The organism is Arthrobacter sp. AD-310 (assembly GCF_054656615.1).
The window spans coordinates 1-56,466 of sequence record NZ_BAAHNO010000008.1 but is presented as its reverse complement, the minus strand read 5'-3'; the positions used below and the strand labels follow the sequence as shown (position 1 = coordinate 56,466).

The 56,466-nt window shown below is 66.5% G+C and carries 49 protein-coding genes, 1 tRNA gene, 1 rRNA gene, 1 pseudogene and 3 riboswitches (1 of these 55 only partly in view); of the genes and pseudogenes, 21 read left to right on the top strand and 31 right to left on the bottom strand.

Annotated features, from left to right (window positions below; all coding sequences use genetic code 11):
• From ACYQ1Z_RS05120 to ACYQ1Z_RS05105, 4 genes are all read right to left on the bottom strand, one after another.
• Nucleotides 1–396, bottom strand: the 5' portion of a protein-coding gene (locus tag ACYQ1Z_RS05120; RefSeq protein WP_459791421.1) for an NlpC/P60 family protein. 366 nt of this gene lie to the left of the window's left edge; the window shows 396 of its 762 coding nt (coding positions 1–396); it begins with the start codon at nt 394–396; its stop codon lies beyond the left edge, outside the window.
• 160 nt (nt 397–556) lie between these two features.
• On the bottom strand, nt 557–1,234 hold the full coding sequence (locus ACYQ1Z_RS05115) for a C40 family peptidase (RefSeq protein ID WP_459791420.1): 678 nt from the start codon (nt 1,232–1,234) through the stop codon (nt 557–559).
• Between the two features lie 70 nt (nt 1,235–1,304).
• A riboswitch (cyclic di-AMP (ydaO/yuaA leader) is annotated at nt 1,305–1,483 on the bottom strand.
• A 128-nt stretch (nt 1,484–1,611) separates the two neighbouring features.
• Nucleotides 1,612–2,436 carry a M23 family metallopeptidase gene (locus ACYQ1Z_RS05110; protein ID WP_459791539.1) on the bottom strand — a complete coding sequence of 275 codons (825 nt, stop codon included), beginning with the start codon at nt 2,434–2,436 and terminating at the stop codon, nt 1,612–1,614.
• Nucleotides 2,437–2,446: 10 nt separating this feature from the next.
• A riboswitch (cyclic di-AMP (ydaO/yuaA leader) is annotated at nt 2,447–2,657 on the bottom strand.
• Nucleotides 2,658–2,807: 150 nt separating this feature from the next.
• Nucleotides 2,808–3,503, bottom strand: a complete 696-nt coding sequence (locus ACYQ1Z_RS05105) for a metal-dependent transcriptional regulator (protein ID WP_459791419.1) — start codon at nt 3,501–3,503, stop codon at nt 2,808–2,810.
• A 282-nt stretch (nt 3,504–3,785) separates the two neighbouring features.
• On the opposite strand from ACYQ1Z_RS05105, the gene serC reads away from it, so the two are divergent.
• Nucleotides 3,786–4,916: a phosphoserine transaminase gene (gene serC, locus ACYQ1Z_RS05100; RefSeq protein WP_459791418.1), complete on the top strand. Its 1,131-nt coding sequence runs from the start codon at nt 3,786–3,788 to the stop codon at nt 4,914–4,916.
• A gap of 96 nt (nt 4,917–5,012) precedes the next feature.
• On the opposite strand, the gene ACYQ1Z_RS05095 is transcribed toward serC, so the two are convergent.
• Both ACYQ1Z_RS05095 and ACYQ1Z_RS05090 read right to left on the bottom strand, forming a co-directional pair.
• Nucleotides 5,013–5,687: a DUF3027 domain-containing protein gene (locus ACYQ1Z_RS05095; RefSeq protein ID WP_459791417.1), complete on the bottom strand. Its 675-nt coding sequence runs from the start codon at nt 5,685–5,687 to the stop codon at nt 5,013–5,015.
• Between the two features lie 6 nt (nt 5,688–5,693).
• The gene (locus tag ACYQ1Z_RS05090; RefSeq protein WP_138139041.1) at nt 5,694–6,077 is read right to left on the bottom strand and encodes a cold-shock protein; all 384 of its coding nucleotides are present in this window, start codon (nt 6,075–6,077) and stop codon (nt 5,694–5,696) included.
• A 225-nt stretch (nt 6,078–6,302) separates the two neighbouring features.
• Here ACYQ1Z_RS05090 and ACYQ1Z_RS05085 point away from each other — a divergent pair, with 225 nt between their 5' ends.
• The 7 genes from ACYQ1Z_RS05085 (at nt 6,303) to ACYQ1Z_RS05055 (ending at nt 13,806) form a co-directional block, all read left to right on the top strand.
• Nucleotides 6,303–6,536 carry a hypothetical protein gene (locus tag ACYQ1Z_RS05085; RefSeq protein WP_459791416.1) on the top strand — a complete coding sequence of 78 codons (234 nt, stop codon included), beginning with the start codon at nt 6,303–6,305 and terminating at the stop codon, nt 6,534–6,536.
• A gap of 11 nt (nt 6,537–6,547) precedes the next feature.
• Nucleotides 6,548–9,031 carry a helicase-associated domain-containing protein gene (locus ACYQ1Z_RS05080; protein WP_459791415.1) on the top strand — a complete coding sequence of 828 codons (2,484 nt, stop codon included), beginning with the start codon at nt 6,548–6,550 and terminating at the stop codon, nt 9,029–9,031.
• 13 nt (nt 9,032–9,044) lie between these two features.
• Entirely contained in the window at nt 9,045–10,691 is a 1,647-nt protein-coding gene (locus ACYQ1Z_RS05075) for a DNA repair helicase XPB (RefSeq protein ID WP_459791414.1), read from the top strand.
• Nucleotides 10,672–11,166, top strand: coding sequence for a DUF427 domain-containing protein (locus ACYQ1Z_RS05070; protein WP_459791413.1), 495 nt, complete (start codon nt 10,672–10,674; stop codon nt 11,164–11,166). Before ACYQ1Z_RS05075 ends, ACYQ1Z_RS05070 begins: the two co-directional genes overlap by 20 nt.
• A gap of 56 nt (nt 11,167–11,222) precedes the next feature.
• On the top strand, nt 11,223–11,933 hold the full coding sequence (locus tag ACYQ1Z_RS05065) for a response regulator transcription factor (protein WP_459791412.1): 711 nt from the start codon (nt 11,223–11,225) through the stop codon (nt 11,931–11,933).
• Between the two features lie 2 nt (nt 11,934–11,935).
• On the top strand, nt 11,936–13,411 hold the full coding sequence (locus ACYQ1Z_RS05060) for a sensor histidine kinase (RefSeq protein ID WP_459791411.1): 1,476 nt from the start codon (nt 11,936–11,938) through the stop codon (nt 13,409–13,411).
• Between the two features lie 107 nt (nt 13,412–13,518).
• Entirely contained in the window at nt 13,519–13,806 is a 288-nt protein-coding gene (locus ACYQ1Z_RS05055) for a WXG100 family type VII secretion target (RefSeq protein ID WP_459791410.1), read from the top strand.
• Between the two features lie 20 nt (nt 13,807–13,826).
• On the opposite strand, the gene ACYQ1Z_RS05050 is transcribed toward ACYQ1Z_RS05055, so the two are convergent.
• Complete coding sequence (locus ACYQ1Z_RS05050; RefSeq protein ID WP_459791409.1) at nt 13,827–14,867, bottom strand: RNase H family protein; 1,041 nt, start codon at nt 14,865–14,867, stop codon at nt 13,827–13,829.
• A gap of 249 nt (nt 14,868–15,116) precedes the next feature.
• On the opposite strand from ACYQ1Z_RS05050, the gene ACYQ1Z_RS05045 reads away from it, so the two are divergent.
• Nucleotides 15,117–16,427 carry an ABC transporter substrate-binding protein gene (locus ACYQ1Z_RS05045; protein WP_459791408.1) on the top strand — a complete coding sequence of 437 codons (1,311 nt, stop codon included), beginning with the start codon at nt 15,117–15,119 and terminating at the stop codon, nt 16,425–16,427.
• Between the two features lie 112 nt (nt 16,428–16,539).
• Here the strand turns inward: ACYQ1Z_RS05045 and groL are convergent, their stop codons facing one another.
• The 5 genes from groL to ACYQ1Z_RS05020 all read right to left on the bottom strand — a co-directional run bounded on the left by groL (nt 16,540) and on the right by ACYQ1Z_RS05020 (nt 21,132).
• On the bottom strand, nt 16,540–18,168 hold the full coding sequence (gene groL, locus ACYQ1Z_RS05040) for a chaperonin GroEL (RefSeq protein ID WP_459791407.1): 1,629 nt from the start codon (nt 18,166–18,168) through the stop codon (nt 16,540–16,542).
• A 288-nt stretch (nt 18,169–18,456) separates the two neighbouring features.
• Entirely contained in the window at nt 18,457–19,725 is a 1,269-nt protein-coding gene (locus ACYQ1Z_RS05035; protein ID WP_459791406.1) for an ABC transporter substrate-binding protein, read from the bottom strand.
• Nucleotides 19,722–19,928, bottom strand: a complete 207-nt coding sequence (locus ACYQ1Z_RS05030; protein WP_015936110.1) for a cold-shock protein — start codon at nt 19,926–19,928, stop codon at nt 19,722–19,724. The genes ACYQ1Z_RS05035 and ACYQ1Z_RS05030 overlap by 4 nt, the downstream gene beginning before the upstream one ends.
• Before the next feature lie 166 nt (nt 19,929–20,094).
• Entirely contained in the window at nt 20,095–20,742 is a 648-nt protein-coding gene (locus tag ACYQ1Z_RS05025; protein WP_459791405.1) for a LytR C-terminal domain-containing protein, read from the bottom strand.
• A 57-nt stretch (nt 20,743–20,799) separates the two neighbouring features.
• Nucleotides 20,800–21,132, bottom strand: a complete 333-nt coding sequence (locus ACYQ1Z_RS05020; protein ID WP_459791404.1) for a DUF3263 domain-containing protein — start codon at nt 21,130–21,132, stop codon at nt 20,800–20,802.
• A 151-nt stretch (nt 21,133–21,283) separates the two neighbouring features.
• Here ACYQ1Z_RS05020 and ACYQ1Z_RS05015 point away from each other — a divergent pair, with 151 nt between their 5' ends.
• Both ACYQ1Z_RS05015 and ACYQ1Z_RS05010 read left to right on the top strand, forming a co-directional pair.
• Entirely contained in the window at nt 21,284–22,054 is a 771-nt protein-coding gene (locus tag ACYQ1Z_RS05015; RefSeq protein WP_459791403.1) for a uracil-DNA glycosylase, read from the top strand.
• 14 nt (nt 22,055–22,068) lie between these two features.
• Nucleotides 22,069–22,908 carry a siderophore-interacting protein gene (locus ACYQ1Z_RS05010; RefSeq protein WP_459791402.1) on the top strand — a complete coding sequence of 280 codons (840 nt, stop codon included), beginning with the start codon at nt 22,069–22,071 and terminating at the stop codon, nt 22,906–22,908.
• Between the two features lie 58 nt (nt 22,909–22,966).
• Here the strand turns inward: ACYQ1Z_RS05010 and ACYQ1Z_RS05005 are convergent, their stop codons facing one another.
• The 3 genes from ACYQ1Z_RS05005 to ACYQ1Z_RS04995 form a co-directional block, all read right to left on the bottom strand.
• Nucleotides 22,967–24,568 (bottom strand): threonine/serine exporter family protein, encoded by a 1,602-nt coding sequence (locus tag ACYQ1Z_RS05005; protein ID WP_459791401.1) that lies wholly within the window; start codon nt 24,566–24,568, stop codon nt 22,967–22,969.
• A gap of 32 nt (nt 24,569–24,600) precedes the next feature.
• Nucleotides 24,601–25,911: a peptidoglycan bridge formation glycyltransferase FemA/FemB family protein gene (locus ACYQ1Z_RS05000; RefSeq protein WP_459791400.1), complete on the bottom strand. Its 1,311-nt coding sequence runs from the start codon at nt 25,909–25,911 to the stop codon at nt 24,601–24,603.
• Nucleotides 25,912–26,031: 120 nt separating this feature from the next.
• Nucleotides 26,032–27,165 (bottom strand): lipid II:glycine glycyltransferase FemX, encoded by a 1,134-nt coding sequence (locus ACYQ1Z_RS04995; protein WP_459791399.1) that lies wholly within the window; start codon nt 27,163–27,165, stop codon nt 26,032–26,034.
• Between the two features lie 90 nt (nt 27,166–27,255).
• Between ACYQ1Z_RS04995 and ACYQ1Z_RS04990 the strand changes: the two genes are divergently transcribed.
• On the top strand, nt 27,256–27,798 hold the full coding sequence (locus ACYQ1Z_RS04990; protein WP_459791398.1) for a TspO/MBR family protein: 543 nt from the start codon (nt 27,256–27,258) through the stop codon (nt 27,796–27,798).
• A gap of 33 nt (nt 27,799–27,831) precedes the next feature.
• Here ACYQ1Z_RS04990 and ACYQ1Z_RS04985 read toward each other — a convergent pair whose 3' ends face one another.
• From ACYQ1Z_RS04985 to ACYQ1Z_RS04970, 4 genes are all read right to left on the bottom strand, one after another.
• On the bottom strand, nt 27,832–29,286 hold the full coding sequence (locus tag ACYQ1Z_RS04985) for an L-serine ammonia-lyase (protein ID WP_459791397.1): 1,455 nt from the start codon (nt 29,284–29,286) through the stop codon (nt 27,832–27,834).
• 11 nt (nt 29,287–29,297) lie between these two features.
• Nucleotides 29,298–30,431 carry a glycine cleavage system aminomethyltransferase GcvT gene (gene gcvT, locus ACYQ1Z_RS04980; RefSeq protein ID WP_459791396.1) on the bottom strand — a complete coding sequence of 378 codons (1,134 nt, stop codon included), beginning with the start codon at nt 30,429–30,431 and terminating at the stop codon, nt 29,298–29,300.
• A gap of 11 nt (nt 30,432–30,442) precedes the next feature.
• On the bottom strand, nt 30,443–33,310 hold the full coding sequence (gcvP, locus tag ACYQ1Z_RS04975) for an aminomethyl-transferring glycine dehydrogenase (RefSeq protein ID WP_459791395.1): 2,868 nt from the start codon (nt 33,308–33,310) through the stop codon (nt 30,443–30,445).
• Between the two features lie 192 nt (nt 33,311–33,502).
• Nucleotides 33,503–33,599: riboswitch (glycine riboswitch) on the bottom strand.
• Nucleotides 33,600–33,741: 142 nt separating this feature from the next.
• The gene (locus ACYQ1Z_RS04970) at nt 33,742–34,278 is read right to left on the bottom strand and encodes a TetR/AcrR family transcriptional regulator (RefSeq protein ID WP_459791394.1); all 537 of its coding nucleotides are present in this window, start codon (nt 34,276–34,278) and stop codon (nt 33,742–33,744) included.
• 84 nt (nt 34,279–34,362) lie between these two features.
• Between ACYQ1Z_RS04970 and ACYQ1Z_RS04965 the strand changes: the two genes are divergently transcribed.
• Nucleotides 34,363–35,928, top strand: coding sequence for an MFS transporter (locus ACYQ1Z_RS04965; protein ID WP_459791393.1), 1,566 nt, complete (start codon nt 34,363–34,365; stop codon nt 35,926–35,928).
• Nucleotides 35,929–36,035: 107 nt separating this feature from the next.
• On the opposite strand, the gene ACYQ1Z_RS04960 is transcribed toward ACYQ1Z_RS04965, so the two are convergent.
• On the bottom strand, nt 36,036–36,515 hold the full coding sequence (locus ACYQ1Z_RS04960; RefSeq protein ID WP_459791392.1) for a Dps family protein: 480 nt from the start codon (nt 36,513–36,515) through the stop codon (nt 36,036–36,038).
• A 222-nt stretch (nt 36,516–36,737) separates the two neighbouring features.
• Here ACYQ1Z_RS04960 and ACYQ1Z_RS04955 point away from each other — a divergent pair, with 222 nt between their 5' ends.
• Nucleotides 36,738–38,294, top strand: a complete 1,557-nt coding sequence (locus tag ACYQ1Z_RS04955; RefSeq protein WP_459791391.1) for an APC family permease — start codon at nt 36,738–36,740, stop codon at nt 38,292–38,294.
• 95 nt (nt 38,295–38,389) lie between these two features.
• On the opposite strand, the gene ACYQ1Z_RS04950 is transcribed toward ACYQ1Z_RS04955, so the two are convergent.
• The 3 genes from ACYQ1Z_RS04950 to ACYQ1Z_RS04940 all read right to left on the bottom strand — a co-directional run bounded on the left by ACYQ1Z_RS04950 (nt 38,390) and on the right by ACYQ1Z_RS04940 (nt 39,755).
• On the bottom strand, nt 38,390–38,941 hold the full coding sequence (locus ACYQ1Z_RS04950; RefSeq protein ID WP_459791390.1) for an AMIN-like domain-containing (lipo)protein: 552 nt from the start codon (nt 38,939–38,941) through the stop codon (nt 38,390–38,392).
• Between the two features lie 214 nt (nt 38,942–39,155).
• Entirely contained in the window at nt 39,156–39,458 is a 303-nt protein-coding gene (locus tag ACYQ1Z_RS04945; RefSeq protein ID WP_459791389.1) for a DUF4193 domain-containing protein, read from the bottom strand.
• Nucleotides 39,459–39,551: 93 nt separating this feature from the next.
• Nucleotides 39,552–39,755, bottom strand: a complete 204-nt coding sequence (locus tag ACYQ1Z_RS04940) for a hypothetical protein (RefSeq protein ID WP_459791388.1) — start codon at nt 39,753–39,755, stop codon at nt 39,552–39,554.
• Nucleotides 39,756–39,898: 143 nt separating this feature from the next.
• On the opposite strand from ACYQ1Z_RS04940, the pseudogene ACYQ1Z_RS04935 reads away from it, so the two are divergent.
• A pseudogene (locus tag ACYQ1Z_RS04935) lies at nt 39,899–40,243 on the top strand (hypothetical protein); the annotation flags it as partial.
• A gap of 60 nt (nt 40,244–40,303) precedes the next feature.
• Here the strand turns inward: ACYQ1Z_RS04935 and ACYQ1Z_RS04930 are convergent.
• The 5 genes from ACYQ1Z_RS04930 to ACYQ1Z_RS04910 form a co-directional block, all read right to left on the bottom strand.
• A complete protein-coding gene (locus tag ACYQ1Z_RS04930; RefSeq protein ID WP_459791387.1) occupies nt 40,304–41,557 on the bottom strand; it encodes an MFS transporter in 1,254 nt (417 codons plus the stop codon).
• Between the two features lie 22 nt (nt 41,558–41,579).
• Nucleotides 41,580–43,748 (bottom strand): elongation factor G-like protein EF-G2, encoded by a 2,169-nt coding sequence (locus ACYQ1Z_RS04925; RefSeq protein WP_459791386.1) that lies wholly within the window; start codon nt 43,746–43,748, stop codon nt 41,580–41,582.
• Between the two features lie 136 nt (nt 43,749–43,884).
• Nucleotides 43,885–44,310 carry a ChaB family protein gene (locus ACYQ1Z_RS04920; protein ID WP_459791385.1) on the bottom strand — a complete coding sequence of 142 codons (426 nt, stop codon included), beginning with the start codon at nt 44,308–44,310 and terminating at the stop codon, nt 43,885–43,887.
• A gap of 184 nt (nt 44,311–44,494) precedes the next feature.
• Nucleotides 44,495–44,571: transfer RNA gene (locus ACYQ1Z_RS04915), tRNA-Thr, on the bottom strand.
• Between the two features lie 181 nt (nt 44,572–44,752).
• Nucleotides 44,753–45,631 (bottom strand): DsbA family protein, encoded by an 879-nt coding sequence (locus tag ACYQ1Z_RS04910; RefSeq protein WP_459791384.1) that lies wholly within the window; start codon nt 45,629–45,631, stop codon nt 44,753–44,755.
• Nucleotides 45,632–45,809: 178 nt separating this feature from the next.
• Between ACYQ1Z_RS04910 and ACYQ1Z_RS04905 the strand changes: the two genes are divergently transcribed.
• From ACYQ1Z_RS04905 to ACYQ1Z_RS04890, 4 genes are all read left to right on the top strand, one after another.
• On the top strand, nt 45,810–47,312 hold the full coding sequence (locus tag ACYQ1Z_RS04905) for an alpha,alpha-trehalose-phosphate synthase (UDP-forming) (RefSeq protein ID WP_459791383.1): 1,503 nt from the start codon (nt 45,810–45,812) through the stop codon (nt 47,310–47,312).
• Complete coding sequence (otsB, locus tag ACYQ1Z_RS04900) at nt 47,302–48,132, top strand: trehalose-phosphatase (RefSeq protein ID WP_459791382.1); 831 nt, start codon at nt 47,302–47,304, stop codon at nt 48,130–48,132. The genes ACYQ1Z_RS04905 and otsB overlap by 11 nt, the downstream gene beginning before the upstream one ends.
• A 220-nt stretch (nt 48,133–48,352) precedes the next feature.
• Nucleotides 48,353–49,435: an ABC transporter ATP-binding protein gene (locus ACYQ1Z_RS04895; RefSeq protein ID WP_459791381.1), complete on the top strand. Its 1,083-nt coding sequence runs from the start codon at nt 48,353–48,355 to the stop codon at nt 49,433–49,435.
• Nucleotides 49,436–49,607: 172 nt separating this feature from the next.
• Nucleotides 49,608–51,023 (top strand): DUF4032 domain-containing protein, encoded by a 1,416-nt coding sequence (locus ACYQ1Z_RS04890; protein WP_459791380.1) that lies wholly within the window; start codon nt 49,608–49,610, stop codon nt 51,021–51,023.
• Here ACYQ1Z_RS04890 and ACYQ1Z_RS04885 read toward each other — a convergent pair.
• On the bottom strand, nt 51,020–52,396 hold the full coding sequence (locus ACYQ1Z_RS04885; RefSeq protein WP_459791379.1) for an FAD-binding oxidoreductase: 1,377 nt from the start codon (nt 52,394–52,396) through the stop codon (nt 51,020–51,022). The genes ACYQ1Z_RS04890 and ACYQ1Z_RS04885 overlap by 4 nt on opposite strands.
• Before the next feature lie 182 nt (nt 52,397–52,578).
• Here ACYQ1Z_RS04885 and ACYQ1Z_RS04880 point away from each other — a divergent pair, with 182 nt between their 5' ends.
• Both ACYQ1Z_RS04880 and ACYQ1Z_RS04875 read left to right on the top strand, forming a co-directional pair.
• Nucleotides 52,579–54,312, top strand: a complete 1,734-nt coding sequence (locus ACYQ1Z_RS04880) for a glycoside hydrolase family 13 protein (protein ID WP_459791378.1) — start codon at nt 52,579–52,581, stop codon at nt 54,310–54,312.
• Between the two features lie 2 nt (nt 54,313–54,314).
• Nucleotides 54,315–55,424: a LacI family DNA-binding transcriptional regulator gene (locus tag ACYQ1Z_RS04875; protein ID WP_459791377.1), complete on the top strand. Its 1,110-nt coding sequence runs from the start codon at nt 54,315–54,317 to the stop codon at nt 55,422–55,424.
• Here ACYQ1Z_RS04875 and ACYQ1Z_RS04870 read toward each other — a convergent pair.
• Nucleotides 55,408–55,899, bottom strand: coding sequence for an SRPBCC family protein (locus ACYQ1Z_RS04870; RefSeq protein ID WP_459791376.1), 492 nt, complete (start codon nt 55,897–55,899; stop codon nt 55,408–55,410). The two genes, ACYQ1Z_RS04875 and ACYQ1Z_RS04870, sit on opposite strands and share 17 nt — an antisense overlap.
• A gap of 197 nt (nt 55,900–56,096) precedes the next feature.
• A 5S ribosomal RNA gene (gene rrf / locus ACYQ1Z_RS04865) occupies nt 56,097–56,213 on the bottom strand.
• Between the last annotated feature and the right edge of the window lie 253 nt (nt 56,214–56,466).

Below are 56,466 nucleotides of genomic sequence, written 5' to 3'. Positions count from 1 at the left end.
GGAGACGGTGGCCGTGACCTTGGGGGCAGCAGGAGCCTCGGCAACCGGAGCCGGAGCGGCTTCCTCAACCACGGGTTCTTCCTCAACGACAGGAGCCGGGGAGGTGGTGACTGCCGGCTTCTCAAAGGTGATCGCGATGGTGGAGGCTGCGGAAATCGGGGCTTCGATCGCGGACTCGACCTCAAGGGCCGAGGCCGGTGCCGAGTCACGCTGGATGTTGGCGTCAGCCGCGTTGGCTGCAATGCCGCTGGTCAGGACCAGGCCGGAGGCTGCGGCAATGACCGCTGCCTGGCGTCCGACGCCGCCGGCGTTGTCGCCAACAGCCTTGGCGATGATGGCGATCGAGTTGGTTTTGGTGACCTCGGCGCGGTGCCGTGCGGTAGCACGAGTAGTCATCTTTTCTCTCTTTCGAATTCCTCGGGGCCTGTGGGCCGCACAAGGGTGTTGGACGCGCCGGCATCTTGGGGGTACGTCGGCGCGTCCCGAACGGGGATTAGTGATTTGGCGGATGCGCGGGCAAAGAAAAAGTTCCGGGGGCCGAAGCCCCGGGAACTGATTAGCCTGCGAGGGTGTAGAAGGAGGAGGTTCCGGTTGCAGCTACGGAGTGGAGCAGGGTGCCCTGGGAGGGGTTGAGCGCGCTGACCATCATGCCGTTGCCTACGTAGATACCGACGTGTGCGCCACCGTTCTGCATCACCAGGTCACCCGGCTGGGGGGTGGAGGTGGGGGTCATGGCGGTCCATGCGTTGACGCGGGGAATGCTGATGCCGGCCTGGGCGTAGACCCACTGGGTGAAGCCGGAGCAGTCCCAGCCGCTCACGGGGCTGGTGCCGCCCCAGACGTAGGGGCTGCCAATGCCGGTGTAGGCAATGGCTGCCAGGCCGGAGGTGGCGGCCGAGGAGGCTGCCGCGGCAACCTTTTCGGCTGCTGCCGTGGCCGTGGTGGCGTTGTCCGCGTCGTCGTCGTCCGAGGTGGACTGGGGAGTCACGCGCTCAACGACGGGAGCTGCAACGGTGGTGACCACGGGACGCTCGAAGGAGACCGTGGCGGTGGGGGCGGCGGTGACCGCAAGGGCGGTCTGCGCCGAGCCGGACTCGGCGGACGCGGAGACACCGGCAGTGGTGTCCGCAGCGTTGGCCGGCAGGCCCATACCCAGGACCAGTCCCGAAGCAGCAGCAACAACTGCAGCCTGGCGACCTACTGTCCCGGCGTTGGCACTAACAGCCTTGGACACAGCGTCCAGGGGGTTGGTACGAACCGGTTGCGCACGGTGGCGCGCAGAACTATGGCGTGAAGACACGAAGGTAGCCTCTCCCAATGCCTGCGAGGTGAGCTGTCGGATTCGGATGGGAGTCACCCGGCCGCGCTGCTTCCATGGAAGCTTTGCGACTTAACCCCAAGGCCTTCATGACGAAGACCAAATTTGGTTCCCCCGCCCCTGCCAGACGATGAAATGCGAACGGACCTTGAGCGGTGGCAGAGTTAGGCAATCCGCACAAGAGCGTCAACTTCGGAAAAGTTGACGCGAGTTAGACGGTACAGCAGTTTCGCGTGAATGTCACATTCAGGTCACGGCGGGTCACAACGAACTGGGAGTTTGCCCTCATTTGACTACAGCCAGCCCGTCGGATCGACCACTTCGCCGTTGACCTGCACCTCGAAGTGCAGGTGGCAGCCAGTCGAAGCCCCGGTGGTGCCACTCAAAGCCACCACGTCGCCCCTGGAGACCGTCTGGCCCTCAGTCACACTGAAGGACGAAAGGTGGTTGTACGTGGTCTCCAGGCCGTTTCCGTGGTCAATCACCACACGGTTGCCGCCGCCGAACTGGTGCCAGCCCACAAAGGTCACGGTGCCGGTGGCGGCGGCGAGCACGGAGGTGCCGCACTGCGCCACGTAGTCCTGGCCGCGGTGGAAGTCGCCGGAGCCGCCCGTGATGGGGCTGACGCGGTAACCGAAAGGCGATGCGGTAACCATGCTGGCCAGCGGCGCACCAAGGCTTCCGACCGATGCGGCGCGGGAGACGGCGCCCGCGGACTGGGCACTCAGGAGCTGCTTGAGCTTGCCGTCAGGGTCGGCCTGCGTCACGACCGCTGAGCGGCTGAAGTCGATCTGGGCGCCGGCTTCAGCGGAAATGGCCGGCTGCTGCGGCGTGACGGCGGACGCGGCAACAGGCGTGCTTCCGGAGGCGTCCGTGGCCATCACGGGACTGGTGGCAGGAACAGTCACTGTAAGCACCATGCCGGTGGCGGCCAAAGCGATCCCGGCCTTCTGGCCGATGCCGCTTGCAGAGGCGAACTCGGTGATCTGCCGGAACGGACCCCGACGGCGCCGCGCATCACGGTGGAGATCGCGGGGGCGCTCCGTGTGAGTAACTTCGGCCACGCGCGGGGCCGGAGCGGGGCCGGCCGCGCGGCGGCGCCCCCTGGAGGTCTGCATGGACAAGAAGGATTCCTCTCTGAAAGCCTGCGAAGTTAGCTGTCGGATTCGGGTCAGAGAGATCAAAGACCCGGTCCGGAGCAGGCAAGCTTCGGCACAGAGAGATTCCCGGAGGATTCCTACACTGGAAGAGGCTTGCTGCTGTCGGACTTCACCCCAAGGCAGTCCCCCGCTGCCGCTTGTGGTTCCCCCGCCTCTGCCAGTAGTGACTCGTGCACCTGTTCCGCTGGCAGAGCTCGGCTCCGGAACAGGTAACGCTTTAGTATCAACGCTTGCTTCAACTATAGAGGCTTAATCCCTAAAGTAACAATTCCGTTATCTTTGCGTAACCGCCATCAAATGGAGTATTCCCGGGTTGCGGGCGTCGCTCGCTAGCGGACGGTAACGAAGACGTGGGCGGCCACTTCGGGCGGCAGTTCGAGGGCGCCCTCGATGCCGGGCACGCGGACGGAAATATAGTCACCCACGCGCTCGAGCGTTACAGCGGCGCCGGGCCGGATGCCGCCTTCATCGAGCTGCGCCAGCAGTTCAGGTTCCACCTGGATGGGCTCTGCCAACCGGCTGACGGTCACCACAGAGGCGGTGCCATATGACTTCATGGCCTCCAGGAGGCTCACCGCCGTTTCCGCGACGGCCGCAGCAGCCTCACCACCCAGCGCCGCGAGGCCTGGGATGGGGTTGCCGTAGGGGGATTCGGTGGGGTGGTCCAGCAGTTCATAGATGCGCCGTTCCACACGCTCACTCATCACGTGCTCCCACCGGCAGGCTTCGTCGTGGACGTAGGCCCAATCCAGCCCGATGACGTCTGCCAGCAGCCGTTCCGCAAGGCGGTGCTTCCGCATCACTTCCGTGGCCCGCTTGCGGCCGACTTCGGTAAGTTCCAGATGCCGGTCCCCGGACACCACAACCAGGCCGTCACGTTCCATCCGGCCAATGGTCTGGGACACCGTGGGACCGGAGTGGCGCAGCCGTTCAGCAATACGGGCCCGGAGGGCAACGATGTTCTCTTCTTCGAGTTCCAAAATGGTCCGAAGGTACATCTCCGTAGTGTCGATCAGATCCGTCATCCAGCTCAGCTCCTCGAGCGCAGTACCTTGCGTTGTCCCACCGTATCGCCGTTCACCGCGACGTAGTCCGTTGGCTAGCTTAGCCTATTTTGACTTAGTCCGAATAGTTGAAGAGGCCTACTGGAGGCGTCTCACGGGCTGGACTTTGACGGTTCCGGTTCCCGCCGAATGGGCTGTTCAGGCAGAATGGGAACGGCCCAGATGCAGTCCACCCAGGCTGCCTGCCAGCGACCATCCACCCGTCCGGACCGAAGCCGTGTCCACGCCGAAATTGGAGCCCCTGTGAGCGAACCCAGCATCACTATTCCCGCCGACCTCCTCCCCAAGGACGGACGGTTCGGCGCCGGTCCCTCCAAGGTTCGGCAGGAGCAGATCGATGCGCTGTCCGCCGCAGCAAAGAACATCCTCGGCACCTCGCACCGGCAGGCCCCGGTCAAGAACCTCGTTGGTTCGGTCCGCGACGGCCTGAGCCGGTTCTTCCGTGCGCCGGAAGGTTATGAAGTGGTCCTTGGCGTCGGCGGCTCGACGGCATTCTGGGATGTCGCCAGCTTCGGCCTCGTGGAGAAGAAGGCCCAGCACCTCTCCTTCGGCGAGTTCGGCTCCAAGTTCGCCGCCGCCACTAACAAGGCCCCCTTCCTGGACGCCTCCTCCATCATCAAGTCCGAGCCCGGCACCCGCCCGGCAGCTTCGGCCGAAGCAGGCGTGGACGTGTACGCCTGGCCGCAGAACGAAACCTCCACAGGTGTTTCCGCCCCGGTGAAGCGGGTTGCAGGCGCGGACGAGGGATCACTGGTCCTGATCGACGCAACGTCGGCCGCGGGCGGGCTGGACGTCGACGTGGCCGAGAGCGACGTCTACTACTTCGCCCCGCAGAAGAACTTCGCGTCGGACGGCGGCCTCTGGCTGGGCCTCTTCTCCCCCGCCGCCCTGGAGCGCGCGGCCCGGATTAAGGCAAGCGGCCGCTGGATCCCCGACTTCCTCGACCTCCAGACCGCCATCGATAACTCGCGCCTGAACCAGACCTACAACACGCCGTCGCTGTCCACGCTGGTGACCCTGGACGCGCAGGTGCAGTGGCTGAACTCCAACGGCGGCCTCGACTTCGCGGCTGCCCGGACGGCGGACTCCGCCGGCCGTGTCTACCAGTGGGCCGAGGCTTCCGAATTCGCTACACCGTTCGTCACCAACCCGGACGAGCGCTCCAACGTCATCGCCACGGTGGACTTCGACGAATCGGTGGACGCCGCCGTCGTGGCCAAGGTCCTGCGCGCCAACGGCATCGTGGACACCGAGCCCTACCGGAAGCTGGGCCGCAACCAGCTGCGCATCGCCACGTTCGTGGCTATCGAGCCGGACGACATCACCGCGCTGCTGGCCAGCATCGACTACGTCGTGGGCGAACTGCGCAAGTAGCCGGCAGGCAGGCCGCCTGCACTTAAAGCACGACGGCGCCGCCCGGGTCCTGCCCGGCCGGCGCCGTTTGTGTAGGCGCTCTTTGTCTATCGGCGCTTACGCGACGTCGGAATCCCGGTCCGCGCCGTCGTCGTCCCCGGACGGTTTGTCCTGGGCTGCCTCGGAGAAGTCGGCGTCCGCGGCGTCGGAGCCCGTGACTGTCTCGTCCTGCACTGTGTCGTCCTGCACTGTGTCGTCCTGCACTGTGTCGTCCCGCGCCGTGTCTTCCCGCGCCGTGTCTTCCTGCACAGCGTGTTCCTGCGCCGTGTCTTCCCCGCCGGCTTCCTGCAGGGCTTCCTCGTCCTGCTGCTGCTCGTCCTGCTGCTGCTCGTCCTCCGGCCGTACCCGTTCGGCCCACGGCACCCACTCGGGCGCCAGGATCGAGTCTTCGGAGGGCAGCAGGCCCAGCTCGCTGACGGTTACCACCTTGGAGCGGGAGTTCCGGGTCAGGACCGCAAACCACTGCCAGCCGACGTAGCCTGGCAGCTTGGACTCAAACAGGTGCGTCACCAGGCGGTCGCCCTCGCTTTTGGCAGCGAGGTGGGAGCCGATGGTGCCGGCTGCAGTGATGCCCTCAATGGCGGTACGGGCCGTTTCGACGGCGGCGGCCAGGAACGCGTCCGGTTTTCCGGTGCGCCACACCGGCACGCCCGCCTTCCGCTTGGGGGCGTTCTTCACTGCGGCCGCCGGTTCCCGCACCTGTACCTTCGGCTGTTCAGCTTCCGGGACCATGGGTGCCTAAACGTCCAGCTCGTCGGCAACCTTACGCAGGGCAGCCGCGATCGCCTTGCCCTTGTTGCCTTCCGGGTACTTGCCCTTGGACAGCGTGCCGGACAGGTTGTCCAGCACGGTCACCAGGTCCTGGACCAGCGGAGCGAGGTCCCGGGCGGCGGGCCGCTTGGCCTTGGCAATGGACGGCGTCTTGTCGAGGACGCGCAGGCCCAGCGCCTGGGCACCCTTGCGGCCGTCAGCCACGCCGAACTCCACGCGGGTACCAGCCTTGAGTTCCGTCACGCCCTCGGGCAGCGACGATTTGGGCAGGAAGACTTCCTGGCCGTCCTCGCCCGCGAGGAAACCGAAGCCCTTGTCCTTGTCATACCACTTGACCTTGCCGGTAGGCACGTAATCAACCTTCTTCGTTCAGCTGTAATGAGACACGGCCGGCCGCCACCGCATCCACAATTTTGTGCGGGTTCTGTGCGGGTTCAAGGTATGGCGACTGCGGACCGTGTTGGTCTGTTCCTTCAAGGTTATCCTGCCCGGTGCCGGAATCCTGCTTTGCAGGCATGCGGTAACGGGTTCCGCAGCGTTACCGGCCGGCGCCGGCCGGGCGGTAGCGTTACGTCCATGACACCCTCGCGTTACCGGCGGCCCATCATGATCGTGGCGGCAGTCATTGCCGTGCTCTCACTCGCCGCCGTGGGAGCGGTGATGGCGCTGGCCTTCGCCGGCTCGGTGGCGCCTGCCTGGGTCACCTACCCGGCCCTGTACGGCCTGCCCGTCGCGTTCCTGCTCATGCTCTTCCTGGTCCTGGACAGTGTTGCCGGGCGCCGCCGGGCGGGAAAGCCTGACCAGCGGTAACGTTGGGATTGATGTCCCTCATTCGAGCGCTCAGCAAGGACCTGGAGGCGCGCACCGACGACTCGCTGCGTGCTTTGTTCGCTGCGCGGCCGGACCTGGTCTCTCCCGCCGTCCCCGATTTTTCCGCCCTCGCGGCACGGGCGAGTTCCCGGGTCAGCGTGCAGCGGGCACTTGAACGCCTCAACAGGCCACAGATGCAGGTGCTGGAGACACTGCACCTGTGCACCAACACCGACACCGGGCACAGCGCCTCAGCGGCGGGGCTGCGGAAGATGATTGCCGGTTCCACCGTCGCGGCCCTTGAACGGATCCTGGCAACGCTGCAGGAACTGGCGCTGGTGCACCGCGCCGCGCCGCCGCACGGGACGCCTGCCGCGAGCGGCAGGCAGCGGTACTACCTGCCCGTGGGCTGCCTCAAGGATGTGGTGGGCATCTACCCTGCCGGCCTGGGACGCAGCTACACGGAGCTGGTCCGGCTCCAGCCCGCCTTCGCCCAGCGCGCGGTGCAGCTGGTCTCCGAACTCCACCGGAGCGGTGAGGCGATCCAGGAGGCCACGACTCCGATGGAGGCAGCGCTGGCGCTGCAGCACTGGACGTCCTCGCCGGAGGGGCTGCAGGACATCCTTGCCGGAGCGCCGGAACGGACGACGGCGTTGCTCGCCAGGTTCCGCAACTGGGCCATGGGTGCCGTCCCCCAGGCGCAACGCAAGGCCTCCGTCACTGCGGAACCGGCCGACGTCGGGCCTGTCGGCTGGCTGCTGGCCCGCGGGCTCCTGGTGCCGCTGGACGCGGCCCACGTGGAACTGCCGCACAGTGTGGGGCTGTCGTTGCGCGGGGGCGTGATCATCAACGATTTCACCCTCGAACCGCCGGTCCCGGAACTGGGACGGACCACGGCGATGTTGCGACGGAACGCAGCCATGAGCGCCATCTCCGAGACCCTCCGGCTCGTGGGTGAACTCCTGCACGCGGTGCGGGAACAGCCCCTGGCAACGCTGCGCAGCGGCGGAGTGGGCGTGCGGGAGACACGGCGGCTTGGTGAGCTGCTGCGGGTGGACCAGGGGCGTGTGGGCGTACTGCTGGAGTTGTGCGGCCTGGCGGGCCTGATCCGGCTGGACGTGGATTCGTCCTGCTGGATCCAGCCGCCGGAACTGGAATGGCTGATGCTTCCGCGGCAGGAGCAGTGGCTTTGGCTGGTGAACGCATGGCTCGCCAGCGAGAGGGTCCCGTCGCTCGTGGGCCAGCCCGTGAACGGGGCGCAGGGGCTGCCCGGGGCGCACCGCACGGCGGCCGGGAGCACCATCGTTGCACTGTCCGCCGAGCCGCAACGCCCCGACGCTCCGGTGATCCGTAAACGCATCCTGGAGATCCTGCACGAGCTCACCGCGGAGGCGGCGGCCCCGGACGGTACAGCGCCCGTGCTCGACGCCGCCGCCGTCCTCCAGCGCGCCGAGTGGGCGCAGCCGCGGATGGCGCGGCGCTTCAGCTCGTTGATCAGGGGGGTCCTGGCCGAAGCGGAACTGCTTGGCCTGGTGGGATCCGGAGCATTGACCCAGCTGGGCAGCGCCTTCTCCGAAGACGACCCGGACGCGGCGCTGGCCATTCTGGGTGAGCACCTGCCTGCGGCCCTGAACCATGTGCTCCTGCAGGCCGACCTCACGGCCGTGGCGCCCGGGTACCTGGCTCCCGAACTGACCGGCAGGCTCCTGGCCATGGCCGATGCCGAAGGCCAGGGCCCTGCCACCATTTACCGGTTCTCCGAGAGTTCCGTCCGCCGCGCGCTTGACTCGGGCTATGACGCCGCCGGACTGCTGGAGTTCCTCCGGGAGCACTCCGCCACCGCGGTGCCGCAGCCGCTGGAGTACCTCATCGAGGACACCGCTTCACGGCATGGACGGATCCGGGTGGGACAGGCGGCCAGCTTCATCCAAAGCGACGACGAAGCGGCGCTTCTGGAGCTCCTGGCCGGTCCAAAAGCCGCTGCCCTCGGCCTGGTACGGATTGCCCCTACCGTGCTGCTGTCCACTTCACCACCCCGCGAAACAGCCCAGGTCCTGCGAAGCCTCGGACTCTCTCCCGCCGTCGACGGGATGGACGACCCCGCCGTCCGGCTCCGCCGCCCCTCTGTCCCGCAGGAAACCCTCCGGCCGGTCTATACGCCGCCGCGGTCGGCGCCCGCGGCTGAGGACGTGGACGCCCAGCTGGCCGTGCTGCGCCAGGCGGGGGCCGCCGTCGTGCATCCTTCCGGAGGCGGCCCAACCGGGGAACTCGCCACGCAGCTGGGGCTGGAGGCCCTGCAGCGTGCCATCAGGTTGAAGCAGCGGATCAGCATGAACGTGGTGGACAGCCTGGGGAATGCCAACCTGGAAACGGTTGTTCCCTTATCGGTGAGCGGCGGACGTGTCCGGGTGTTTGATCCCGCCAGGGAAACGGAACGGGTCCTGTCCATCCACCGGATCATCGATATTGAGGCTGCAGAGGAACTGCGCCAGTGAAGGACTTCCCCGCGTGAACGACGGACCCCTGATTGTCCAAAGCGATAAGACCATCCTCCTTGAGGTCGACCATGAGCTGGCCACCGAGGCAAGGCATGCGATTGCGCCGTTCGCCGAGCTGGAGCGTGCACCCGAGCACATGCACAGCTACAGGCTGACCCCGCTGGGGCTGTGGAACGCGCGCGCCGCCGGGCTGGACGCCGAAAAGGTCCTTGACACTCTGCTGAAATACTCGCGCTTCCCCGTGCCGCATTCCCTGCTGATCGACATCGAGGAGACGATGTCGCGGTACGGCCGCCTGCGCCTGGAAAAGGATCCGCAGCACGGACTGGTGATGCGCACGGATGACTACCCGGTGCTGGAGGAAGTGATCCGGGCCAAGAAGATCCAGCCGCTGCTGGGGCCGCGGATCGACGGCGAAACGGTAGTGGTGCATGCGTCGCAGCGGGGGCAGCTGAAGCAGCTGCTGCTCAAGATCGGCTGGCCGGCGGAGGACCTGGCCGGGTACGTCGACGGGACCCCGCACCTGATCGCGCTCAACGAGGAGGGGTGGCAGCTGCGCCCCTACCAGCGTCTGGCGAGCGAGAATTTCTGGGCCGGCGGCAGCGGCGTGGTGGTGCTCCCCTGCGGCGCCGGCAAGACCCTGGTGGGTGCGGCGGCGATGGCCACGGGTTCCACCACCACGCTGATCCTGGTCACCAACACGGTGGCGGCCCGGCAGTGGAAGGACGAGCTGCTGCGGCGGACAACCCTGACCGACGACGAGATCGGGGAGTATTCGGGTTCGGTGAAGGAAGTCCGGCCGGTGACGATCGCCACGTACCAGGTGCTGACCACGAGGCGCGGCGGCCTGTATCCGCACCTGGAGCTGGTGGACGGGCACGACTGGGGCCTGATCATCTACGACGAGGTGCACCTGCTGCCCGCACCGATTTTCCGGATGACGGCGGACCTGCAGGCCCGCCGCCGGCTCGGGCTCACCGCCACCCTGGTCCGGGAGGACGGCCGGGAGGGCGAGGTGTTCAGCCTGATCGGGCCCAAGCGCTACGACGCGCCGTGGAAGGACATCGAGTCCCAGGGGTACATCGCCCCCGCCGACTGCGTGGAGGTCCGGGTGGACCTGCCCAAGGATGAGCGGGTGGCGTACGCCATGGCCGACGACGCCGACAAGTACCGGCTGTGTTCCACATCGGAGTCCAAAACCCGTGTGGTGGAGGAGCTGGTGGCCCGGCACGCCGGAGAGCAGCTGCTGGTGATTGGCCAGTACATTGACCAGTTGGACGACCTCGGCGAACGCCTGGATGCGCCCGTCATCAAGGGCGACACGTCGGTGAAAGTGCGGCAGAAGCTGTTTGACTCGTTCCGGGCCGGTGAGATCCAGACGCTGGTGGTGTCCAAGGTGGCCAACTTCTCCATTGACCTGCCGGAGGCGTCCGTGGCCATCCAGGTTTCCGGGTCTTACGGGTCCCGGCAGGAGGAAGCCCAGCGGCTGGGCCGGCTGCTGCGGCCGAAGAAGGACGGGCGCGCGGCACGGTTCTACTCGTTAGTGGCCCGTGACACTTTGGACCAGGACTTCGCCGCCAAACGGCAGCGGTTCCTGGCCGAGCAGGGGTACGCCTACCGGATCATGGACGCCAAAGATGTCCAGACAACGGACTAGTCCCGGCCCGGGCCAGGAGTCGGTGTGGGACTACCCCCGGCCGCCGCGGGTCGAACCAAGCACCGAGCGCATCCGGGTTTTCCTGGGCGGGGAGCTGATCGTGGACACCGCGGACTCACTACGTGTCCTCGAGACCAGCCACCCGCCCGTCTACTACCTGCCGCGGTCCGCATTCAGCCCCGGCTCCCTGGAGCCGACAGGCGGCACCAGCTTCTGCGAGTTCAAAGGGTGGGCGCGCTACCTCACTGTGCGCGGCGGCGAAGCCGTGGCGGAAAAGGCCGCCTGGTACTACCCGGATCCCGTCAAGGGTTACGAGGTGTTGGCGGACCGGGTGGCTGTCTATCCGGGCAGGATGGACTACTGCGAGGTGGACGGCGAGCGCGTGCGGCCGCAGGCCGGCGGCTTTTATGGAGGGTGGATCACGGACCGGGTTGTGGGTCCTTTCAAAGGCGAACCCGGTACTCTGGGTTGGTAAGCAGTCTTTCATGAAACGTCCAGACAACTCCCAGAGACTGGGAGCATGATGGGAGCATGAACAAAAACGGCCCAGAAGCGAAGCTCCTCGTCGTGGACGACGAGCCCAACATCCGCGAGTTGCTCTCCACCTCGCTGCGGTTCGCCGGGTTCGAGGTAGTCTCAGCGGCCAACGGGCGGGACGCCCTGGCCGCCGCGGACACGCATTCACCGGACCTGGCCGTACTGGACGTCATGCTTCCGGACATGGACGGGTTCACGGTCACCCGCAAACTCCGAGCCTCCGGCAAGCACTTCCCCGTACTGTTCCTGACCGCCAAGGACGACACCGAGGACAAGGTCACCGGCCTCACCGTGGGCGGCGACGACTATGTCACCAAACCCTTCAGCCTGGACGAGGTCGTAGCCCGGATCCGCGCCGTGCTGCGCCGCACCCAGCCCCTCCTGGACGACGACGCCGTGATCCGCGTCGGTGACCTGGAGCTCGACGACGACGCGCACGAAGTACGCCGCGGCGGTACCGTCATCGAACTCTCCCCCACCGAGTTCAAACTGCTGCGGTACCTCATGCTGAACCCCAACCGGGTACTGTCCAAGTCCCAGATCCTGGACCACGTCTGGGAGTACGACTTCAACGGCGACGCCTCCATTGTGGAGTCCTACATCTCCTACCTGCGCCGGAAGGTGGACATCGACCCAGACGCTCCGGCCCTGATCCAGACCAAGCGCGGCGTGGGTTACGTGCTTCGGACGGCTGAAAAGCGCTGACCTTGCTGGAACGGTGGAAATCGTCCTCGCTGAGGACCCAGCTGGTGGCCATGATCATGGCCCTGCTGATAGTGGCCCTGACCGCGACGGGCGCAGGCACCTTGACCCTGCTGCACAGCTACCTCCAGGGCCAGGTGGATGACAAACTGTACGCCGCCGTCGACCTTGCGCAGGAGCAGCAGTCGTTCACCCAGCTGCAGGCACCAAACCCCATGGTGCCCACCGACTACTCACTCATCCTGTTCCGGTCCGACCAGGAACCGTACACGTTCGGCGGCGACCCCAACGTCCATCCGGAAATCGACTCGATGACGGTGGAGCAGGCGCGGGCTCGTGGGAACGCGCCGTGGCAGGTGCGCGGCACGGACGGCGAAAACTGGCGCGTGGTCGCCGTGACGGTCCTCAGCAACAACCGTCCAGCGGTGGTGGTCATCGGCCTTCCCCTGCAAAGCGTGGACGACGTCCTCAAGCACGCCACACTGGTGGTTATCGGGGTCGGCCTCCTCACCCTGTTCCTGGCCTCCCTCATTGCGAGCTGGACGGTATCGCGGGCCTTCCGGCCACTGGCACGAGTGGAAAAGACAGCAGCAGCCATTGCCGCCGGCGACCTCTCACGGCGTGTCGAGGTGGAAAACCCTGCGACGGAACTGGGCCGGCTCAGCAGTTCGCTGAACGCCATGCTCGCCCACATCGAAACCGCCTTTGCGGCCCGTACCGCGTCCGAAGCACGAATGCGCCGCTTCGCCGCAGACGCCTCCCATGAGCTGCGCACCCCGCTGGTCACCATCCGCGGCTTCTCCGAGCTGTACCGGCACGGCGCACTGGCCACCGACGAGGACGTCGCCACCGCCATGGGCAGGATCGAAAGCGAGGCGAAGCGCATGGGTTCCATGGTGGAGGACCTCCTTCTGCTCGCCCGGCTCGATGAGCAGCGGCCGCTGCAGCAGAAACCGGTGGACCTGCAACTGGTGGCCCATGACGCCGTGGTGGACACCCAGGCCAGTGACCGTTCACGCCTCATCTCGCTGACCGGGCTCGACGGCGGCCCGGCCGCCCCCGCACCGGTACTCGGCGACGAAGCCAAGCTCCGCCAGGTGGTTGGCAACCTCGTGGGCAACGCCTTGCGGTACACCCCTGAAGGCAGCCCCATCGAGCTGGCCGTTGGCGTCCGGACAATGGAGGGCGAGGCCCGTTCCGTCATCGAGGTCCGTGACCACGGCCCCGGCATCTCCGAAGAGGACGCTTCCAAGGTCTTCGAGCGCTTCTACCGCGCGGACACATCCCGCACGCGGGAAACCGGCGGCAGCGGACTGGGACTGGCGATCGTCGCTGCGATCGTTGGTTCGCACGGCGGTTCGGTCCGGGTGGAAAATACCGACGGCGGCGGCGCCACCCTTGTGGTCAGCCTGCCGCACCGCAGCGAAACGCCGACGCCGGCAGGCGCCGAGGGCAGCGACGGCGAGGTTGTCCACATATAGCCTTTGTCCGTGGCGGCGCAGACGGGCACGTCCCTAGGCTCGAAGGGCAGCCCGGAACAGCCGGGCGGGGCAGCAGACGCTGCCCACCATTGGGGAAAGGCACCGCCATGAGCATCATTTCCGTCGATACCGAACTGCTCCAGCTGAAGTCCGCCAACGTGCAGGCCACCATGGACAGGATCAGCGCCGACGTCCAGGCCATGAAGTTCGGACTCGACGAGCTCCAGGGCTCGTGGCGCGGCTCCGCGGCCACCAACTTCCAGGCGCTGATCGCCGAGTGGACCATGACCCAGGGAAGGGTTGAGGCGTCCCTGGCCTCAATCAACGCCGCCCTGGCGTCGGCCGCTGCCACCTATGTCCAGGCCGAGCAGGGTAACACCCAGCGCTTCAGCTGAGTGAGACGCCGCCCGGGTGGCTAGGCTTCCGGTGTTCCCTGGTGGAACCGCAGGCGCCACCGGTCGCCGTCCAGGACCCACAGCGAACTCCGCAGGATAGTCCCGGTCCGGGTGAAGCTGCGGTAGGTGAGGAGCACCGCTCCGGTGCCGATGCGCTCCGATCCAAGGATCTCGATGTCGGCCCGCTCCCCCGGATCCTCCTCGAGAGCCATCATCATCGCGTCCCGGGTCCAGACCCGGCCGGAGCTGCCGATTTCCATGAAGTCCGGGTGGAGCAGGACGGCTGTCCGTCCGATGTCACCCCGTACCAGGGGCCCCAGCAGCTCGCGCTCCAGCTCCTCCACGAGGGCTTCGGGCGGGGCGGCCTGCCGCTTGGCCTCGGCGACATCGAACGAGTTGCTCTCCAGCTCGCTGAACAGGTCCGGCTCATCCGCGCTCGTGAAGGCACCCCCTCCCGCTGCCTGCGGTGATGCCACGGCGGATCCCGTTTCTCCCTTGCGACCCAGTAACGCTGCCCCGGTACCGGTTGAGGGTGCACCGGAAGCTCCGGGGGCAACAGCCTGGGCAACAGGGGCCGCCCCCGCCGGGTGGTGGCCGCCCGGGAAGCCCGGGCCCGACCTGGCGGCAACGCCCTGCTGGTAAGCGGTCGCCGCGGCGCGGGCGCGTTCGTCGGCAGCCTCGTTCAGCTCGTGGCCGGCATGGCCCTTGACCCATTCGAAGGTGTACTTCCGCCCGCTCAGTTCGCGGTCCAGTTCTTTGAGCAGTTCGACGTTCAGGACAGGTTTACCGTCGGCCTTGCGCCAGCCCTTGCGCTTCCAGCCCGGCATCCACTTGGTGATCGAGTTGATGACGTACTGGCTGTCGCAGAGGATGCGAAGGTCCTCCCCCGGCAGGTGGGCCGTGGCCCGGAGCAGGTCCAGGACTGCCATCAGCTCGCCCTGGTTGTTGGTGCCGTGGGGCCAGCCTCCCGCCCGCCAGCACTCATCATTCACGTACCAGGCCCACCCGGCAGGACCCGGGTTTCCCAAGGCCGAACCGTCAGCCGCTGCAGTAATCGTCACCGGTCCATCCTGCCAGACCTGCACGACAATGGGAGCACTTACAGGAAGCCTGCTGCAGGATCGGGAGATGGCGACGTGGCAGCGGTGCTGGAAGCTTCCGCCCAACTTGCGGGAAAACGGTTACCCAAAGTCCTTGACGTGGACCGCGGCCTCGGGGAACAATCTCAATTACCAAATGAGAAAACGCTTTCTCGACCGGGCGCGGTTGGAGCACCGCCGGCGGAAAGCGCACCAGGAAGGCACACATCAATGACGATTCGGACTGTCACCCGGCGGAAGTTCCAGCTCGGCGCCGCGGCCCTCGCCCTCTCCATCCTCGCCACCGGCTGCGGCGCGTCCGGCGGTTCCGGCAGCAACGGGCAGGTCACCCTGCGGTTCGCCTGGTGGGGGAACGAATACCTCAACGCGCAGACCGAGAAGGTTATCGCCGCATTCGAGGCGGAGCACCCCAACATCAACATCGAATCCGAGCCCGGTGAGTGGGGAAGCTACTGGGACAAGCTGGCTACCAAGACGGCCGCCAACGACGCACCCGACGTTATCCAGATGGACCAGAAGTACATCGCCGAGTACGGCGGCCGGGGCGCGCTCCTGGACCTGGGCAAGCAGGAGGGCATCGACGTGTCCAAACTGGACAAGGAAGCCCTGGCCTCAGGCCAGTACGACGGCGCGCAGTACGGCCTGAGCACCGGCCAGAACGCGTATGTCATCATGGCGAACACCAAGGTCTTCGAGGCAGCGAACGTTCCGCTTCCGGATGACACCACCTGGACCTGGGATGACTTCATCGACACAGCGTCGAAGATCAGCGCAGCAGGGGACGGCAAGAACTACGGTGCCGCGTACGGCAGCAACGAGGCAGACCTGATCATCTGGCTGCGGCAGCACGGGGAAAACCTGTACTCCCAGGACGGCAAACTGGACTTCGACACCGCAACCGCTGCCTCGTTCTGGGAGCGGCTGAAGGAGCAGCGGGACTCCAAAGCCAGCCCGCCGGCGACGGTGGCCACCGAAGACTCCGGCGCCGGACTGGAAGAAAGCCTGTTCGGCACCAACCGGGTGGGCATGGCCTGGTGGTGGACCAACCAGCTCGGCTCACTGGAGTCCACCACGGGCAGCGGCATCAAAATGCTCCGGGCACCCAGCGTCGACGGGGCTGCCGCCAACAACGGCATGTACTACAAGCCAACGATGTTCTGGTCAGCCTCATCGCGCTCCAAGCACCCGGAGGAAGCCGCCACCTTCATCAACTACCTGGCCAACAGCCCGGAGGCCGGCACGATCCTGATGACTGACCGCGGCGTCCCCACCAACTCGGAAATCGTGGAAACCATCACCCCGGACCTGAAGCCCGCGGACACCACAGTCGTGGCGTTCCTCAAGGACATTGCCCCCGACATGAAGGAAGCACCGCCGGTGCCGCCGGTGGGTGCCGGCAGCGTGCAGAACGTCATCAAGCGTTACACGGACGAGGTGCTATACGACCGGCTCACGCCGCAGGCAGCCGCTGAAGCCTTCAAGAAGGAAGTCGAAGGAATGCTCTCAAGCGCCCGGAAGTAGCACCAGACCACCAGTAGCACCAAAGCATCAGTAGCAACTGAGCACAAATGCGGCCCCCTCCGAGGAGGGGGCCGCATTTGTTTGTTTCAGCGGGACTGGCCCGGCAGGAGGCTTAGAAGCCGCCCATGCCGCCCATCTCGTCGCCGCCGCCAACGGGGGCGGCGTTCTTCTCGGGCTTGTCGGCCACAACTGCCTCGGTGGTGAGGAAGAGGCCGGCAATGGAGGCCGCGTTCTGCAGGGCAGAGCGGGTCACCTTGACCGGGTCATTGACGCCGGCGGCCAGCAGGTCGACGTACTCGCCGGAGGCTGCGTTCAGGCCGTGGCCTGCGGGCAGTCCGCGGACCTTGTCGACGACGACGCCGGGCTCGAGGCCGGCGTTGAAGGCGATCTGCTTCAGCGGGGCGTCGATGGCAACGCGGACGATGTTGGCACCGGTTGCTTCGTCACCGGACAGCTGCAGGTTGGCGAATGCCTTGGCACCGGCCTGGATGAGGGCCACGCCGCCACCGGCGACGATGCCTTCCTCAACAGCAGCCTTGGCGTTGCGCACAGCGTCCTCGATGCGGTGCTTGCGCTCCTTGAGCTCAACCTCGGTGGCGGCACCGGCCTTGATGACTGCAACGCCTCCGGCCAGCTTGGCCAGGCGCTCCTGCAGCTTCTCACGGTCGTAGTCGGAGTCGGAGTTTTCGATCTCGGCGCGGATCTGGGCCACACGGCCGGCGATCTGGTCGGCGTCGCCGGCACCTTCGACGATGGTGGTCTCGTCCTTGGTGACAACAACCTTGCGTGCCTTGCCCAGGAGTTCCAGGCCGGCGTTCTCCAGCTTCAGGCCGACTTCCTCGGAGATGACCTGGCCGCCGGTGAGCACGGCGATGTCAGCGAGCTGTGCCTTGCGGCGGTCGCCGAAGCCCGGAGCCTTGACGGCGACGGACTTGAAGGTGCCGCGGATCTTGTTGACGATCAGGGTGGCCAGGGCCTCGCCCTCGATGTCCTCGGCAATGATCAGCAGCGGCTTGTTGGACTGCATGACCTTTTCGAGGACTGCAACCAGTTCCTTGACGTTGGAGATCTTGGAGTTGACGATCAGGATGTACGGATCCTCGAGGACCGTTTCCTGGCGCTCTGCGTCGGTGACGAAGTAAGCGGAGATGTAGCCCTTGTCGAAGCGCATGCCCTCGGTGAGCTCCAGCTCCAGGCCGAAGGTGTTGGATTCCTCGACGGTGATGACGCCTTCCTTGCCCACCTTGTCCAGGGCTTCAGCGATCAGCGCACCGATTTCGTCGTCACCGGCGGAGATGGAGGCCGTGGCTGCGATCTCTTCCTTGGTTTCGATTTCCTTGGCGGAGTTCAGCAGTTCGGCGGTGACGGCGTCAACGGCCTTCTCGATGCCGCGCTTGAGGGACAGCGGGTCGGCGCCGGCAGCAACGTTGCGCAGGCCTTCCTTGACCAGGGCCTGGGCCAGCACGGTTGCCGTGGTGGTGCCGTCGCCAGCGACGTCATCGGTCTTCTTGGCAACTTCCTTGACCAGCTCGGCGCCGATCTTCTCGTAGGGATCGTCCAGCTCGATCTCCTTGGCGATGGAAACACCATCGTTGGTGATCGTGGGGGCGCCCCACTTCTTTTCGAGGACGACGTTGCGTCCACGCGGGCCGAGGGTGACCTTAACGGCGTCGGCGAGGGTGTTCAGGCCCCGCTCAAGGCCGCGGCGTGCCTCTTCATCAAATGCAATGATCTTGGCCATAACGGCAGTAGTCCTTTCGGGACAGTCGTTAAGATTGAACCTTCGCTGCAGTGCCCGCGACGGACGATCCTTCGCCAGTGGCCTCTGTATGCCCCCGGGTGCGGATCTCACTCCAGTTAGGTGTTTCTTCGCTCATCGACCGCTGCCTCGCGCCGCCGGCCGGAGCAGGCGCCGCTTTAGCAGTCGGTACGTCAGAGTGCTAAGTCAATAATTAGCACTCTGCACCTGAGAGTGCAAGCGAAGGGGCCTGGGATTAGCCAGTCCGGCAGGTGGATTCGCCGACGGCGATCAGCCGGCGGCCCGCCCGGCTGTTTCGCTGCCGCTGGCTTTGGGAAGGTTGTCCGGGCCGTAGGTGAACACTGAGAAGCCCGCCGTGGTGATGTCCCCATTGGCATCGAAGGCAATGGGGCCTGACTCGCCGTCGTAATTCATCGCCGTGCCGGCACCCAGCCCGGCCACGCAGTCCTTGTAGGTGGAACACGCCGCCGCGGCGGGAGTTTCACCCGCGGCGCCGCCGGAAACGCCTACCAGGTTGGCAGCGATGGAGCGGCCGGCGTCGTCCTGGGCTTTGGCCGCGGCCAGCGCGGCGAGGGTGACGGCGTCGTAGGCCTCCGCCGCAAACGAGACATCCTTCAAGGTGCTATCGACGGCGAGCAGGCGCTCCTGGAAGCCTGCAGAAGGGAGCCGGCCGGGGACCAGGGCGCGGGCACCGTCCAGCGCCCCGGCGCCGAGCCGGGATCCGTACCGGGCGAATGCGCCGTCGCTGAGGATGATGCGGGAGCCTGCGACCCCGGCGTTGGCGAGCTCGGCCAGCGCCCCCTGGGAGCCATCGCGGGCCACAAGGACCACGGCATCAGCGTTGGCCTGTCCTGCCGCGGCGGCAGCCCGGCCCGCCTCGCCCGGGGTGAACACCTCAGTGACCGGGACGTCGAGGCCTGCCTGAGCGGCGGCCTCGGACACGGCTGTTGCCACGTCCTTGCCGTAGGCGCCCTCCTGGTAAAGCACGGCAAGGGAGGCGGCTCCGGCGTCCTTGGCCAGTTTCGCCAGCACGGGCGCCTGCGCGATGTCAGCGGCTGCGGTGCGGAAGTAGAAACCGCCCGACTCGGCGCCGGTCAGGCCCGACGCCGTGTTCGCGGGGGAAATCAGTGGCGTCCGTGCGCGGGAGAGGACGTCGATGGTGGCCTCGGCGTTGCTGGAGTCGGTGGGCCCGATCACCACGTCCGCCTTCGCCGCCACCAGGGCATGCGCCTGGGCGGCGGCATCCAGGGCTTCGTCCACGGGCAGGAGTTCCACCGGCCGGCCCTTGTGCCCGCCGGCCGCGTTGATTTCCTTGACTGCGAGCTTGGCCGCGGCCAGTTGTGGCGCGTTGAGGAAGGAGCTGTCACCGGTGCTGTCCAGGACCAGGCCCACCCGCAGGATGCCGTCGCCGGAAGCCTCCACGGGTTCGATGCGGGCGTTGCCGGTTACCCCGGAGCACGCCGTGGCGGCCAGGAGGGCGCAGGCTGAGAGGGCCAGTGCCGGACGGATTCGGGCGGCAGGAAAAACCGGATGCTTCACTCGGCCGGCCGGACGCTTTCAGCCTGCGGGCCCTTTTCGCCTTCGCCGACTTCGAGTTCGACGCGCTGGCCCTCGTCGAGCGCCCGGTAGCCTTCACCCTGGATTGCGGACCAGTGGACGAAGATGTCGTCGCCGGACCCGTCAACGGTGATGAAGCCGTAGCCCTTCTCCGCGTTGAACCATTTCACGGTTCCCAGTGCCATGCTGACCAACTCTTTTCCGTTAAGACCGGGGCGGGCGCCGGGCGGGGCGTTTCCTGCCCCGGAGCGACGCCTGAATGTCACTCTAGCCAATGCCTGTCCGGCCCGCAGGAGGCCCCGGGCGGGGCCGGCAAAAGTTATTCAGGCGTAACCGGGACCTGGCTGGAGGTTACCTGTAGCCGGGGCCGAGGACCACAACCAGGGGGCCCTGGAACTCGGTGCTGCTGACCACAGTGGGTACGCCCAGCAGCCGGGCCAGCGCCTGGGCGTTGGCCAGCTGGGCGGGCCCGGCGTAGAAGATGGTGGAGCCCTGCTGTGGCGGGCCCGCCCAGTTGCCCACCTGTCCCAGCGTCCAGCCGTCGGCCTGGACGGTGCCACCCACCCGGCCGGCCAGCCCTGCAGTCCCGGCAGCGTTGTACACGGCGACGGGCTGGGACTTGTCGAGGAGGACGGGTGCCTGGGATGGCGTTGTGGGTTCGGGCTCCGCTTCGGCGGTGGGGGCGGGGTCGCTGGAGGCCGTCGGCGAGGCCGGCGCCGGCGTTGCCGTTTCAGCGCTGGCCGCCTGCGTGGCGCCGGCGTCGGCAAGCGGAGCGGCTTCCTGGCTCGACGATGCAGCCGACGCCTGGGCATCCGTGCCGCTGAAGCCCAGCTTGGGAAGGATCAGGAAGGACACCACGCCAATGGCCAGCGCCACGACGCCGACGGCAAGGATGGGCCACAGCCGCGCCTTCGAGGGGGCAGCGGCTGCGCGGTGGACGCCTTGTCGCGACGAGGCCTCGGGGACCTTGTCGAATTCATCGCGGGCGTAGTTGGTCATGGATGACTTCCTCGGGAAAGTGCTGGCGGGGAGGCGGGAGGTCCTGGATTGGGATTCCTAGGCGTCGGACCCCAGGCGCCGTGCGGTGCGGGCGCGGTGGCGCGACGTGCGCAGCCTGCGCAGCCGTTTCACCAGCATAGGGTCATGCGCCAGCGCATCCTCACGGTCAATCAGCGCGTTGAGCAGCTGGTAGTAGTGCGTGGCGGAGAGGTCGAAGAGCTCGCGGATGGCCTGTTCCTTGGCTCCCGCGTACTTCCACCACTGCCGCTCCAGGGCCAGCATCTGCTGCTCGCGGTCACTGAGCGGGGAGTCCCGCGGCGTGAAGCCGTCCAGCAGGCTGTTCCGTGGTTCCTGCTCCGGCAGCTCGTGTTCCCGGGCCGGTTCCGCCACGGCACACTCCTTTGCTGGTTAGGGAAAATGTCTCACCTCTATGCTACGGATGAATAACACGTGTGTCATTTGCGCGGCTGTCCCGCCCGGGTGCCCGCGGGCGTCCGGGTTGACCTGCAGGAGCCCCGTGCTGCCCTGCAAGAATGGGATGATGTTTGACTCAGACGCCTTGTTCGAACTGGACCACGAACCGGCGGGCACGGAGGGCTTTGCGGAACTGGCACTGCTGCCCCTGGACGAACTCGTCGCTCCCGACTGGGCCGAAGCCCTGGTGGGCGTGGAGGGCGAACTCCGGGCCGTCCTGCGCTTCCTGGCAGCCGAGGTGGCCGCCGGGCACCAGGTGCTGCCGTCGCCGTCGAACGTCCTGCGCGCCTTCCGCCAGCCGCTGGCCGCAGTGAAGGTCCTGGTGGTGGGGCAGGACCCGTACCCCACGCCGGGACACGCCGTCGGCCTCTCCTTTGCCGTGGACAAGCGGACGCGGCCCATTCCGCGGAGCCTGGCGAACATCTACAGAGAACTGGAAGACGATCTCGGCATCCCGGCCAGGGTCCACGGCGACCTGTCGGCGTGGACCGACCAGGGCGTGCTGCTGCTGAACCGGGTGATGTCGGTGCGCGCGGGGGCCGCGGGCTCGCACCGCGGCAAGGGCTGGGAAAAAATTACGACGGCGGCCGTTGCGGCGGTTGCCGCCCGGCGGGGCCCGGACGGCGCACCGATGCCGCTGGTTGCGCTGCTGTGGGGCAAGGAAGCGGAGTCCGTCCGCCCGCTCCTGGGCACAACCAAGGTGGTTTCCAGCGCCCACCCAAGTCCCTTGTCCGCCTCGCGCGGCTTTTTCGGCTCCCGCCCGTTCAGCCGCGTGAACCAGCTCCTGCAGGAGCAGGGTGCGCCGGGCGTAATCTGGGAACTGCCGCCGGCCCCCTAGCTTAGGCTTGCCTTATGAGCACTGTTCCCGCCGCCACGAGCGCCACCAGGAAGAGCCGTCCGCAGGTCACCCTCGAGGTGCTGCGCCGCGAGCAGCTGTCCCCGCACATGGTCCGGATCGTGGCCGGTGGCAAGGGGTTCGCGGACTTCGTCGATAACGGTTTCGCGGACCGCTACGTGAAGATCGTTTTTCCGCAGCCCGGAGTCCAGTACCCGAAGCCCCTGGACCTGTGGACAATCCGGGAAACCATGCCCCGTGAACAGTGGCCCTACACCCGCACCTACACCCTTCGCCGGGTCGACCAGGCAGCAGCGGAACTCGCCATCGACTTTGTGGTGCACGGCGACGACGGCCTTGCCGGACCGTGGGCCGCCAAGGCACAGCCCGGGGACACGCTGACCTTCACCGGCCCCGGCGGCGCCTACAACCCCAGCCCGGACGCCGACTGGTACCTGTTTGCCGGCGACGAGGCCGCGCTGCCGGCCATCGCCGCCGCACTCGAGGCGCTGCCCGCGCACGCCGCCGGCCTGGCATTCCTGGAGGTCGACTCTGACGCCGACGTCCAGCCGCTCGCGGCCCCCGCCGGCGTGGCCGTTACTTGGCTGTTCCGCGAGGGTGTTCCCGCCGGCTCCAGCAACCTGCTGGTCGACGCGGTGGCCGGTGCCCAATGGCCGGACGGGACCGTCGACGTCTTCGCCCATGGGGAGCGCGGGTACATGAAGGCCCTGCGGGATGTCTTCTTCACCCAGCGCGGCCTGGACCGCCGGCAGGTCTCCCTGTCCGGCTACTGGGCGCAGGGCAGGGTGGAGGATGTGTTCCAGGCCGAAAAGAAACTGCCCGTCGGGCAGATCTGAGATTGCCGGCCGGATCCCCGCAGCACCCCGCCACGAAGCCCCAGCATCAGGGCATCGGCTAGCGGCGACGCGCCCTGCGCCGCTCGTTGCTGGCCAGGTTGCGGGTGAAGGGCCGTGCCAACGTGTCACCCAGCACGATGCCTCCCGCCGCTCCGAGCACGATCGCGCCGGCGCTGAGCATGCCTCCGGCTCCCAGCAGGATTTCCGCTTCCTCGACGGTGAGGACGTACATCGACCGGAAGATCGTGAGGCCTGGAAGCAGGATCAGCGCTGCGGGTACGGCGACCACCAGTTGCGGCGCGCCCAGGCGCAGGGCTACCACCCGGGCCAACAGGCCGATGACGACGGCGGCGAGGGCGGGCGAAAACCGGTCGCCGATGCCCAGTTCACCGCCTGCGAGCAGGACCAGGTACCCGGCGACGCCCACGCCAGCGGTGGGCAGCAGCAGCTGCCAGGTGGTCTGTTCCGTGACGCCGATGGCTATGACGGCCACGGCCACAAAGATCACCAGGACCCACAGGTCGTAGGCGGGCGGGAAGGTCTGTGTGACGTCGATGCGCTGCAGCCCCGTCAGCTCACCGACCACGAAGGCAACCGCGATGCCGGCCACAATCGCGCCGAACGTCAGCAGGGTGGACAGGAACCTGCCGGCGGCCGTAACCGGGAAGCCGTTGATGGCGTCCTGGACCGAGGACACCAGGCGGCCGGTGGGCAGCAGCAGCAGGATGCCGCCCACCACCACAATGGCCGGCGAGGCGGTCAGCCCGAACTGCCACAGCAGCAGGGCCAACTGCGTCACCACGAACGAGCAGCTGGCGGTGATGAAGAAGTCCGGCACGCGCCACCGTCCCAGCTGGCGGGCCAGCAGGCTGACGCCGATGTTCGCCACAAACGCTATGGCAGAGGAGACGGGCCCGCCGCCAAGAACGCCCACGAACACGGCAGCGAAAACACCGAAAGCGGCCGTGACCATCCAGCGGGGGTACGGCTTGGGGCTGGTGATCGCCTCGTTCAGCCGGCGGACGGCTTCGTCACGGCCCACTCCCCCGGCCACAATGTCCGTCACCAGCTGGTGGACCTTGGCCAGGCCCGCATAATTGTTGGTCCAGGACCGGACCACGCGCAGCATCGCGATCGGGGTCTGGTCCTTGGGGGCGTAGTTGATGCCGACAGACTGGTTGGTGATGTCCACCTCGATGTTCTTCAGCCCCAGGGCCGCGGTGACGGCGATGATGCTGGTTTCGACCTCCAGGGCACCGGCCCCGTACCGGAACATGGTTTCGGCCAGGTGGAGGGCGAAGTCAAGGGTTTTGCGTGCGGAGGTGTCCACGCTGCCCACCTGGATGGTGGGGTTGGCGTAGGGGCTTCCGGCGAGCCGGTCGACGATGCTGAGCGGCGCCGTCGGCGGGTTCTCCCCCTGGACCAGGCGCCGCAGCATCCTCCGTGCGGCGGCGTTTTGCCGCACCTGTGCGGCCGTCAGCGGTTCGGTCTTTGGCAGGCCGTCCGTGTGCGGCCTTCCACCTGCCCGTTCGGCCCCTGACTGTTCAGGGCCTGCCTGTCCGGGGCCTGACTGTTCAGGGTCTGCCTGTCCGGGGCCTGCCTGTTCAGCACCTGCCGGCCCGGTTCGCTGGCGGTGTGGTCGGTCCGGTCGGTCGGTCATGGTCCCCTAATCCCCGGGTCGTGCGGTCGGAATCAACGTTTCAGCGGCAGCTTGCCCAACACTGTACGGGCAGCCGAGGCGGCCGCACGGGCAAACCGGTTCGCGTGGAACACGGCGGGCCGGACGGGCAGCACGAAACCGCCCACCAGCTGGACCACTTCGCCCCCGAAGCCCTTCTTGAACTCGTAGCCCCCGTGGCCTTCCTGGTCCTGGCCGGAAATCCCGAACGTTCCGTAGAAGTTGTACCGGGGGTAGCCCTTCTCGAGGGCGTGCAGCATCATGCCCCAGTACAGCGAGGTAGCGCCGTTGAAGTAGATGTAGTCCTGCACGGTGCCGCCGATGACGCACACCACCTCGTCGCCGTAGCAGACGAAGTGGATGGCGGCCACCGTGGCGACCCCCACGGAGTCGGGGAAGCGTTCAATGTCCTTGAGGCTGCGCTCATAGCTGTCCACAAGGTCCTGGACCACTTTGAGCCGGTTGGCTTTTTTCTTGCTGCCGGTTTCCTCCACCTCGCGGCGGAGCTCCGCGGCCGTGGCGGACTCTTCGGCCAGGCGGTCCGTGATGGATTTCCGGTAGGCCGGAATGTCGATCTTGGCCATCATGAGTTTGGTGAACTCGGAGGACGTGGTGCGGAGCAGGTGCTCGTAGTAGGCACGTTCACGGTAGACGAAACCCTTTTCGTCCCCGGCACGGCTGAGGGCGCCGTAGAAGTCGTCCAGGGTTTCGAGGGTGGCCTGTTCCAGGAACACCCCGTTCTTTTCCGCTTTGCGGATGGCTTTGCGGGTGCGGTAGCTGGTGCTCATGATGAGCTCCTCCGCGTCCTGGATGCCTTCGAGGCCTTTGACGAACATCCAGTTGACGTCGACGAAGTCCATGTCCAGGCCCTGGTGCCGGAAGCCGAGCCGTTCCAGCTGCGCCACCAGGGGACGGTTGTCCTCGACCTCCGGATGTTCGGCGCCGTCCTCATCACGGGCGACGTATTTGAGGTTGGGTGAAATGCGCAGTTCCGCCGCCTTGCCGGCGGCGGCGTGCCTGCGGAGAAGTTCGACGACGGCGCGCACCAGTTCAGGGTCCGCATAGTCCATCAGGGGGCCCTTGGCGCATTCGCACACCGTGTACCCCAGCCGGGTGGTGGTGTAGTTCAGCTTGCCGGCAGCCACCAGGTCTCCCCCGCGGCGGACGCCGAACAGCTCCACCCGCTGCCCGCGGGCGCGCTGGAACCGAGCGAAATCCACGGACTGCAGGAAGCTGTTCTGCGGGTGCTTCAGCGCGTACGCCTCGAATTCTGCATCGCTGAGGACCGAGAACTCGAGGTCGGTGGCGGTGGGAGCTGTACTCACGTAGTTACCTTCTTCAGGGTTTCGTCGTGGCGGGCTGGACAGCCGCGGTGCGGGAAGGGGTGCAGGCGGGGGCCGCCGTCGTTGTTGCGCGGTGGCCGCCCGGGGCGGAAGCTGCGGCGGTCAGTAGAACTGCTGGCCGGTGCGTGCCGTCTCGATGCGGCGGAACACACGCTCGGCACCCTTGACCCACAGGCGGTGCTTGAGCGGCGACAGCACATAGTCGTGGCAGCCCACGAAGTCAGTAACCGTTTTGGTGAAGCTCGTTTTGAACATGCCCATGCCGTAGAGGTTGTGTGACTTGTCCTTGATCCGGGCGGCCGGAGGCGTGCCGCAGAAGTCGTATTCCGTGCAGCCCAGTTCCTGCATGCGGCGGATGGCGGTCCACTGGACCAGGTGGGAGTCGCCGTACTGCTTGCGGTTCTGGATGGAGCCGCCGTCCTTGTAGGTCGCTTTGGAGCCGTAGTTAATGACGAAGGCGCCCACGCTGGGCTTGCCGTCCTCGTAGGCGAAGAAGAAGCTGCCCTGGCCGCGGTTGCAGAATTCGTCCCAGAAGGCGGCGTAGTAGCCGTAGTCGCGCAGCGGCATGGAGCCCTTTGCGTTGACGGTGTTGACCATGAGGTCGTACAGCGCCCGGTACGTGTCCGGCCCGTGTTCCTTGCGGACCACTTCGCAGCCTTCCCGTTCGGCGCGGCGGACTGCGTTGCGGGCGCGGGAGGAGATGGCCTTGAAGACCTCTTCTTCGGATGCTGAGATATCCAGGAGTGCGGTGGAATCGTTGGACTGGATGTTGGGTGCCTTGACCAGCCCGGCGGCCGCCAGCTGTGCCCGGGCCTCGGCGGAGTCGACGATGTCCGGTTCGATCTTGATGGTGAAGACGTTGAGCTTGCGGCTGCGGCTGAACGCCGCGCACGCGCCGAGGGCTGCCTTCAGGTCTCCCGCGGACGCCAGGTCAGGGCCCTTGATCAGGTACCAGAGCCGGCCGAGCACGGGAAACTTCCTTTCCAGCACCAGGTTGTAGCTGGCAATGCCGGCAGCCTCCAGGACCAGGAAACGGACCTTCCAGCCGCTGCCGTTCTTCACCGACGCGTAGGCGGCGGACTGCAGCATGTTGCCGCCGTTCGGGTTGGCCGTGACGTGCTTGTCCCAGTTTTCAATTTCCTCGTCGGTGGCAAAACGGGCGGTGAATTCTCGCAAGGGGGCCGTGTCCAATCGGGTTGATGCGCGGTTTCGGTACTCGTAGCTGTGGGCGGACATGCAGCCTCAAGTCTAAAGCCTGCAGCGGTTCCGGCTTGCCGCCGGGCCCTGTGCCTTGACGCGGACACGGGTGCTCGGAAGGGTGGGGTTATGAATCCAGCGCGGGAACAACTTCAGCCAACTGCCTCCAGCCGCCCGCCCTACAGTGCGGGCAAGCAGGTGGCGGCGCTGGCCGGTTTCCTCGCTGCGTCGTACCTGGTGGCCGCACTGGGCGGGTTGGCTTCGGCCAGCAACGTGGACGGCTGGTACGCCACGGCGGCGAAGGCACCCTGGACGCCGCCGAACTTCGTATTCGGGCCGGTCTGGACCCTGCTGTATACGGCGATGGCGGTGGCTGCCTGGCTGGTCTGGCGGAAACGGCCGGCCAACCGCAGGACGGCGCTGACTGCCTACGCCGTTCAACTGGTCCTGAACCTGGCCTGGACGCCCATGTTCTTTGGGCTGTACCCGGCGCTGGGCACCGCCGCGCTGTGGCTTGCGCTGGCCATCATCGTGGCGCTGATCGCCGCCGTCGTCCTCACCGTGCTGCAGTTTGGTCCCGTCAGCCGCACCGCAGGACTCCTCCTGTTGCCTTACGTGGCGTGGCTGGTGTTCGCCTCCACGCTCAACCTGTGGGCGGCCATCAACAATTAGCGGATCCCGAAGCCAGCCGGGGCGCGGGTGGTGTCAGCATTCGACGACGTTGACGGCGAGGCCGCCCATGGCGGTTTCTTTGTATTTGTCGCTCATGTCCTTGCCGGTTTCGCGCATGGTGATGATGACTTCGTCGAGGGAGACGCGGTGGGTGCCGTCGCCCCAGAGCGCCATTTTCGCGGCATTGATCGCCTTCGCGGCAGCGATCGCGTTCCGCTCGATGCACGGGACCTGCACCAGCCCGCCGATCGGGTCGCACGTCAGGCCCAGGTTGTGTTCCATCGCGATTTCCGCGGCGTTTTCCACCTGAGCGGGGGTGCCGCCCATGACCTCGGCCAGGCCCGCGGCGGCCATCGACGACGCCGACCCGACCTCGCCCTGGCAGCCGACCTCGGCCCCGGAGATCGAGGCCTGCTCCTTGTACAGCACCCCGACCGCGCCCGCGGCCAGCAGGAACCGCACCACCACGTCCTCCCGGTCGGCCCGGGTGGCCTGGTCCATGCCGGGGGCGAAATGCAGGGCGTAGAACAACACCGCCGGGATGATCCCGGCCGCCCCGTTCGTCGGGGCAGTCACCACCCGGCCGCCCGAAGCGTTCTCCTCGTTCACCGCCAGCGCGACCAGGTTCACCCACTCCTGCCAGTACCGGGGATCAAACGACACCCCGCCCAGGTCCCGGTCCGTGTCATCGCCGGGGTTTTGGCCGGTTTCCTTGCACGCGCTTTCTTTTTTCAGCCGGTCGAACCAGTCCGGGGCGCGGCGGCGGACCTTCAACCCGCCCGGCAGCAGCCCCTCCCGCCGCAGGCTGGTCTGCACGCAGGCTTCCATCACCGACCAGATATGCAGCAAACCTGCCCGGATCTCATCCTCGCCCCTGGAAACCTTCTCGTTCACCAGCATCACGTCCGCGATGCCCAGGCCGGTGTCCCGGCAGTGGGCCAGCAGCTCCGCGGCGGTCCGGAACGGCAGCGGCAGCTCGTTCTTGGACGCGTCCAGTTCCTGCTGCGCGGCTTCTTCCCCGCCCTCGCGCACGATGAACCCGCCCCCGACCGAGAAAAACGTCGCGCTGTGCAGCACCTCCCCGGCCGCGTCGGTCACCGTGAACGTCATGCCGTTGGTGTGCCGCGGCAGCACCGTCAACGGCCGCAGCACCATATCCGTGACCCCGTACGGCAACGGCAGCGAACCGGCCAACTGCACCATCCCCGTCCCGGCAATCGCGGCCAGGCGTTCCTCCACCTCCGACGGCAGGATCAGCTCCGGATGGAACCCCTCCAGCCCCAACAACACAGCGGTCATCGTCCCGTGCCCATGCCCGGTCGCCGCCAGCGACCCATACAAGTCCACCCGCAACCCCGCCACAGACCCGAGGACACCCAGGCCCTGAAGCTCCTCCGCAAACACAGCAGCAGCCCGCATCGGCCCCACAGTATGAGACGACGAAGGACCAATCCCAATCGAAAACAGATCAAAAACACCAACAGCCACGGAGAGGTACCTTACTTAGCGCGCTTGTAGAACGGCAGTTCGACCACCTCGAAGGGCTCGGCCTTGCCACGGAGGTCGATGTCCAAAGCGGTGCCCACGGCAGTGTGTTCGACGTCGACGTAGGCCATTGCGACCGGGTAGCCGAGCGTGGGCGAGGGCTGGCCGGAGGTGACTTCGCCGACAGTGGCGCCGTTCTTGAGGACGGGGTAGTGGGCGCGGCCTGCGCGGCGTCCGAGTCCCTTCAGTCCCACGAGCCGGCGGCCGATGGTGACGCCGGTGCCGGCTTCCTTCCTGGCTGCCAGCGCAGCCTTGCCCACGAAGTCGCCTTCCTTGGACAGCGCGACGACGGCTCCCAGGCCGGCGCTGAACGGGTCGCCCTGCAGCGAGAGTTCATTGCCGTACAGGGGCATGCCGGCTTCGAGCCGAAGTGAGTCGCGACAGGCCAAGCCGGCCGGTGTGAGCTCGCCTTCGTCGGCCACGGCCAGGAGTGCCTGCCAGAGGCCGGCAGCGGCCCCATTTGCCACGAAGATCTCGAAGCCGTCCTCGCCGGTGTAGCCGGTCCGGGCCACCAGGAGATCCTGCCCGGCACCGCCCACCAGGACTGGAACCTCCACAGCGGCGTAGTACTTCAGTCCGGTGATGTCGCTGTGCCGGTCGGCGGGAACGAGGCGCAGCAGCAGTTCCTCGGCCTTGGGTCCTTGAACCGCGATGAGGGAAGTCTCCGCTGATGCATCCCGAACGGTGACGCCAAAAGCAGCGGCGCGGTCCGCCAACGCTTCTGCCACAACCTGGGTGTTGCCCGCGTTCGGCACCACCAGGAACGTGTCCTCTGCCCGGCGATATGTGATGAGGTCGTCGATGATGCCGCCGTCCTCGTTGCAGATCAGCGAGTATTTGGCCTTGCCCACCGGCATGGCGGAGATCCTGCCCACGAGTGCGTAGTCGAGGAAGGCGGCGGCATCGGCCCCGGTGACCCAGACTTCGCCCATGTGGGAGAGGTCGAAGAGGCCTGCCCCCTTCCGGACGGCATGGTGTTCGGCGAGCTCGGAGCTGTATTTCAGGGGCATCTGCCAGCCGCCGAAGTCGGTGAACGAGGCGCCCAGTTTCTTGTGCTCGTCGTAAAGGGCCGTGTACTTGTCGGTCATGGTGCCGGTCCTCAGTTCTCGAAAGCTGCGTTGTCCTCGAAGGCTTCGAGGGGCGGGCAGGAGCAGATGAGGTTGCGGTCGCCGGCGGCGCCGTCGATGCGGCCCACGGGCGGGAAGTACTTGTCCTGCTTGTGGTGCGCGGGGAAGGCGGCCTGCTCGCGCGGGTAGGCGCGGTCCCAGTCGGAAGACACGACGGCGGCTGCCGTGTGGGGTGCGCGGCGCAGCGGTGAGTCCTGCACCCTGAAGTCCCCGTTGGCCACCTGGTCGATTTCCTTCCGGATAGTGATCATCGCGTCAATGAAGCGGTCGATCTCCGCGAGGTCCTCGGACTCGGTGGGCTCCACCATCAGGGTTCCCGCCACCGGGAACGCGAGGGTGGGGGCGTGGAAGCCGAAGTCGATCAGGCGCTTGGCCACATCCTCGGCGGTTACGCCGGTGCGGGCTGTGAGTTCGCGCAGGTCCAGGATGCACTCGTGGGCCACCAGTCCGCCTTCACCGGTGTAGAGCACCGGGAAGTACTCGTTGAGGCGGGCGGCAACATAGTTGGCAGCGAGCAGCGCGGACTTTGTCGCCTCGGTCAGGCCTTCTCCGCCCATGAGCTTTACGTAGGCCCAGGAGATCGGCAGGACACCGGCGGAGCCGAACCGCGACGCGGAGATCGGGACGTCCGTGGCGCCGGAGCCTGCCTTCCAGGTGGTGGCATCGCCGGGCATGAAGGGTGCCAGGTGCGCCTTGGCAGCAACGGGTCCGACGCCGGGTCCGCCGCCGCCGTGCGGGATGCAGAAGGTCTTGTGCAGGTTCAGGTGGGACACGTCGCCGCCGAACTTGCCCGGCTGCGCCAGCCCGACCAGGGCGTTGAGGTTGGCGCCGTCGACGTAGACCTGCCCGCCGGCGGCGTGGACGGCGTCGCAGATCTCTGTCACGTCGCCGTCGTACACGCCGTGGGTGGACGGGTAGGTGATCATGATGCAGGACAAGGCGTCCTTGTGGGCCTCGATCTTGGCCTGCAGGTCGGCGTGGTCGATGGTTCCGTCAGGTGCCGTGGCGACCACCACGACCTTCATGCCGGCCAGGACCGCGGAGGCGGCGTTGGTGCCGTGCGCCGAGGCCGGGATCAGGCAGATGTTGCGCTGTTCGTCCCCGCGGGAATGGTGGTAGCCGCGGATCGCCAGCAGGCCGGCGAGTTCGCCCTGGGATCCGGCGTTGGGCTGGATGGACACCTGGTCGTAGCCGGTGATCTCGGTCAGGTCAGCTTCCAGCCCGGCGATCAGTTCGCGCCAGCCCTCGGTCTGGGAGTCAGGTGCGAACGGGTGGATGGACGCGAATTCCGGCCAGGAGATGGCTTCCATCTCGGCGGTGGCGTTCAGCTTCATGGTGCAGGAGCCCAGCGGGATCATGGTCCGGTCCAGCGCCAGGTCCCGGTCGGAGAGCTTGCGGATGTAGCGCAGCAGCTGGGTCTCGGACCGGTGCGTGCTGAAAACCGGGTGCTGGAGGTAGTCGGAAGACCGTTCGACACCGGCTTCCAGGGCAAACTTCCCTTCGCCGGTGACGGTGGCACCGAAGATGCCAGCGACCTCGGCGACGATGGCCGCCGTCGTGGTTTCATCCAGGGAAATGCCCACGGTGTCGGCATCCACGAAGCGCAGGTTGATGCCGCGGGCCTCGGCGTCGGCGAGGATGACGGCCGCACGGCCGGGGACGCGGACGGTCAGGGTGTCAAAGAAGCTGGTGTGCAGGACGTCAGCCCCGGCGGCGGCAAGGGAAGCTGCCAGCGTGCGGGCGTGGCCGTGGGCGGTTTCGGCAATCGCCTTCAGGCCGTCCGGGCCGTGGTACACGGCGTACATGGAGGCCACGATCGCCAGCAGCGCCTGCGCGGTGCAGATGTTGGACGTCGCCTTCTCGCGGCGGATGTGCTGTTCGCGGGTCTGCAGCGCGAGGCGGTAGGCGGGGACACCGGCGTCGTCCTTGGAAACGCCCACCAGGCGGCCGGGCAGCGAACGCTCCAGGCCCTTTCGGACGGCCATGTACGCGGCGTGCGGGCCGCCGAAGAACAGCGGGACGCCAAAGCGCTGGGCGGAGCCGACCGCAATGTCCGCGCCCTGCTCACCCGGCGGCGTGATCAGGGTCAGCGCCAGCAGGTCCGCGGCAACGGTGACCAGGGCGCCACGTTCCTTGGCCTCAGCGATCACTCCGGACTGGTCCCAGACGCGTCCGGAAACACCGGGTTGCTGCAGCACGATGCCGTTGATGTCGCCCTCGGGCAGGCCCTGGGACAGGTCGGCGACCTCCACCTCGAAACCGAGCGCCTCAGCGCGGCCCTTCACGATCGCGATGGTCTGCGGAAGCACATCGATGTCCAGGACGGTCTTGCCGTCGGCGGCCGGCTTGGCCTTGTTGGCGCGGCGCATCAGCAGCACGGCTTCGGCGACGGCGGTGGCTTCGTCCAGCAGCGACGCGTTGGCGATGGGCAGTCCCACCAGGTCCTGGACCATGGTCTGGAAGTTCAGCAGCGCCTCGAGCCGGCCCTGTGAAATCTCCGGCTGGTACGGGGTGTAGGCGGTGTACCAGGCCGGGGACTCAAGGATGTTGCGGCGGATCACCGGCGGGGTCACGGTGTCGTAGTAGCCCTGCCCGATCAACTGCACGGCGGTCTTGTTCTTCCCGGCAATGCGGCGCAGCTCGGCAAGGACCTCAACCTCGCTAAGGGCGTCGGAGAGCCGAAGCGCGGTCTCCTGCCGGATGACCTTGGGAACGGCGGTGTCAACCAGGGAGTCGACGGTGTCGTAGCCGACGGCCTTGAGCATGGCGCTGACGTCCGCTTGGCGGCGTGCGCCGATATGGCGGTCTACGAAGGTGGTGGAGGCTGAACTAACCGACACGAAGGAACTCCAGGTACTCAGGCGGCGCAGGGTACGCCGCAGCGATTCGGGTTCCTCCCCGCTCTGTATTGGACCTGAGAGTTTCCGCGTGCCGGCCGTGGGCCGGGCTCCGCTTGCACCGTCGGTGAGCACAACAGTCCGGGATTCCGTGGGGATTCACCGGGCGGACTGCCTGCTGCTTTCCAGAGGTGCCTCGCCGCGGCGGTACATGGGCCTGTGAGATTCCTGGGGAGGATTTGCTCCTACGGCGCCTGCTGTACTTCCGGCAGAACTCTCCCGCCGCAGATCAAAGGCTATTCACTTGGATTGCGCGGAAGCCGGCAACGGCTCCCACAGCGATTAATTGTCCTACGCCCCCGGCCACGTAGCAAATGGTCGCCGGGCAAATGGCAGGCAACTGGTCGCCGGGCCATTGGCAGGCCCATGCAGGGCTACCGGCGCAGCCGTTCCAGGGCGGCCAGCAGGTCGTCCACGTCGGAGCCTGCACCGCCGGCCTGCGCGGGGCCTACGGAGAGCATGGCGTTGAAGTACAGGCCGTCGCCCATGTAGAGCACAGCCTTCGCCAGTGCAGGCCCCACGTCAGCGGCAATTTCGTCCAGCCAGCGCTGCTGGATGGCGGCGAACCGGCGCCGGGTCTCCTCGTGCGCCACCTCCGCCAGCCTGGTGGCAGCAACGATCACCCTGTCCAGCGGGGTGCCGGCCCACACGGAGGTGCGGATGAAATACGCGGCCGCACCTTCGTCCGCCCGGGCCATGGCATCGGCGTCTGCTCCAGCAAGCTGGTCCAGGCGGTCCAGGAGCACCTGGATCAGGGCTTCCTTGTTGGGAAAGTGGTAGAGGAGGCCGCCTTTCGAAACCCCGGCTTTTGCCGCGACAGCGTCCAGGGTCGCCGCCCGCTCCCCCACGTCGATGAGGAGGGCTTCAAAGGCGTCGAGGACAGCTTCACGCGCTACAGGTTTTCGGGGCATGCCTTCCATCATGCCTTCCCGGGCGGGCGGGACTTCACCCCCGGAGCATTTATAACTGTACCGTCTGGACGGTATAGTTATTTCATGACCACTTCCCCTTCCCGCACCCGGCACCCGGTTTCCCCCGCTGGCGCCTCCGGCATCCGCGCCTCCCGTCGGGACTGGCTCGCCTTGGGATTGCTGATGTTTCCGGTCCTGCTGGTCGCCGTGGACAACACAGCCCTGACGTTCGCCCTGCCGGCCATCGCCCGCGCGCTGGATCCCTCGGGCGTCCAGCTCCTGTGGATCGTCGACGCATACCCGCTGGTGCTGGCCGGCCTGCTGGTTTCCATGGGCAGCCTCGGGGACCGCATCGGCCGGCGCCGCCTGCTGCTGATTGGCAGTTTCGGCTTCGCTGCACTGTCGGCAGCCGCGGCGTTCGCCCCCACCGCGGAGTGGCTGATCGCCGGGCGGGCGTCGCTGGGGTTCTTCGGCGCAATGCTGATGCCCTCCACGCTGTCCCTGATCCGCAACATCTTCCCGCAACCCAACCGCCGCCGCCTCGCGGTGGGCATCTGGGCCGCAGGCTTCTCCGGCGGCGCAGCCCTCGGCCCAATCTTCGGCGGCTGGCTGGTCGAGCACTACTGGTGGGGCGCCGTCTTCCTCGTCGCCGTTCCCCTGATGCTGCCGCTCATGGCCCTGGGGCCGGCACTGATTCCCGAGTCCAGGGATCCCTCCCCCGGCAAGGTTGACGTCCCAAGCGTCCTGCTCTCACTGCTGGTGATGGTCCCCCTGGTCTACGGCATCAAGGAAATGGCAACGGAGGGGCCATCCCCTGCCGGCATCGCCACCGCGGCGTTCAGTGTGGCGATGGGGGCGGTGTTTGTCCGGCGCCAGCTGAAGCTGGAGCATCCGCTGCTCGACATGTCCCTGTTCCGGAACAGTGTGTTCAGCATGGCCATCACCGCCAATGTCCTGGCCCTGTTCTCCTTCAACGGCTTCATCCTTTTCCTGGCGCAGCACCTGCAGCTCCTCGAGGGGATGACTCCGTCGGCAGCGGGGGTTGCGATGATCCCGGCGCTTGCCGCCACGGTCGTGTCGGGACTTGCGGTGGTGCCGCTGGTGCGGCGGGTCCGCCCGGGATTCGTGGTGGGCGCCGGGCTCGCATTCAGCGCTGCGGGCTACAGCCTGGTCGCGTTTGGAAACCACGACGGCGGCCCCTCACTGCTGCTGGCCGCCCTGCTGGTCCTGGCGCTGGGAGTGGGCACGGCGGAGACCATTTCCAACGACCTCATCCTGGGTGCGGCCCCGCCGGAAAAGTCGGGCGCCGCGGCGGCGGTATCGGAGACCGGTTACGAGGTGGGCGCACTGCTGGGTACCGCAGTGTTGGGCTCCATATTGACAGCGTCATACCAGCACAACCTGCGGCTGCCGGCGGCCCTGGCGGAGTCGTCCGCACCCGGAGCCGTCCACAGTGCGCGGGAGACACTGGCCGGTGCCATGGACCTTGCATCCACCCTGCCCACTCCCCTGGCGGATGCTGTGCGCACTGCCGCGGCCGGCGCGTTCGCTTCCGGCGTCCACGTGACTGCGGCGATTGGCCTGGTCCTGATGGCGGCGGCGGCAGTCAGCGCCGCCGTCGTGCTTCGGAAGGTGCCGAAAGCGGCCTAGCGGCACCGGCTCCAACGGCAATCACCAGGACAATAAAAAGCGCCCGGCGCCGGAGGTCAATCTCCGGCGCCGGGCGCCTCTGGCTGCTGAAGCCCGGCCGCGGCGGACTACTTCGAATCCGGCGCGGTGACGCTGGCGGTGGGCTTGAGGGTTTCGGCGTTCACCATCCAGGCGAACTGCTCCAGCTTGAGGATGAACTCGTGCAGGAGGTCGGCCGATGTGGGGTCCTCCTCATCCACCTCATCATGGACCTTGCGCATGGTGCCCACGGCGGCTTCGAGCGCGGCGACGATCCGCTCGATGGCATCCTTGGTGCTGATCAGCCCTTCGGGGAACTGCGCCAGGCTGGTGGATCCGGAAACGGTGGAGCTGCGGCCGTCGGGAAGGGCATGCAGGGCGCGCATGCGCTCGGCGGTGTCGTCGGCGAACTGGCGCGCGGCGTCCACGATCTCGTCCAGCTGGAGGTGGAGGTCGCGGAAGTTGGTGCCCACGATGTTCCAATGCGCCTGCTTGCCCTGGATGTGCAGCTCGATCAGGTCCGTAAGTACGGCCTGCAGGTTGTTGGTCAGTGTCGGTGAAGCTTTCATCAGTCCTCCTCGAATGGTCCAGTACGTGTGACGCTACCAGCCCTGCCTGCGCATGGAGCGGCCGGCCGGGCAAGTTTCTCAGTAAGCTTACTAACCCTGCCCGGCAGTCATAAACGAACGTGATTCATATCTCCCCTTGCGCGAGCGGCGTCCGCCCCCCATACTAAATGAACGTCATTCATATAGTGACCATGGTCATACAGTCTTCCAGAAAGTGGTGCCATGACAGAGACGCTCCGCACCAGCACGTCTTCCGCCGGCTCCGGCAACCAACCATCCGCCAGCGGCGGAATCTCCTCCAAGGGACTGAAGGGCGGGCAACTGGGGCTCCTCGCCGTCGTCGTCCTCGGCATCTCCACCATCGCCCCCGCCTATACCCTCACCAGCGCACTGGGCCCCACCGTCAATGAAGCCGGACTCCAGCTGCCTGTCATCTTCCTCATCGGCTTCATCCCGATGATCCTTGTCTCCCTCGCCTACCGGGAACTTAACGCCGACTCCCCGGACAGCGGCACCACCTTCACCTGGGTCACCAAGGCCTTCGGCCCCTGGGTGGGCTGGATGGGCGGCTGGGGGCTGCTGGCCGCCAACATCATTGTGCTGTCCAACCTCGCCGGTGTTGCCGTGGACTTCTTCTACCTGTTCCTGTCCCAGCTCACCGGAAACGCCGAACTGGCCGCCCTCGCGGATAACAAGGTCCTGAACGTCGCCACCTGCCTGGTGTTTGTTGCCCTTGCGGTCTGGGTCAGCTACCGCGGCCTGCACGCCACCAAGCTGGTCCAGTACGGCCTGGTGGGTTTCCAGCTGCTGGTCCTGGGCCTGTTCGTCGCCATGGCCTTCGCAAACTGGTCCAGCTCCGAGACGGCCATTCCGTTCAGCTGGGATTGGTTCGATATCACCAAAGTGGAAACCTTCAGTCAGGTGGCCGCAGGAATTTCGCTGTCCATTTTTGTTTATTGGGGGTGGGACGTGTGCCTGACCCTGAATGAGGAAACGGCCAACGGCAAGAAGACGGCGGGAGTGGCCGGGACCTTGACCGCCGTGATCGTGCTCGGCATCTACCTCCTGGTGAGCATCGCCACCATGATGTTCGCCGGCCTGGGCGACACCGGCAACGGACTGAACAACACGGAAATCCACGAGAACATCTTCACGGCCCTGGCCTCCCCCATCATGGGTCCGTTTGCCATCCTGATGTCCCTCGCCGTGCTGTCAAGCTCAGCGGCGTCCCTGCAGTCCACCTTCATGTCACCGGCCCGCGGGCTCCTCGCCATGGGCCACTACGGCGCCCTGCCGGAGCGCTTCGGCAAGGTCAGCAGGAAGTTCGCGACGCCGGGCTTCGCCACCATCGTTGCCGGCATTGTTTCCGCGGGGTTCTACGCCGTCATGCATGTGGTCAGCGAAAACGTCCTGAACGACACCATCGTTTCGCTGGGCCTGATGATCTGCTTCTACTACGGCCTTACCGCCCTTGCCTGCGCCTGGTACTTCAGGCACAGCGTCTTCAGCAGCACCCGCAACTTCATCCTGCGTCTGGTGTGCCCGGTGCTGGGTGGGGTGGGCCTGTTCGTGGTGTTCTTCCAGACCGCCGTGGACAGCCTGGCGCCTGACTTTGGCAGCGGCTCTGAGGTTTTCGGTGTTGGCCTCGTGTTCATCCTTGGCGTGGGCATCCTCGCCCTGGGCGCGGTGTTCATGCTGGTCATGGCGCGGCTCCGGCCCGGATTCTTCCGCGGCGAGACGCTCCGGAAGGACACCCCCGCGCTGGTGGTTCCGGAGTAGGAAAACACGCAGCCACAAAGGTGCCGTGCCCCAGGCTTCCGGGGCACGGCACCCTTTGTTGTTAACGGCGGCGGTTTACTACGACGGCGCCTGCGTCACCAGAAGTGCGCCACGTCAACGACCAGCCGGGAACCTGCGCCGGGACCATCCAGGGTGAACACCCTGAACGGAAGCCGGGCACGGACGCCCAGCCCAACCGTCGTGTAGCCCTCGTAGCTTCCTGCCCAGGCCACCTGGCGGAAGGTCTGGTAACCGGAGACGTTGGAGAGTTCAGCCTGGTTGGCGGGGTTGTACGTGGGCTGGCCGGTGGCCGGGTCATAGGCGGGCGCGTTCAGCTTCACCTGCAGCCGGGCACCGCCGCGAAGGGGCACGGGGAATCCGGACCCGTCCTGGACCACCTGGGGTACGTAACGGACGGTGTACCCGGACGCCGGGCCATTGAGGTCCACCACCAGCCGGTCGAAGCAGTAGTGCTGCCCGGTCCGGACGTTGGTGACGGATGCTGCACTGAAGGAATCTTCAGCCTTGGACAGGGACCCCCAGACCAGTCCGCAATACGAGGTGGTCGCCGAGGCGGGCCCCGGAACCAGTATTCCCAGCCCGACAGCCATAAGGATGGCCGAGAGCCAGACGGTGAGTTTTTTCATTGTGGAGCCACCCAAGGAAGGAGCGATTGGATAGCTCAAGATTAAGTCGGCAGCGGGCCCGAAACGAGGGCTGTGGCCGCTTCGGAGCGGAACCGTTAGGGTGCCGCCGGCAGCATAAACGGACCGTAAATCCGGGCCTGCCTACGGGCCTTTCTTGACGCTTTTGGTACCGGATCTGCACCCCGCTGTTACCGCGGGTAACGGCGGCGCAAGACTAGCCTTCACACTCGATGCAGTACTTCTGGCCGTTCTTTTCGCGGGCCACCTGGGAGCGGTGGCGGACCAGGAAGCAGGACCCGCACGTGAATTCGTCCTGCTGCTCGGGAACCACAATAACCGTCAGTTCCTCGTTGGAAAGATCGGCCCCTGGCAGGTCGATGCCTTCGGCGGTGTCGTTCTCGTCGACGTCGATGACGGCGGTCTGCGCGTTGCCGCCCCGGGAGGCCTGGAGGGCTTCAAGCGAGTCAGCCGGCGACTCTTCTTCCTGCTTGCGTGGAGCATCGTAATCGGTAGCCATTGCGGTGTTCACTTTCGTTGCTGCACAGCGCCATTACCGGCACCTCAGTGCAGCAGTTTAGGGCATGCTCCCGCCACCGGCGCAATAGTGTGGTCAAGCGGACATCCTGTTGCCCCTGCCGGCCGCCGCGGCTTGGTCGTTGTGTGCCTGACCTGCGGCTATGGCCACTCCACTCAGTGCGGGCAGCCAGCCCCAACGGGTGGCGTCCGCCATTGCCCCGGCAGCATCGTCCTGCGATTCACAGATGAAGGTGTCGGAAAGCCAGCCGCGGACCCGGCACAGGAAATCTGGTGTCATTGCTGCAACCTATGCGGCCGATGTTGTGGGCGTGTTTCGCTCCGGTGGCACCGGCGTAAATCCATGGCACTTTTCCGGCCGCCGTCCTACGCTGGAACCGCTTGGCCGTTGGGTACCGGTGTCCGGATTTTCGAGGAGGCAGCATGGCAGTGAAGCTGAACCGCAAGGCCCTCACGCACGCGCGGAAGCTCATCGAGGCAGGCAAGTTCGTGCGTGACATCCGGGATGACTGGAGTGAGCACGCGCCGTCCACCGACCAGGAAAATTCGTTCATCGACAAGCACGGGTTCGGGGATTATGCCGAGTGGCACCTTGGCAAGGATGACGGGAAGTCGGAGGGCACCAAGGGCAGTGTCAGCTTTCCGTATGGGGATTTCAGCAAGGTCCACCGTTGCGCGGTGATCTCGCTGGAGGGCAGGGCCGCCCAGTACGGCCACGACGATATCCGTGAGGCGGCGCGGAAGCTGCTCGAACTGATGGACGCGGACCGAACCGTCCGCCGCTGGTTCTCAACCTGTTCCGGCGCCGCCCGGGCACCGGCGCGTGCGTCAGGGCTTAGCCGTGACATCCGACGCCGTATCCGCCTGCGAGCGCTGCCGCCTGCTCAGCAGGATGAACGGTGCCGCGAGCAGCTGCACGGCACCGCTCACGGCCAGTGAGGCCGGGTAGCCATACAGGTCTGCGGTCCGGCCGAGCGCCGGCTGGATAACGACGCCGCCGCTCGAGCCCATCAACGAGTCGAAGCTGAGCACCGTGGCCCGCTGCCTCGACTCAATCATGTCGTTCAGGTAGGCCTGGCGCACTGGCGTCCCTGCCGCCCCCACCACTGCCCACAGCGACAGGAGCACCAGGGCCAGCCAGAAAACGCTGGTGAACAGCAGCCCCACCAGGATCAGGCAGCTGATGAGGTTGCTGGCGATCAGCACCGTGGTCCGCCTGCGGACCAACTGCCGCACCCGCGGCGCCATCCATCCGCCCACGATGTCCGCGCCGGCCACAATGGCGGCCGCCAGCCCGGCGATGGCGTAGGCGCGGGGATCACCGAACAGCTGCAGCAGGTAGGGCTGCAGTGCATAGAAGACGTAGAAGCCCACTCCCTCCGTGAAGGGTGCGGCCAGCATGATAAAGCGCACGGGCGGGTGCTTGAAGCCGCTGTCGATCGATGCCTTCAGGACGGACCGGGTGGCCCGCAGCGGGTGCGCCGACCTTTCCGGTGTGAAACCGACGTCGCGCATCAGCAGGAAGGCGACGGCAAACATGGCCACCAGGACCCCGACACGGAGCAGGAACGGCACGCCGAGGGTGGTGGCCTGGGCGATCACGCCCCCGGCCACCGAACCGGCCAGCATCGCCACCCCGGACACCATCTGCCCCCTGCCCAGTACTGCCTCCAGCCCGCCGTCGTATCCGGAGAAGTGCAGGGCGTCCACCAGCCAGGCCTCGACGGCGCCGGAGAAAAATGTAAATCCGAGGCCCAGCAGCACCGACACCACGGCCCACCACCAGAAGGGGGCGGACCATTGCCACAGCAGGTAGTACAGGAAAGTAGACGCGGCCAGGGTGATGGTGCCGAGCAGGAAGGACACGCGGCGGCCCCAGCCGTCCGCCACGACCCCGGTCGGCACCTCGAAGAGCACCATGCCGGCGGTAAAGAAAGCGTTGGCGGCGAAGGCTTCGAGGTTGCTCAGCCCGGCGTCGAGCAGGAACAGGGTGTTGATGCCCCAGATGAACGAGGTCGCGAGCGTGTTGCCCAGCGTCAATACCAGGTACACGCGCTGGATCTTGCGGGCGGCGGGGTTCATCGGGGCTGAATCCAGGAGGGGCTCAGGACGGGCTGAAGCTTGCCGGCACGGGATCGTGCCGCAGGTAACGGCGGGTGAACCGCCCGGTTCCTGCCGTGAGGGCACGCAGTTCAATGGCGTAGCGCAGCAGTTCCTGGTCCGGCACTTCCGCGCTGATCTGCGTCAGCCCGTCCCCTGAGGACGTGGTGCCGGTGAGCCTGCCGCGGCGGCTGGAGAGATCGCTCATCACGGAACCCACGTGTTCGTCCGACACCGTGATGCCTACCGAGGACACCGGCTCCAGCAGCTGGATTTTCCCCCCGGCGGCAGCCTCCCGAAGGGCAAGGGCGCCGGCGGCCTGGAACGCGGCGTCAGAGGAGTCGACGCTGTGGGCTTTGCCGCCTGTCAGCGTGACGCGCACATCCACAACGGGGAAACCGGCTGACACGCCTTTCTCCATTTGCGCCCGGACGCCCTTTTCCACGGATGGGATGAAGGTGCCCGGAATGACCCCGCCCACGGTCTTGTCCAGGAACTCGAATCCGGCACCGCGGTCGAGCGGCTCCACGTCAATGTCGCAGACCGCGTACTGGCCGTGCCCGCCGGATTGCTTGACGTGCCGCCCGTGCCCGGACGACGGCACCGCAAACGTCTCGCGCAGCGGAGTCACCACATCAACGGTGTGCAGTTTCACCCCCTGCTCCCGGAGCCGGTCCAGGACAACCTCGGCGTGCGCCTCCCCCATGCACCACAGGACCAACTGGTGTGTCTCGGCGTTCCTTTCCACCCGCAACGTGGGATCACCGGCCGCAATCTTGCCCAGGCTCCTGGCGAGGGCATCCTCGTCGCTGCGCGAGTCGGGTTCCACCGCGACCGGCAGCAAGGGCTCTGGCATCTCCCACGTGGCGAGCATGAGCGGGTTGTCCCGGCCGGATATGGTGTCACCGGTTTCGGCGCTTCCCAGTTTGGCGAGCGCGCAGATGTCCCCCGCCACGGCATACGGCACCGGGCGAAGGGTCGCGCCGAGGGGTGAGTAGATGTGCGTGACGCGCTCGTCCGTGTCATGGTCCTGGTGGCCGCGGTCCGCCAGGCCGTGCCCGCCCACGTGCACGGGAGAATCCTCACGCAGGGTCCCGGAGAACACCCGGACCAGGCAGATCCGGCCCAGGAAGGGGTCGATGGAGGTCCGCACCACCTCGGCGGCGAGCGGTCCGGAGGGGTCGCAGCCCAGCGGGCTTCCGGGCTGGCCGGACAGGTCCGTCACGTCCTGCAGGCTGCGCTCCGTTGGGGGCGGGAATGCCCGGACCAGCACCTCCAGGAGTTCGGCGGTTCCCAGGCCGGTCAGCGCGGATGTGGGAAGGACCGGGAAAAAGGATCCGCGTGCGACGGCGGTCTCCAGGTCCTCGACCAGGACGGCGGTGTCGATGTCCTCACCGCCGAGGTAACGGTCCATCAGCGTTTCGTCCTCGCTCTCGGCGATGATCCCCTCGATCAGCTCACCGCGTGCCGCCTCCGCGCCTGCCAGCACGCCGGCGTCGGCGTTGCGCGTCAGCGGGCTTTCCCCTTCGGCGTATTCGGTGACCGTTCCGGAAAGCAGTCCCAGGAGGCCGGCAGCATCCCCGTCCGTCCGCACGGGCACGTAAAGCGGCAGGACGCCGTCGCCGAACGCTTTCCGGCAGGCGGCCAGGGCGCCGTCGTAATCCGCCCGCGGATGGTCCGTCCGCGTAATCACGACGGCCCGCGGCAGCCTTGCCTGCTCGCATTCACCCCACAGCGCGGTGGTGGTGGCGTCGATGCCGTCCACGGCGGAGACAACAAAAAGGGCGGCGTCCGCAGCCCGCAGCCCTGCACGCATTTCGCCGATGAAGTCCGGGTACCCCGGCGTATCGAGGAGGTTGACCTTGACGTCATCGATAAGCAGCGGCACCAGCGACAACGTCACCGATCTTTGCTGGTGTACAGCGGCCGGATCGGAGTCGCTGACAGTCGTGCCGTCGGCGATGGACCCCTTGCGGGTGATCATGCCGTTCGCCGCGAGCAGGGCTTCGATCAGCAGGGTCTTGCCGGCGCCCGAATGTCCCACGAGCGCGATGTTGCGGATCCGCGCGGGATCCTCCGCCGCCACCCCTGCGGATCCATCTGCGCGCCGCGTTTCCGGGCCGGTCCGGCCGCCGGATGTCCTCGCTGAGTCCTTGGTGCCTTTCACCGACATGGGAACCTCCTGGCGTCGTTGCCGTTCAACCCGTCCTAATGTGTCCTCTGATTCGACACCCTGTGAGGCGTTACGGCAAGAGTCGTGCCGGACGGGCTGCCCCGGACCCGGCCCTGCAGGCCCACGCGCGCGGCAGCTATTCCCGGGCTTTGCGGGTGGCGGCGTCGTTGGCCTTCTGCAGCGCCTTGACCAGTTCGTCCTTGCGCATCCTGGAACGGCCCTTGATGTCCATCTTTTTCGCGAGCCCGTACAGGTGCTCCTTTGAGGCATTTGCGTCGACGCCTCCGGCTGTGGGTTTGGATGACCCGGCACCGCGTTCTTCCGCACGCCTGTCCGAAGGGCCCTTTTTGTCCTTGGGCTCCCAGTGGTCCCCCACCTTCTCGTAGCTGTGCTTCAGGGAAGCGAAGGCGGTGCGGGCGGCACGGCCCTCGTCGTTGCCGTAGGACTCCAGGGCGGAATCGTAGGTTTTGGCGAACGTGTCCTGTGCTTTTTGGTCTGAACGCTGCAGCGTCGAGGGCAGCTCGTCCTTGCGGGCGTGGTCGTTCTTACCGGTCTTTGGCATGGCGCCCTGCCTCCTTTGATCAGCAGGCTGATTATTGGATGGCACCAGCCTAGTACTGCCCGACGGCAATGTGCCGGGCGTATCCCGGCGAAATGACGGCACGGAGCTGCAGGACGCGGTCAATCCGCGGCGAAGCCAGGAGTGGAAAACGAAAGCGGGGCCGGCTTCTGGCTGGCTGGCTGGCTGGAGCCCCCTGTCGGATTCGAACCGACGACCCCCGCTTTACAAGAGCGGTGCTCTGGCCAACTGAGCTAAGGAGGCATGCCCTTGCGGGCAGCGCCTTGACGGCGCTAGATAAGGGTAGCCCAACTCCTGCCGGTGGTAAAAACGCCTTCGCGCCGCTATTGGGGCGGGGGTGCCGGCAGAGCGGGCAAACGGAAACGGGCCCGTCTCCCGGCAAACCGGGGGACGGGCCCATTCGCGACAGTGATCCTGGCCGTGGCTAGGCCTTGGCGTCGATTGCGGCCTGGATCTCGGCGTTCAGGTCGGTGCCGCCGTCCCACTGCTTGCCGTCAATGAAGACGGTGGGGGTTCCGGTGACTCCGATGTTGGAGGCCAGCTCGGTGGAGTACTTGACGTAGGGACGGAAGGTCTTGTTGTCCACGCAGCTGTTGATGTCCGCGCCGATCTCGCTGGCAAGGGACTTGAGCTTGTCGTCGGAGAGGCCGGCGCCGCCTTCTGCGGGCTGGTTGGTGAAGAGAACCTCTACGTATTCGGCGTACTTGTCCGGCGCGGTGTCTGCCACGCAGGCGGCGGCGTTCGCGGAGCGCGAGGAGTAGTTGGTGCTGGACATCCGGTCCAGGAAGCCAAGCGGGCGGTATTCGAGCGAAATCTTGCCCTCGTTGCGCAGGCCGGTCAGCGCATCGTTGTAGGTGTCCTCAAACCGCTTGCAGACGGGGCAGATGAAGTCGATGTAGGCCACAACCTTGACCGGCTGCCCCTCCTCAGCCTCGGCACCCGGTGCCACCACGGGCGTGGGCGGGGTCTCCGGCTTGGCGGGGACGTTGGCGATGTCCACGGTGCTTGCATCGTCCGTTTCCTTGACCTCAGTGTTGGCCAGGAGCGTTACACCGCCGTTGGCGTTCGCGCCGGCAGGTACCGGGCCCTGGTCCGCGATTGGGGTGTTCTGGCGGATGCTGGTGGTGACGACCAGCGCCACGATGGCAAGAATGGCCACCACGGCAGCCACGATTCCCCAGCCGATCAGCAGCTTGTTGCGCTTGTCCTTCTTGAGCTGCGCCTCGCGGATCAGGCGCGCCTTTTCCCGCGCCTCCGCTGTCCGTTCAGCCTTGGACTTGCGTACTTCGTTTGAAGGGCTCATGTGTTCCTTGGGTCGATCGACGTGGGGGGACCACTTCGTGGCACCACCCCATTTTAGGGGAGAAACCTGAGAGCTTGCCTCTTCAAGTATTTGTCCCTCTTGACGAACGGACGAATGGCACCGAAGATTCCGGCACGGCTAGGGTGGGAAGAGGCACAAGCAACCCCAGGGGGCCGCAATGCAAACACCCGTCCAGGAAAAACCTGCCGCTACAGACGCGGCAGGCGCCGCCGGCAGCAGCCACGGCGAAGAGACAAAGTACGACTTCATGGTGGTCTCCAACAGGCTGCCGGTGGACCGTTGCGGCCCGGGTGACAGCGGTGACGACGGTTCCGGCTGGCGCCGCTCCCCCGGCGGACTCGTAACGGCGCTCGCACCCATGATGACCAAGACAGACGGCGCATGGGTGGGCTGGCATGGCGCCCCGGATGAGACGGTCACACCCTTCAGCCACGGCGGCATGGACCTGGTGCCCGTCCAGCTCAGCACCGACGACGTTGAGCTGTATTACGAGGGCTTCTCCAACGCCACACTCTGGCCGCTCTACCACGACGTCATCGCCCCGCCGGAATTCCACCGCACCTGGTGGGAGACATACCGCAAGGTCAACCAGCGCTTCGCGGACGCGGTTGCCCGCTACGCGGACCACAAGGCCACGGTCTGGGTCCAGGACTACCAGTTGCAGCTGGTGCCCCGGATGTTGCGGCAGGCGCGGCCGGACCTCCGGATCGGGTTCTTCAACCACATCCCCTTCCCCCCGCCGGAGATCTTCGCGCAGCTCCCGTGGCGCCAGGCCATCATCGACGGCCTGCTCGGCGCCGACCTCGTGGGCTTCCAGCGGCCCAGTGACGCCGGAAACTTCATGCGCTCGGCACGCCGCTTCCTGGGCGCCAGCGTCAAGCAGCAGCAGGTGCACGTCAAGGACGGCGACGGCGAGCTGACGCACATTTCCCGGGCACAGGCCTTCCCCATCTCCATCGACGTACAGCAGATCACCGAGCTTGCCGCCAGGCCGGACATCATTGAGCGCGCCCGGCAGATCAGGCAGGATCTCGGCAACCCCAAGACCATCCTGCTTGGCGTGGACCGGCTGGACTACACCAAGGGCATCCGGCACCGGCTGAAGGCGTTCGAGGAACTGCTGGCCGACGGCCGGCTCGCAGTGGGCGAAGCAACCCTCATCCAGGTAGCCTCGCCCAGCCGCGAGCGCGTGGAACAGTACCGCCTCCTGCGCGAAGAGGTCGAAGGCACCGTAGGCCACATCAACGGCACCTACGACACCCTCGAGAACACGGCCGTCCGGTACCTGCACCACAGTTACCCGGTGGAGGAAATGGTGGCGCTCTACCTGGCCGCGGACGTCATGCTTGTCACCGCCCTGCGCGACGGCATGAACCTCGTGGCCAAGGAGTACGTCACCGCCAGGACCAACAACGACGGTGCCCTGGTCCTGAGCGAATTCACCGGGGCGGCGGACCAGCTCAAGCAAGCACTGCTGGTCAACCCGCATGACATCGCCGGCCTCAAGAACACCATCATGAACGCCGTGGAACTGGCCCCGCGTGAAGCGTCCCGGCGCATGCGCGCCATGCGGAAGCAGATTTTGGAGCACGACGTCGACCACTGGTCCGCCGACTTCCTGCGCGCCCTGCACGAAAAGGTGGTCCGCGATGACTCCTGAGTTCTCGAAGGGACCGCTGGCCCTGTCGCCGGAGCTGCGCGAAGCAGTCCGGAACATCGCCCGGACCGACCACCTCCTGGTCGCCATGGACTTTGACGGGACCATGGCGCCCATCGTCAGCCACGCCGACGACGCCAGGCCCCTGCCGCGCGCAGCCGCGGCGTTCGCCGGCCTTGCCGTGCTGCCCCGCACGACGACGGCCCTCATCTCCGGCCGGGCCCTCGCCAGCCTCCGTGCGGTGGCTTCGCCGCCCGTGGATTCGCTGCTGATTGGCAGCCACGGCGCGGAAGCGTGGCTGGGACCGGGATCTGCCGGGCTGGCCCTGGACGAGGAACAAAAAGCGCTGCTGGCCGAGGTCCGGGCCATCCTGGCGGAAATCGTCGCCGAGGCCCCCGGCACCATGCTCGAGGACAAGCCGGCCGGGGTGGTGCTGCACACCCGCCAGGCGGCCGACGACGTCGCCGCGGATGCAGTGGCGGCCGCCCGTGCACTGCTGCAGGACCGCAAGGGAGTCTTCCTGAAGGACGGCAAACGGGTCCTCGAAACGTCCGTGGTCAACGCCTCGAAGGGCGAGGGGGTCACGTTCCTGCGCCAGATCACGGGCGCTACGGCGGTGCTGTTCGCTGGTGACGACACTACGGACGAGGACGCCCTGGCGCGGCTCGAACCCGGGGATGTGGGCGTTAAAGTGGGGCTGGATTTCACGCAGGCCCAATACCGCGTGGAGGCTCCGGTCCACGTAGCAGAGCTGCTGGAAACGTTGCTGCAGGAGCGGAGCATCGCTGTCGCAGAAGAGGATTCACCAGCCACCTCCAACTAGCGAGGTGGGCAAGCCCACGTGTGACGTTCGTAACATTTGCGCCAATAGGCATACGCTCTGACATACTCTTGCTTGTGATGTGGCGCACAGACACCGTGCGGCGTCACTCGGTGCACTGCGGCTTCGTTGGCCGTGCGCCATGCAACACAAAACTGAACAAACATGAACCATTCACAACGGATCGTCCGGCACGTACCTGCCGGTGAAGGGATTGATAACTGTGGCTACAGTTACTTTTGACAACGCTACGCGTCTGTACCCGGGCACAGATAAGCCCGCCGTCGATAAGCTCAACATCGACATCGCCGATGGCGAATTCCTGGTCCTCGTTGGACCCTCCGGTTGCGGCAAGTCCACCTCCCTGCGCATGCTCGCAGGCCTTGAGGACGTCAACGCAGGCCGCATCCTGATCGGCGACCGCGACGTCACGGATGTTCCCCCGAAGGACCGCGACATCGCGATGGTTTTCCAGAACTACGCGCTGTACCCGCACATGACTGTGGCCGACAACATGGGCTTCGCACTGAAGATCGCCGGCGTTTCCAAGGAAGAACGCGCCGAGCGTGTCCGCGAAGCCGCCAAGCTCCTCGACCTCGAGCAGTACCTGGACCGCAAGCCGAAGGCACTCTCCGGCGGCCAGCGCCAGCGCGTCGCCATGGGCCGCGCGATTGTGCGTAACCCGCAGGTCTTCCTCATGGATGAGCCGCTGTCGAACCTGGATGCCAAGCTTCGCGTCCAGACCCGTACGCAGATTGCATCCCTCACCCGCCGCCTGGGTGTCACCACCGTCTACGTGACGCACGACCAGGTCGAGGCCATGACCATGGGCGACCGCGTGGCCGTGCTGAAGGACGGCCTGCTGCAGCAGGTTGACACCCCGCGCAACCTCTACGACCGTCCCAAGAACGTTTTCGTGGCCGGCTTCATCGGCTCCCCCGCCATGAACCTGCTGGAACTTCCCGTCGTCGACGGCGGCGTGCAGTTCGGCGGCACCGTCTACCCCGTGCCGCGCGACGTCCTCGAAGAGGCACACGGCTCCACGGTCACCCTCGGCACCCGTCCGGAAGACCTTGAGACCGCTCCGCACGGCGAAGGCCTGAAGGTCGAGGTTGACGTTGTCGAAGAGCTCGGCGCCGACGCCTACGTTTACGGGCACACCACGCTGGACGGCAAGGACCACGACATCGTGGCACGCGTCGACGGCCGCCGTCCCCCGATGAAGGGCGAATCCATCTACGTTCGCCCGCAGTCCGGCCACGTGCACCTGTTCGACACCAAGACCGGCCTGCGCCTCGGCGACTAATCCCCACCGGCACCCTAACCTCGCTCCGCTTCGGCCAGGGAACCCTGCCAGCGTGGGCCCAACCAGATAACGACGGCGGCCCGCACCTTTCGCAATGGTGCGGGCCGCCGTCGGACTTTAACGCGCCCACGAGGATTTAGCCGGGCACCGCCAAGTACGGAAGAATTGGACCATGACCGAGGAATACAGCGCCCAGTGGCACGACGAACCCACCGACTACGCGCAAATCGGGAAACTGCCGCGGTTTGTGGCCGCCAGTGCCGACGACGGGAAGGCCGCCTCGGTTTCATCGCTCAACATCACCGCGGCCGCCGCTGATCCTGAGCTGCTCGACCTGCCCTGGCACATCGCCCTGGAGGACTGGCCGGCGCAGCACCTCGCCGCCCTGCCCCGCGGTATCTCCCGCCACATCGTGCGGTTCGCCCACCTGGGCGGCTCGGTGATCGCGATCAAGGAGACCTCCGAGCACGTTGCACGGCACGAGTACCACATGCTCCGCAAGCTCGCCCGCCTGGACGTTCCGTGCGTGGAACCGGTGGCCGTGATCACGGGCCGGGCCACCCCCGACGGCCGCCCGCTGAACCCGGTGCTGGTCACCCGCCACCTGAAGTTCTCCATGCCATACCGTGCATTGTTTTCCCAGATGCTCCGCAAGGACACACTGACCCGCCTTATCGATGCCCAGGCCCTGCTGCTGGTGCGCCTGCACCTGATCGGCTTCTACTGGGGCGACGTCTCACTCTCCAACACTCTCTTCCGCCGCGACGCCGGCGCGTTCGCCGCCTACCTGGTGGACGCGGAAACCGGTGAGCTGTACCCCGACCTGTCCACCGGGCAACGCGAGTACGACCTTGAAATCGCCCGGGTCAACATCGCCGGCGAACTGATGGACCTGCTCGACGGCGGGCTGATTGAGGAAAAAGTGGACCCCGTGGCCACCAGTGAACTCATCATGGACAGCTACCGCCGGCTCTGGGCGGAACTGACCGAGAAGGAATCCTTCGAACTCGGTGAGCGCTGGCGGGTTGGCGCCCGTATCCGGCGGCTCAACGAACTGGGCTTCGACGTCGAAGAATATGCCATCAAGACCACCCAGAACGGTTCCACGATCCAGCTGCAGCCCAAGGTTGTGGACGCCGGCCACCACCAGCGGCGCCTGCTGCGCCTCACGGGCCTGGATGCCCAGGAGAACCAGGCCCGCCGGCTCCTGAACGACATGGACTCCTTCCGGGCGGACAACAACCCGGACATGGACGAGGAATACAGCGCCCACCTGTGGGTCAGCCAGGTCTTCGAACCAATCGTCCGGTCCATCCCGCGGAACCTGTCCGGAAAACTCGAGCAGGCCGAAGTGGTCCACGAAGTGCTGGAACACCGCTGGTACATGTCGGAGAAGCAGGAACGCCACATTCCCCTGGCGGAGGCCGTGCAGTCCTACATCGATTCCATCCTGCGGCACCGGCGGGACGAGGCTGCCATCATGCTCAACCCGGACACCGGCATGCTCAAGATTCTCGAGGTGGAAACCGAGGAGTCCCGCTACGGGGCGGACGAGTCCATCGAGGAATACCCGGACGCCGACGACTAGCCCAGGATCGCCTTTCCGGGGTTGAGGATGCCCGCGGGATCGAAAAGCTCCTTGATCCTGCGCTGGATCTCCTGCAGGGGTTCCGGCTGCTCCTGGCCCAGCCAGCGCAGCTTGTACTGGCCCACGCCGTGCTCGCCGGTAATGGTGCCGCCCATGTCCAGTGCCGCCGTGATGGACTCATCCAGCGCCCGCTGCAGCCGTTCCATCGCCGCATGGTCCGGGCCGGTTGACTCCCTCTCGATCCAGAAGGTGGGATGCAGGTTCCCGTCCCCAGCATGCGCAACCACTTTGAGGTTTACTGCGTGGGCAGCCGCCATGTTCTCCAGTGCGGCCACATAGTCCACGAGGCGGGAGCGGGGCACGGCCACGTCTTCGCCCACGCGGTACTGGTCATCCACCTCCGCGCCCCTGCTATGGCGGCGCAGCTCCACCAGCCGCTCGGCCTCCGCACTGGCTTCGGTAGTGACCGCCGCGCCCCCTGCGCGCAGCACGTTCCGGACAACCTCCGCCTCGGCGGCGGCCCCGAAGCCGTCCGTCTGGACCAGCAGCAGGGAGCCGCCGCGTGCGCCGAGGTCCGATCCGTGGATCTCGTCCAGCTGGGCCAGCGTGCCGCCGTCGAGCAATTCCATGATGGCCGGCTGCACGCGCGCCTTGCCCACGGCCAGGACGCCTGCGGCGGCCAGCCGGAAGTCCGGGTAGAAGGCGGCAACCGTATGCACCTCCTGCGGCAGGTATTTCAAACGCACCGTTACGCCCACCACGATGCCCAGTGTCCCTTCAGAACCCACGAACAGCCCTGTCAGGTCGTAGCCTGCGACGCCTTTGAAGGTCTGGTGTCCGGTGTGGAGCAGGGAGCCGTCAGCGAGCACCACGTCCAGGGCGAGCACGGAATCGCGGGTGACGCCATACTTGGCGCAGCGCAGGCCGCCGGCGTTGGTGGCCACGTTGCCGCCGATCGTGGAGGAACGGAAGCTGGCCGGATCCGGCGCGTACATCAGGCCGTGGGCGGCGGCCGCGTTGTTCAGCACCGCGTTGACAACGCCCGGTTCCACCACCGCAGTCTCATCGTCAGGGTTTAGGGCAAGGATGCGGTCCATCCGTTCAAGGGACAGGACAATGCAGTTCTTGGTGGCGTGCGCTCCGCCCGACACCCCGGTTCCGGCGCCGCGCGGGACTACCGCCACTGCCCTTGCGGCACAGGCACGTACCACCTTCTGGACATCCGCTGTCGATTCCGGGAAGACGACGGCGAGCGGCATCTGGAAGTCGATGATCGGCGCCTGGTCCACGGCATACCGGCGCAGGGCTGCCTCATCCAGGTGGACCTGGCCCGGGGCCAAAAGGGCCTCAAGCTCGTCAACTACGCTGCCCACCAAAGCCTCCACCCGTCGTCGGACATGTCCACCCAGTCTAGGCGCATGCCGCGTAACGCGGGCACACCCTCTGCAAGCGTTTCCATACCTGACCTGCAACGTTGCCCGTTTCCGTGGAAGCTCATCGCTTAATGCGGCTGGAAGCGTTTCCATTTTGATGCCTGCCACCATATGCTGTCTCCATGTCTGTCGAAGCTGTGATCCCGGGCACGTCCCCGGAGGTCGGACCGCTCACGCTCATCCACGCCCCTGACAATGCCCCGGGCTGGTGGCGCTCAGCGGTGATCTACCAGGTCTACCCGCGGTCCTTCCGGGACCTTAATGGCGACGGCGTGGGAGACCTCGCCGGCATCACGGAGGAACTGCCGCAACTGGCAGACCTGGGCGTGGATGCCGTCTGGCTCTCGCCCTTCTACCGCTCACCGCAGCGCGACGCGGGCTACGACGTCAGCGACTACTGCGACGTGGACCCGATCTTTGGAACGCTTGGCGACTTCGACATCATGATGGCCGAGTCCCACCGCCTGGGGCTGCGCGTCATCGTGGACCTGGTGCCCAACCACTGCTCCGACCAGCACGCCGCATTCCAGGCCGCCCTCGCAGCAGGACCGGGCAGCCCGGAACGCGAGATGTTCATTTTCCGGGACGGCACCGGTCCTGGCGGGCATGAACCGCCCAACAACTGGCAGTCCCACTTTGGCGGGCCGGCATGGACCCGGGTGACCGGAGACGACGGCGAGCCGGACCAGTGGTACCTGCACCTCTTTGATTCGTCCCAGCCGGATTTCAACTGGGATAACCCGGCCGTCCATGCCGAATTCGAACGGGTGCTCCGGTTCTGGCTGGACCGCGGCGTGTCCGGCTTCCGGGTCGACGTCGCGCACGCCCTGGTCAAGGCTCCCGGGCTGCCCGCCTGGGGCGGCCGTGCTGACGGTGCCAGCAGCGACGGGTTCCCGGGGCATGAGGCGCCCATGTTCGGCCAGCCCGCCCTGCACGATATCTACCGCAGATGGCGGAAGGTGCTGGATGAGTACGGTCCGGACCGGATCCTCTGCGCCGAGGCCAATGTCGATCCGCTGCCGCGGCTCGCCAACTGGGTTAAGCCGGACCAGATGCACCAGGCCTTCAACTTCCCCTACCTCCACGCCGGACTGGACGTGCACCGGCTTCGCGGGGTGGTCACCGATTCCCTGGTTGCCCTCGACGCCGTCGGGGCGCCAAGCACATGGGTGCTTTCCAACCACGACGTCGTCCGGCACGCCAGCCGCTTCGGCTACAACGGGAAGGGCCCACGGGACGGGGACGGCATCGGACCCGCCGACCCGCAGCCGGACACCGACCTCGGACGCCACCGTGCGGCGGCAGCGTCCCTCTTCATGTTGGGCCTGCCGGGCGCCGCCTACCTGTACCAGGGCGAGGAACTGGGGCTGACGGACGGCATCGACATCCCCGGACACCTGCGCCAGGACCCCACCTTCGCGCGGACCGGCGGCGAACGGCTGGGCCGCGACGGCTGCCGCGTTCCCTTGCCGTGGCGTGCCGGCGACCCGCACCTGGGGTTCGGTTCCGGGCAGCAGCCGTGGCTGCCGATCCCCTCATCCTTCGAATCACTGGCCCGGGACCTCCAGGCAGCCTCGCCGTCGTCGCACCTCTCGCTGTACCGGAGGGTTCTTCGGCTGAGGCGGGAGCTGGGGATGGGGCGCGGTTCGCTGGCCTGGGCGGAGGACTGGTGCACGGGTTACTCGTTGGCGTATCTCAACGGCACTACGCTGGTGCTTATGAACCTCAACCACGAGCCCCTGGCCATGCCCGCCGGGGAAGTCATCGTCCGCAGTTCGGCTGCAGCCACCGGCCACCTTCTGGCGTCCGGTGAGACGGCCTGGATCCAGTTTGGACCCGGCACGACAGCTCCCTGACGATGGCAGGAATCAAGGAGGTGGCCACCAAGGCCGGCCTCTCCGTCGCCACAGTGTCCCGTGCGCTCAGCGGGAAGGCCAACGTCTCGCCGCGGGCGCGCCGGCTGGCACAAGAGGCGGCACGGGAACTGGGGTTCGTCCCTTCCTACCACGCTTCAAGCCTCGCTTCGGGGCGTAACCACAATATCGGGCTGGTGGTGCCGCACGTGCACCGCTGGTACTTTTCGTCAGTGCTGGACGGCGTCTCCGAAGCACTGCTGGACGCCGGCTACGACCTGACGCTGTACAACGTGGGTGAGCAGCCGGAGCGGCGCAGCAGCGTGCTCAGTGATTTCCTGCTCCGGAAGCGCCTCGATGCCGTGATTGCCGTTGCTTTGGTGCTCAGCGAGGATGAAATCCAGCAGCTGCTCGACGTGCACCGGCCCATCGTGGGCATCGGCGGGACACTGCCCGGAGCCTCCAGCATCAGGATCGACGACGAACGGCTGGCCCGGGAGGCTACCGGCCACCTCATCAGCCTTGGGCACACGCGGATCGCCCACTTGACCGGCGACGCGGCCCTCGACCGGGACTTCAAGCTGCCTGGCCTGCGCCGGCATGGATTCAAAGCGGCCATGAACGACGCCGGGCTGCCGATCCATCCGGGCTGGCAGGTGCCTGCCGACTTTACTATCCAGGGCGCCTACGCCGCGGCACGCCGGCTCTTGGGCGGGTCAGGGGAACGCCCCACTGCAATCTTCGCGGCCTCCGATGAAATGGCGGTTGGCGCCATGCTCGCAGCACGGGACTTCGGGCTGCAGGTACCCCGGGACTTATCCGTGGTAGGCATCGACGGGCATGAGCTCGGTGAGACATTTGGCCTTACGACGATCAGCCAGGATCCTCGCGGACAGGGGCGCATGGCAGCCCGCACAGCCCTCAAGCTGCTGGGCGAGCCAAACGGTGAGCCCGACGCCGGCACGGCGGCCGGGCGTCCGGAGAAACCTCGGCCTGTGGACACTTCCCCCACTGACCCTGCCACCACTGAGGTGGAATACCCTACAGAATTCGTTATCCGAACCAGCACGGCGGTGCCGCGGGACAGCCGGCCGGCGCCTAGACCGCACCCATAAAGCGGGCGTATTTAGCGAGGATCATTGGCCACGCGCTGACGTAGATTTCCCGGGCTGCTGAGGGATCCTCTGCGCCTTCCCATCCCTCATGGAAGACCTGCACCTCGGTACCGTCGTCGACGGGCCTGAAGACGACCAGCAACTCCGTCGACCAGAGGGCGGTAGTCCCCGGGTGCCAGGTGGCGTGAAAGGAGAACGGGGGCTGCCAGTCATCGAGAGTGCCCCATATACTCGTGCGGCCGTCATCAGCTGTCTCAAGGATGAGGTTTTCCTCGAACTCCACATAGGAGCCGGCGCCGTAAACCCCCATGGATTCCAGCGGCCACCACAGGTGCGTGTGGTCAGTGAAGCCGGCGAATGCATGGGCCACACTGCCTGGCACAACAACTGTGGTGATCACGGGCTCGAGGGGTTCTGAACCGGCGTTGCTGTCGCTGTCCCAGGGCTGCTGGCCATGGCTGAAGAGGCTGCTCATGGAGACCAACTCTACCGGTGCCCCTCCCCCGGCTGCTCTACCACTTCCGGCGGCTTTTCCCGGATGCCCTATCACTTCCGGTTGGTGTGGCCGGGGGTTGGGGACTGTATCTGATGGGGCGTCCGGGTTGGGTACTGTGTGGGTGGTTAAAGAGGTAGGGCCCTGACATTCCTTGTCAGGGCCCTACTGTAATTTATGTCCGGCGGTGTCCTACTCTCCCACACCCTCCCGGGTGCAGTACCATCGGCGCTGTGGGTCTTAGCTTCCGGGTTCGGAATGGGACCGGGCGTTTCCCCCACGCTATGACCGCCGTAACCCTTTACCCGAACCCCCTGGTGGGGGTGGGAAAACTTTTGTGGTTACAACATGTGGTGTTGTATTCAATTGTGTTGGTTCCGTGACAGCCCGGGGGTTGCCGGGTTGTTGGTTGGGAACCACATAGTGGACGCAAGCAGAATATGTATGTTTTCTGTGTGGTGTAAGTTGTTGGCCTATTAGTACCGGTCAGCTTCACGAGTCGTTAGTCCTCGCTTCCACATCCGGCCTATCAACCCAGTGGTCTGGCTG

Coding starts and splice junctions, on each gene's coding strand:
- ACYQ1Z_RS04970 (WP_459791394.1), bottom strand. CDS start 34,278: ATGCCCCGAAAACCTGTAGCGCGTGAAGCTGTCCTCGACGCCTTTGAA.
- ACYQ1Z_RS05010 (WP_459791402.1), top strand. CDS start 22,069: ATGAGCACTGTTCCCGCCGCCACGAGCGCCACCAGGAAGAGCCGTCCG.
- ACYQ1Z_RS05045 (WP_459791408.1), top strand. CDS start 15,117: ATGACGATTCGGACTGTCACCCGGCGGAAGTTCCAGCTCGGCGCCGCG.
- ACYQ1Z_RS05025 (WP_459791405.1), bottom strand. CDS start 20,742: ATGACCAACTACGCCCGCGATGAATTCGACAAGGTCCCCGAGGCCTCG.
- ACYQ1Z_RS04965 (WP_459791393.1), top strand. CDS start 34,363: ATGACCACTTCCCCTTCCCGCACCCGGCACCCGGTTTCCCCCGCTGGC.
- ACYQ1Z_RS05065 (WP_459791412.1), top strand. CDS start 11,223: ATGAACAAAAACGGCCCAGAAGCGAAGCTCCTCGTCGTGGACGACGAG.
- ACYQ1Z_RS04995 (WP_459791399.1), bottom strand. CDS start 27,165: ATGTCCGCCCACAGCTACGAGTACCGAAACCGCGCATCAACCCGATTG.
- ACYQ1Z_RS04960 (WP_459791392.1), bottom strand. CDS start 36,515: ATGAAAGCTTCACCGACACTGACCAACAACCTGCAGGCCGTACTTACG.
- ACYQ1Z_RS04890 (WP_459791380.1), top strand. CDS start 49,608: ATGACCGAGGAATACAGCGCCCAGTGGCACGACGAACCCACCGACTAC.
- ACYQ1Z_RS05055 (WP_459791410.1), top strand. CDS start 13,519: ATGAGCATCATTTCCGTCGATACCGAACTGCTCCAGCTGAAGTCCGCC.
- ACYQ1Z_RS04950 (WP_459791390.1), bottom strand. CDS start 38,941: ATGAAAAAACTCACCGTCTGGCTCTCGGCCATCCTTATGGCTGTCGGG.
- ACYQ1Z_RS04925 (WP_459791386.1), bottom strand. CDS start 43,748: ATGTCGGTGAAAGGCACCAAGGACTCAGCGAGGACATCCGGCGGCCGG.
- ACYQ1Z_RS04875 (WP_459791377.1), top strand. CDS start 54,315: ATGGCAGGAATCAAGGAGGTGGCCACCAAGGCCGGCCTCTCCGTCGCC.
- ACYQ1Z_RS05070 (WP_459791413.1), top strand. CDS start 10,672: ATGTCCAGACAACGGACTAGTCCCGGCCCGGGCCAGGAGTCGGTGTGG.
- ACYQ1Z_RS05005 (WP_459791401.1), bottom strand. CDS start 24,568: ATGACCGACCGACCGGACCGACCACACCGCCAGCGAACCGGGCCGGCA.
- ACYQ1Z_RS04990 (WP_459791398.1), top strand. CDS start 27,256: ATGAATCCAGCGCGGGAACAACTTCAGCCAACTGCCTCCAGCCGCCCG.
- ACYQ1Z_RS05105 (WP_459791419.1), bottom strand. CDS start 3,503: ATGACGGATCTGATCGACACTACGGAGATGTACCTTCGGACCATTTTG.
- ACYQ1Z_RS04940 (WP_459791388.1), bottom strand. CDS start 39,755: ATGACACCAGATTTCCTGTGCCGGGTCCGCGGCTGGCTTTCCGACACC.
- ACYQ1Z_RS05080 (WP_459791415.1), top strand. CDS start 6,548: ATGTCCCTCATTCGAGCGCTCAGCAAGGACCTGGAGGCGCGCACCGAC.
- otsB (WP_459791382.1), top strand. CDS start 47,302: ATGACTCCTGAGTTCTCGAAGGGACCGCTGGCCCTGTCGCCGGAGCTG.
- ACYQ1Z_RS05110 (WP_459791539.1), bottom strand. CDS start 2,436: ATGCAGACCTCCAGGGGGCGCCGCCGCGCGGCCGGCCCCGCTCCGGCC.
- groL (WP_459791407.1), bottom strand. CDS start 18,168: ATGGCCAAGATCATTGCATTTGATGAAGAGGCACGCCGCGGCCTTGAG.
- ACYQ1Z_RS04920 (WP_459791385.1), bottom strand. CDS start 44,310: ATGCCAAAGACCGGTAAGAACGACCACGCCCGCAAGGACGAGCTGCCC.
- ACYQ1Z_RS05030 (WP_015936110.1), bottom strand. CDS start 19,928: ATGGCACTGGGAACCGTGAAATGGTTCAACGCGGAGAAGGGCTACGGC.
- ACYQ1Z_RS05095 (WP_459791417.1), bottom strand. CDS start 5,687: ATGGTCCCGGAAGCTGAACAGCCGAAGGTACAGGTGCGGGAACCGGCG.
- ACYQ1Z_RS04870 (WP_459791376.1), bottom strand. CDS start 55,899: ATGAGCAGCCTCTTCAGCCATGGCCAGCAGCCCTGGGACAGCGACAGC.
- gcvT (WP_459791396.1), bottom strand. CDS start 30,431: ATGACCGACAAGTACACGGCCCTTTACGACGAGCACAAGAAACTGGGC.
- ACYQ1Z_RS04955 (WP_459791391.1), top strand. CDS start 36,738: ATGACAGAGACGCTCCGCACCAGCACGTCTTCCGCCGGCTCCGGCAAC.
- ACYQ1Z_RS04880 (WP_459791378.1), top strand. CDS start 52,579: ATGTCTGTCGAAGCTGTGATCCCGGGCACGTCCCCGGAGGTCGGACCG.
- ACYQ1Z_RS05085 (WP_459791416.1), top strand. CDS start 6,303: ATGACACCCTCGCGTTACCGGCGGCCCATCATGATCGTGGCGGCAGTC.
- ACYQ1Z_RS04930 (WP_459791387.1), bottom strand. CDS start 41,557: ATGAACCCCGCCGCCCGCAAGATCCAGCGCGTGTACCTGGTATTGACG.
- ACYQ1Z_RS04910 (WP_459791384.1), bottom strand. CDS start 45,631: ATGAGCCCTTCAAACGAAGTACGCAAGTCCAAGGCTGAACGGACAGCG.
- ACYQ1Z_RS04905 (WP_459791383.1), top strand. CDS start 45,810: ATGCAAACACCCGTCCAGGAAAAACCTGCCGCTACAGACGCGGCAGGC.
- ACYQ1Z_RS05015 (WP_459791403.1), top strand. CDS start 21,284: ATGTTTGACTCAGACGCCTTGTTCGAACTGGACCACGAACCGGCGGGC.
- ACYQ1Z_RS04945 (WP_459791389.1), bottom strand. CDS start 39,458: ATGGCTACCGATTACGATGCTCCACGCAAGCAGGAAGAAGAGTCGCCG.